This window comes from Pseudomonas sp. zfem003 (assembly GCF_032621675.1).
In the GTDB taxonomy this organism is placed as follows: Bacteria; Pseudomonadota; Gammaproteobacteria; order Pseudomonadales; family Pseudomonadaceae; genus Metapseudomonas; species Metapseudomonas otitidis.
Genome location: NZ_JAVYJG010000014.1, coordinates 110355 through 165681, shown reverse-complemented (window position 1 = coordinate 165681; position 55327 = coordinate 110355). Strand labels below are relative to the sequence as shown.

The 55327-nt window shown below is 67.2% G+C and carries 56 protein-coding genes (2 of these 56 only partly in view); 33 read left to right on the top strand and 23 right to left on the bottom strand.

Annotated features, from left to right (window positions below; translation table 11 throughout):
• The 7 genes in view from RTK35_RS29035 to RTK35_RS29005 are tightly spaced (at most 20 nt apart) and all read right to left on the bottom strand, a layout consistent with a single transcriptional unit that may run on beyond the window.
• A protein-coding gene (locus tag RTK35_RS29035; protein ID WP_316909603.1) for a replicative DNA helicase crosses the window boundary here: on the bottom strand, positions 1-1227 show its 5' portion. Its footprint begins 177 nt before the window's first position; 1227 of the gene's 1404 nt are visible here — the first part of the coding sequence; it begins with the start codon at positions 1225-1227; the stop codon falls past the left edge of the window.
• Complete coding sequence (locus RTK35_RS29030) at positions 1224-2030, bottom strand: ATP-binding protein (RefSeq protein WP_316909602.1); 807 nt, start codon at positions 2028-2030, stop codon at positions 1224-1226. Before RTK35_RS29030 ends, RTK35_RS29035 begins: the two co-directional genes overlap by 4 nt.
• Complete coding sequence (locus RTK35_RS29025; RefSeq protein WP_316909601.1) at positions 2017-2784, bottom strand: helix-turn-helix domain-containing protein; 768 nt, start codon at positions 2782-2784, stop codon at positions 2017-2019. Before RTK35_RS29025 ends, RTK35_RS29030 begins: the two co-directional genes overlap by 14 nt.
• A complete protein-coding gene (locus RTK35_RS29020) occupies positions 2781-3080 on the bottom strand; it encodes a hypothetical protein (protein WP_316909600.1) in 300 nt (99 codons plus the stop codon). The genes RTK35_RS29025 and RTK35_RS29020 overlap by 4 nt, the downstream gene beginning before the upstream one ends.
• Complete coding sequence (locus RTK35_RS29015) at positions 3080-3859, bottom strand: phage antirepressor protein (RefSeq protein WP_316909599.1); 780 nt, start codon at positions 3857-3859, stop codon at positions 3080-3082. The genes RTK35_RS29020 and RTK35_RS29015 overlap by 1 nt, the downstream gene beginning before the upstream one ends.
• 20 nt (positions 3860-3879) lie before the next feature.
• A complete protein-coding gene (locus tag RTK35_RS29010) occupies positions 3880-4158 on the bottom strand; it encodes a hypothetical protein (protein WP_316909598.1) in 279 nt (92 codons plus the stop codon).
• Positions 4151-4474: a hypothetical protein gene (locus RTK35_RS29005; RefSeq protein WP_316909597.1), complete on the bottom strand. Its 324-nt coding sequence runs from the start codon at positions 4472-4474 to the stop codon at positions 4151-4153. The genes RTK35_RS29010 and RTK35_RS29005 overlap by 8 nt, the downstream gene beginning before the upstream one ends.
• 85 nt (positions 4475-4559) lie before the next feature.
• On the opposite strand from RTK35_RS29005, the gene RTK35_RS29000 reads away from it, so the two are divergent.
• The 10 genes from RTK35_RS29000 (at position 4560) to RTK35_RS28955 (ending at position 9380) form a co-directional block, all read left to right on the top strand.
• Positions 4560-4781 carry a hypothetical protein gene (locus tag RTK35_RS29000; RefSeq protein ID WP_316909596.1) on the top strand — a complete coding sequence of 74 codons (222 nt, stop codon included), beginning with the start codon at positions 4560-4562 and terminating at the stop codon, positions 4779-4781.
• 382 nt (positions 4782-5163) lie between these two features.
• A complete protein-coding gene (locus tag RTK35_RS28995; protein WP_410478722.1) occupies positions 5164-5877 on the top strand; it encodes a S24 family peptidase in 714 nt (237 codons plus the stop codon).
• 123 nt (positions 5878-6000) lie between these two features.
• Positions 6001-6372, top strand: coding sequence for a response regulator transcription factor (locus tag RTK35_RS28990; protein ID WP_316909594.1), 372 nt, complete (start codon positions 6001-6003; stop codon positions 6370-6372).
• Entirely contained in the window at positions 6373-6603 is a 231-nt protein-coding gene (locus RTK35_RS28985; RefSeq protein ID WP_279863964.1) for a hypothetical protein, read from the top strand.
• Positions 6603-6869, top strand: a complete 267-nt coding sequence (locus tag RTK35_RS28980; RefSeq protein ID WP_279863965.1) for a hypothetical protein — start codon at positions 6603-6605, stop codon at positions 6867-6869. The genes RTK35_RS28985 and RTK35_RS28980 overlap by 1 nt, the downstream gene beginning before the upstream one ends.
• Positions 6866-7561, top strand: a complete 696-nt coding sequence (locus RTK35_RS28975) for a hypothetical protein (RefSeq protein WP_316909593.1) — start codon at positions 6866-6868, stop codon at positions 7559-7561. The genes RTK35_RS28980 and RTK35_RS28975 overlap by 4 nt, the downstream gene beginning before the upstream one ends.
• 136 nt (positions 7562-7697) lie before the next feature.
• Positions 7698-8285: an HNH endonuclease signature motif containing protein gene (locus RTK35_RS28970; protein WP_316909592.1), complete on the top strand. Its 588-nt coding sequence runs from the start codon at positions 7698-7700 to the stop codon at positions 8283-8285.
• Positions 8269-8505, top strand: coding sequence for a hypothetical protein (locus RTK35_RS28965; RefSeq protein WP_309041850.1), 237 nt, complete (start codon positions 8269-8271; stop codon positions 8503-8505). The genes RTK35_RS28970 and RTK35_RS28965 overlap by 17 nt, the downstream gene beginning before the upstream one ends.
• A 78-nt stretch (positions 8506-8583) precedes the next feature.
• The gene (locus tag RTK35_RS28960) at positions 8584-8796 is read left to right on the top strand and encodes a hypothetical protein (RefSeq protein ID WP_165668965.1); all 213 of its coding nucleotides are present in this window, start codon (positions 8584-8586) and stop codon (positions 8794-8796) included.
• Complete coding sequence (locus RTK35_RS28955; protein ID WP_316909591.1) at positions 8793-9380, top strand: hypothetical protein; 588 nt, start codon at positions 8793-8795, stop codon at positions 9378-9380. The genes RTK35_RS28960 and RTK35_RS28955 overlap by 4 nt, the downstream gene beginning before the upstream one ends.
• A 476-nt stretch (positions 9381-9856) precedes the next feature.
• Here RTK35_RS28955 and RTK35_RS28950 read toward each other — a convergent pair whose 3' ends face one another.
• Entirely contained in the window at positions 9857-10348 is a 492-nt protein-coding gene (locus RTK35_RS28950; RefSeq protein WP_316909590.1) for a Panacea domain-containing protein, read from the bottom strand.
• Positions 10349-11000: 652 nt separating this feature from the next.
• On the opposite strand from RTK35_RS28950, the gene rfbB reads away from it, so the two are divergent.
• The 6 genes from rfbB to dctD are packed head-to-tail and all read left to right on the top strand — an operon-like array spanning position 11001 to position 17574.
• Positions 11001-12065, top strand: coding sequence for a dTDP-glucose 4,6-dehydratase (rfbB, locus tag RTK35_RS28945; protein ID WP_316909589.1), 1065 nt, complete (start codon positions 11001-11003; stop codon positions 12063-12065).
• A complete protein-coding gene (gene rfbA / locus RTK35_RS28940) occupies positions 12062-12934 on the top strand; it encodes a glucose-1-phosphate thymidylyltransferase RfbA (protein ID WP_316909588.1) in 873 nt (290 codons plus the stop codon). Before rfbB ends, rfbA begins: the two co-directional genes overlap by 4 nt.
• Entirely contained in the window at positions 12931-13476 is a 546-nt protein-coding gene (rfbC, locus tag RTK35_RS28935; RefSeq protein ID WP_316909587.1) for a dTDP-4-dehydrorhamnose 3,5-epimerase, read from the top strand. Before rfbA ends, rfbC begins: the two co-directional genes overlap by 4 nt.
• Positions 13473-14339 (top strand): dTDP-4-dehydrorhamnose reductase, encoded by an 867-nt coding sequence (gene rfbD / locus RTK35_RS28930; protein WP_316909586.1) that lies wholly within the window; start codon positions 13473-13475, stop codon positions 14337-14339. The genes rfbC and rfbD overlap by 4 nt, the downstream gene beginning before the upstream one ends.
• Positions 14340-14386: 47 nt before the next feature.
• Positions 14387-16201: an ATP-binding protein gene (locus RTK35_RS28925; RefSeq protein ID WP_160480231.1), complete on the top strand. Its 1815-nt coding sequence runs from the start codon at positions 14387-14389 to the stop codon at positions 16199-16201.
• The gene (gene dctD, locus RTK35_RS28920) at positions 16198-17574 is read left to right on the top strand and encodes a two-component system response regulator DctD (protein ID WP_316909585.1); all 1377 of its coding nucleotides are present in this window, start codon (positions 16198-16200) and stop codon (positions 17572-17574) included. The genes RTK35_RS28925 and dctD overlap by 4 nt, the downstream gene beginning before the upstream one ends.
• 270 nt (positions 17575-17844) lie before the next feature.
• Here dctD and RTK35_RS28915 read toward each other — a convergent pair whose 3' ends face one another.
• Positions 17845-18210 (bottom strand): DUF5064 family protein, encoded by a 366-nt coding sequence (locus RTK35_RS28915; protein WP_160158617.1) that lies wholly within the window; start codon positions 18208-18210, stop codon positions 17845-17847.
• 374 nt (positions 18211-18584) lie between these two features.
• Here RTK35_RS28915 and arcD point away from each other — a divergent pair, with 374 nt between their 5' ends.
• The 5 genes from arcD (at position 18585) to RTK35_RS28890 (ending at position 25662) form a co-directional block, all read left to right on the top strand.
• On the top strand, positions 18585-20012 hold the full coding sequence (gene arcD, locus RTK35_RS28910; RefSeq protein ID WP_107330345.1) for an arginine-ornithine antiporter: 1428 nt from the start codon (positions 18585-18587) through the stop codon (positions 20010-20012).
• An 18-nt stretch (positions 20013-20030) separates the two neighbouring features.
• Positions 20031-21281 (top strand): arginine deiminase, encoded by a 1251-nt coding sequence (gene arcA / locus RTK35_RS28905; protein ID WP_044405347.1) that lies wholly within the window; start codon positions 20031-20033, stop codon positions 21279-21281.
• Positions 21282-21382: 101 nt separating this feature from the next.
• Positions 21383-22393 (top strand): ornithine carbamoyltransferase, encoded by a 1011-nt coding sequence (locus RTK35_RS28900; RefSeq protein ID WP_074972264.1) that lies wholly within the window; start codon positions 21383-21385, stop codon positions 22391-22393.
• A 184-nt stretch (positions 22394-22577) separates the two neighbouring features.
• A complete protein-coding gene (gene arcC / locus RTK35_RS28895) occupies positions 22578-23504 on the top strand; it encodes a carbamate kinase (RefSeq protein WP_044405343.1) in 927 nt (308 codons plus the stop codon).
• Between the two features lie 253 nt (positions 23505-23757).
• Entirely contained in the window at positions 23758-25662 is a 1905-nt protein-coding gene (locus RTK35_RS28890) for a beta-ketoacyl synthase (protein WP_316909584.1), read from the top strand.
• A gap of 73 nt (positions 25663-25735) precedes the next feature.
• Here RTK35_RS28890 and cysQ read toward each other — a convergent pair whose 3' ends face one another.
• Positions 25736-26557: a 3'(2'),5'-bisphosphate nucleotidase CysQ gene (cysQ, locus tag RTK35_RS28885; RefSeq protein WP_284547459.1), complete on the bottom strand. Its 822-nt coding sequence runs from the start codon at positions 26555-26557 to the stop codon at positions 25736-25738.
• Positions 26554-27120: an ADP compounds hydrolase NudE gene (gene nudE, locus RTK35_RS28880; protein WP_044405337.1), complete on the bottom strand. Its 567-nt coding sequence runs from the start codon at positions 27118-27120 to the stop codon at positions 26554-26556. The genes cysQ and nudE overlap by 4 nt, the downstream gene beginning before the upstream one ends.
• A 130-nt stretch (positions 27121-27250) precedes the next feature.
• Here nudE and yrfG point away from each other — a divergent pair, with 130 nt between their 5' ends.
• From yrfG to RTK35_RS28850, 6 genes are all read left to right on the top strand, one after another.
• The gene (gene yrfG, locus RTK35_RS28875; RefSeq protein ID WP_074972272.1) at positions 27251-27913 is read left to right on the top strand and encodes a GMP/IMP nucleotidase; all 663 of its coding nucleotides are present in this window, start codon (positions 27251-27253) and stop codon (positions 27911-27913) included.
• 11 nt (positions 27914-27924) lie between these two features.
• Positions 27925-28812 (top strand): LysR family transcriptional regulator, encoded by an 888-nt coding sequence (locus tag RTK35_RS28870; protein ID WP_069560001.1) that lies wholly within the window; start codon positions 27925-27927, stop codon positions 28810-28812.
• A 129-nt stretch (positions 28813-28941) separates the two neighbouring features.
• Positions 28942-29790, top strand: coding sequence for a formate dehydrogenase accessory sulfurtransferase FdhD (gene fdhD / locus RTK35_RS28865; protein ID WP_316909583.1), 849 nt, complete (start codon positions 28942-28944; stop codon positions 29788-29790).
• On the top strand, positions 29787-32108 hold the full coding sequence (locus RTK35_RS28860; protein WP_316909582.1) for an FdhF/YdeP family oxidoreductase: 2322 nt from the start codon (positions 29787-29789) through the stop codon (positions 32106-32108). Before fdhD ends, RTK35_RS28860 begins: the two co-directional genes overlap by 4 nt.
• 234 nt (positions 32109-32342) lie before the next feature.
• Positions 32343-32798: a glycine zipper domain-containing protein gene (locus RTK35_RS28855; protein WP_044405328.1), complete on the top strand. Its 456-nt coding sequence runs from the start codon at positions 32343-32345 to the stop codon at positions 32796-32798.
• Entirely contained in the window at positions 32795-33439 is a 645-nt protein-coding gene (locus tag RTK35_RS28850) for a nucleotidyltransferase family protein (RefSeq protein ID WP_316909581.1), read from the top strand. The genes RTK35_RS28855 and RTK35_RS28850 overlap by 4 nt, the downstream gene beginning before the upstream one ends.
• On the opposite strand, the gene RTK35_RS28845 is transcribed toward RTK35_RS28850, so the two are convergent.
• Positions 33436-33975: a DUF2087 domain-containing protein gene (locus RTK35_RS28845; RefSeq protein ID WP_316909580.1), complete on the bottom strand. Its 540-nt coding sequence runs from the start codon at positions 33973-33975 to the stop codon at positions 33436-33438. The genes RTK35_RS28850 and RTK35_RS28845 overlap by 4 nt on opposite strands.
• Before the next feature lie 281 nt (positions 33976-34256).
• Between RTK35_RS28845 and RTK35_RS28840 the strand changes: the two genes are divergently transcribed.
• Positions 34257-35126 carry a hypothetical protein gene (locus RTK35_RS28840; protein ID WP_316909579.1) on the top strand — a complete coding sequence of 290 codons (870 nt, stop codon included), beginning with the start codon at positions 34257-34259 and terminating at the stop codon, positions 35124-35126.
• Between the two features lie 20 nt (positions 35127-35146).
• Here the strand turns inward: RTK35_RS28840 and sstT are convergent, their stop codons facing one another.
• The 5 genes from sstT to RTK35_RS28815 all read right to left on the bottom strand — a co-directional run bounded on the left by sstT (position 35147) and on the right by RTK35_RS28815 (position 41374).
• Positions 35147-36394: a serine/threonine transporter SstT gene (sstT, locus tag RTK35_RS28835; protein ID WP_142013586.1), complete on the bottom strand. Its 1248-nt coding sequence runs from the start codon at positions 36392-36394 to the stop codon at positions 35147-35149.
• Between the two features lie 304 nt (positions 36395-36698).
• Positions 36699-37136: an acyl-CoA thioesterase gene (locus RTK35_RS28830; protein WP_160480222.1), complete on the bottom strand. Its 438-nt coding sequence runs from the start codon at positions 37134-37136 to the stop codon at positions 36699-36701.
• A gap of 11 nt (positions 37137-37147) precedes the next feature.
• On the bottom strand, positions 37148-38311 hold the full coding sequence (locus RTK35_RS28825; RefSeq protein ID WP_316909578.1) for an iron-containing alcohol dehydrogenase: 1164 nt from the start codon (positions 38309-38311) through the stop codon (positions 37148-37150).
• Positions 38312-38343: 32 nt separating this feature from the next.
• Positions 38344-40134, bottom strand: a complete 1791-nt coding sequence (locus RTK35_RS28820; protein ID WP_309042469.1) for an acyl-CoA dehydrogenase C-terminal domain-containing protein — start codon at positions 40132-40134, stop codon at positions 38344-38346.
• Position 40135: 1 nt separating this feature from the next.
• On the bottom strand, positions 40136-41374 hold the full coding sequence (locus RTK35_RS28815; protein ID WP_316909577.1) for a 3-hydroxyacyl-CoA dehydrogenase: 1239 nt from the start codon (positions 41372-41374) through the stop codon (positions 40136-40138).
• A gap of 112 nt (positions 41375-41486) precedes the next feature.
• On the opposite strand from RTK35_RS28815, the gene RTK35_RS28810 reads away from it, so the two are divergent.
• Positions 41487-42386 carry a LysR family transcriptional regulator gene (locus RTK35_RS28810; RefSeq protein WP_044405501.1) on the top strand — a complete coding sequence of 300 codons (900 nt, stop codon included), beginning with the start codon at positions 41487-41489 and terminating at the stop codon, positions 42384-42386.
• 25 nt (positions 42387-42411) lie between these two features.
• Here the strand turns inward: RTK35_RS28810 and RTK35_RS28805 are convergent, their stop codons facing one another.
• Positions 42412-43218, bottom strand: coding sequence for a cyclase family protein (locus tag RTK35_RS28805; protein WP_052807577.1), 807 nt, complete (start codon positions 43216-43218; stop codon positions 42412-42414).
• Positions 43219-43296: 78 nt separating this feature from the next.
• On the opposite strand from RTK35_RS28805, the gene RTK35_RS28800 reads away from it, so the two are divergent.
• Complete coding sequence (locus RTK35_RS28800; protein WP_142013571.1) at positions 43297-43695, top strand: carboxymuconolactone decarboxylase family protein; 399 nt, start codon at positions 43297-43299, stop codon at positions 43693-43695.
• 1 nt (position 43696) lies between these two features.
• Here the strand turns inward: RTK35_RS28800 and rmf are convergent, their stop codons facing one another.
• The 4 genes from rmf to RTK35_RS28780 form a co-directional block, all read right to left on the bottom strand.
• The gene (gene rmf / locus RTK35_RS28795) at positions 43697-43912 is read right to left on the bottom strand and encodes a ribosome modulation factor (protein ID WP_044405314.1); all 216 of its coding nucleotides are present in this window, start codon (positions 43910-43912) and stop codon (positions 43697-43699) included.
• A gap of 124 nt (positions 43913-44036) precedes the next feature.
• Entirely contained in the window at positions 44037-45623 is a 1587-nt protein-coding gene (gshA, locus tag RTK35_RS28790) for a glutamate--cysteine ligase (RefSeq protein WP_160480216.1), read from the bottom strand.
• A gap of 123 nt (positions 45624-45746) precedes the next feature.
• Positions 45747-46130 carry a PaaI family thioesterase gene (locus RTK35_RS28785; protein ID WP_044405311.1) on the bottom strand — a complete coding sequence of 128 codons (384 nt, stop codon included), beginning with the start codon at positions 46128-46130 and terminating at the stop codon, positions 45747-45749.
• Between the two features lie 4 nt (positions 46131-46134).
• On the bottom strand, positions 46135-48453 hold the full coding sequence (locus RTK35_RS28780; RefSeq protein ID WP_107331703.1) for a Tex family protein: 2319 nt from the start codon (positions 48451-48453) through the stop codon (positions 46135-46137).
• Between the two features lie 190 nt (positions 48454-48643).
• On the opposite strand from RTK35_RS28780, the gene ompR reads away from it, so the two are divergent.
• The 3 genes from ompR (at position 48644) to RTK35_RS28765 (ending at position 54686) form a co-directional block, all read left to right on the top strand.
• On the top strand, positions 48644-49375 hold the full coding sequence (gene ompR, locus RTK35_RS28775; RefSeq protein WP_044405307.1) for a two-component system response regulator OmpR: 732 nt from the start codon (positions 48644-48646) through the stop codon (positions 49373-49375).
• A gap of 56 nt (positions 49376-49431) precedes the next feature.
• Positions 49432-50745: an ATP-binding protein gene (locus RTK35_RS28770; RefSeq protein ID WP_044405305.1), complete on the top strand. Its 1314-nt coding sequence runs from the start codon at positions 49432-49434 to the stop codon at positions 50743-50745.
• A gap of 164 nt (positions 50746-50909) precedes the next feature.
• Positions 50910-54686, top strand: coding sequence for an EAL domain-containing protein (locus RTK35_RS28765; protein WP_316909576.1), 3777 nt, complete (start codon positions 50910-50912; stop codon positions 54684-54686).
• Positions 54687-54704: 18 nt separating this feature from the next.
• On the opposite strand, the gene rimK is transcribed toward RTK35_RS28765, so the two are convergent.
• A protein-coding gene (rimK, locus tag RTK35_RS28760) for a 30S ribosomal protein S6--L-glutamate ligase (RefSeq protein ID WP_044405301.1) crosses the window boundary here: on the bottom strand, positions 54705-55327 show its 3' portion. Its footprint extends 283 nt past the window's final position; the window shows 623 of its 906 coding nt (coding positions 284-906); its start codon lies off the right edge, out of view; it ends in the stop codon at positions 54705-54707.

Here is a 55327-nt window from a genome sequence, read left to right as displayed (position 1 = left end):
TCCCGCCCGGCCGGCGTCGGTGTCCATGTCGCGGTGCACGAGCACGACCATGTCGGCGTCCTGCTCGATCTGCCCGGAGTCGCGCAGCTCGCTGGCCTGGGGCCTCTTCGCAGCGCCGGCGCGCTTCGTCGACTCGCGATTGAGCTGAGCCAGCACCAGGAGCGGGATGTCGAGCTCCTTGGCTAGGTTCTTCAGGGCGGTGGAGATGGCCGCGATACGCTCGGTACGGTTGGCGCCCTCCCCAGCAATCAGGCCGATGTAATCCACCACCAGGGCGGCCAGGCCGTGCTGACGCTGCACCTTGCGCGCCTCAGACCGAATCCGCGCCACGCTCAGTGATGAGCGGTCGCAGAGGTACAGCGGCGCATTGACCAGCTTATTCACCGAATTGGTGAGCCTCGGCCAGTCCTCGTCCTGCATCTTCGACGCATCGTCCAGACGCGGTAGCGGGATGCCACCAACCGAGGCCAGCGAGCGCTGTACCAGCTCCTCCTTGGTCATCTCCAGGGAGAACACCAGCGACACGCCGGAGCCGCTTACTGCCACGTTCTGGGCGATCTGCAGGCCCAGCGTCGTCTTGCCAGAGCCAGGCCGGCCGGCGATCACCACCATGGACTTCTTGCGCAGGCCACCGCCCAGCAGCTCGTCGAGCGCGCTCAGCCCCGTAGAGAGCTTCGGCACGATCTGCCCATTGAATCCGGCGTCGATGCGGTCAACCTCTGCCGGCAGCAACTCACCGATACGCACCACGTCCTGCTCGGTGCCGTCGATGTCCCGCAAGTCGGCCACTGCCTGCTGGGCCCTCGCCACGATCTCGGCCAAGGTGCCGCCAGCCGTTGCGGCTTCCTGGACAGCCCGGCCGGCGTCGACGACCTGGCGCAGGACGCCCAGCTTGCGCAGATGCTCCGCATAGGCCTTCCAGTTCGCCGCCGAAGGCACGTCTCGCGTGATCTCGGCGGCGTAGGTCATGGTCAGCTCGCCATCCGGCAGCAGCCGGCTGACGATCCCGACCGTCACCGGGTCCAGAGGCATACCCTGGTTGTAGGCCTCGCGCAGTGCCCGCAGCAGGGCGACGTTGTTGTCGAAAGCAAAGTCCTGATCGGTCACGGCATCAAGCGCCTGCTCCACCACCTGCAGATCGCCCTGCAGGCTGCTGAGCATGATCGCGCCCAAGACACCGTGTTCGGCTTCCAGGCTGTAAAGCTCAGGGCTCAGGTACTGGCTCATGCATCCCTCCTTGCGGAGTCCCACGTGAAGCGCACAAGCCGGCTGGAACCTTGGCGCAACCGATCCAGCGCACGGTCGCCGATGAACCGAGGCAGGTCCTCAAGAGTCACGTTGCTGATCACGATGGTGGGCAGCACCTGCTGATAGCGACGGTCGATCACCTCGTGGAGCAGACCCGGCCCGAAGTCGCCAGTGCTGACCTGGACGCCGACTTCGTCGATGACCAGTAGATCCACGCTCGCCAACTCGTCCAGGACGTCGCGCTCGCTGAGCCTGCTGGACTTCGCGAACGTTGCCTTAACAGCCCTGGCGATCTCGCTGGCCGTCGTGAGGATGGCGCTGGCGGTGAACTGCCGGATCACGCTCTGCACGATGGCGCTGGCCAGATGGGTCTTGCCGGTGCCGAGGTTGCCCAGCAGCAACTGGGACCGGCCTTCCTGCATCACCGCATCGAACTCTTCGGCGTAGCTGCGGCACCGCTCAAGCGCAGTGCGCTTGGCCTGGTCGTCAGCGATGAAGGTGTCGAACGTGCATCCCCTGAAGCGCGGGGTGATGCCGCTCTCGATCAGGCGCTGGTTGACGATCTCGGCCCGGCGCTCGTTGCGCGCCACGTTCCGCACCTTCTCGTCGACGTGGCGCCAGTTGAGCGCCTGCCATTGGCACTGCTGGCAAGGGGCAGCCTTCCAGCCGCCATCGAATTGCTCCACCAGCCAGGACTCGTACTGCCCGTGCTCAGGGCAGACCGTAAACATGGGTTCCCCGCGCTTCTTCGCCGGGGGCTTCAGGAAGCTAGAATCGGCCATCGGGGTTCTCCTGGCTGGGCTTGTGGGATGGGAGGTTGGTCAGGGTGCTGCCAGTTGCACCGGGGCCTGGCTTGATGAGCCAATCGACCTCCAAGCCTTTCCAACCCCGCTCGATGGCCTTGCTGAGCGCCGCGTCGGGTGAAAACCCGACCTTGGCCAAGGCAGCCAAGGTCTTGGCAATTCCCTTCCAGGCTCGTTCGGTGAGCCTGGCCTTCACGTCACGGCGATGCGCCAGGTAGTCCCGAGCAACCTCGATGCTCAGCCGAGGTAGCGAATCGACCATCTCCTCAGCGGTGACCACTCGAGATTTCGCGTCACCCTTTGGGTGGCGTATAGCTTTTCGGTTTATTGACGGATCAATGACGGATTGGGTGCAGCTGGTGCACCCCGTAGCGTCTTCATTTGCACCCCGTTCGGTCTTCATTTGCACCCCGTCGACCTCAACGGGGTGCACCATATGCACCCGGCTCATTACGATGTCGTAGACAACCGGTCGGCGATCAGGGCGGTCTATATAGGCGGCAGCGATAGCCTGGTTACCCCGGCGTATCACTCCCAGCTTCTCGAGGGCGTCGAGCTTGTAGCGGACCGTACGCTCCGACAGTCCTGTGTCCTCCGAAAGGCTGGATGCGGAAGGGAAGGAGCCCCTCCCGTCCTTGTCGGCGTAGTTGGCGAGGCACAGAAGAACGTGGCGGGTCGTGGCGTCGGTAACAACCTGCTGCTCAAGGGCCCAGGTCATGGACTGAATGCTCATTTGGCGCGCCCCAGTGCACGAACTGCGCTCTCCAGGCGGCGGCGGGCGTTGTAGACCTGACGACGTGCGAGGTCGCGGCGCTCATTGGCGGCCGCAGTGAACTCGACCACGCCACGGAACGCCTCGGCATAGGGGTTGAAGTTGCCCTCCGGCCGGCCGTGGGCGCGGAAGTAGGTGTCGTACATGGCGCGGATCTCGGCGCGAGCCTGCCGGAGGCCGCGCTCAGCCTCGACCAGGTCGATACCGGCGCGAGCCACTCGCTCCATGAGCTGCTTAGTCTTCTCGAAATTTTTCATTAGATGGTCCCCCCGGTGTGCTTGGCCTGCGTGAAGCGGCCATCCCATGTGGATTTCATGGCCAGCTTTTGCTGCATGTAGAGCTGGTGCAGACGCTGGGCGCCGGCCAGGAGCAGTTGCAGGTCGTACTTGATGAAGGCTTCACCACCCTCCGGCGAGATCTTCCGGGGGCGCTCGGTGAGGTACTTGTCACGGACACGGCTGGCTACGCGGTAGCGAGGAGTGCCGTTCTCCCCGCGGTTCTCGTCGTAGAGCCAGCCAATCTCGAGCAGGGTGCTGTTCACGCGAGAGCAGTTCACGCCGTTCAAACGCTTGCAGAACTGTGTGGGCGTCTCGCCGGAAAGGAACAGCGACTCCAGGCTGGCGATGGTTTCGGCCTGCCTCTGGTTCTCCAACTGCAGGGCAGCGGCACGCTCCTCCAGGTCTGCAGCAAGGCGAAGTGCCTCCGCCCTGGTACGAGGAACGGTGTATCCAGGGGCCCCAAGCTGCGCCTCCAAGGCTGTCATGTGGTCGAATACGGCAGCTTGAAGGTCGTAGCTGTACGACATCGCCATCAGGCAGGACTCGCGCTTGGGGAAACGGTAGCCGCGGCGGGGTCGCCCGTAGCTGTCAGGGAGATCGGCTAGAAAATCAGCCGATCTCTTTCCGAGCACTTCGGGCACCTTCGCAAGGAAGTTCTTGTGMAGAATGGCTTGCTGTTCGCGGTGGCTGTTGATGAAGTCGACCAGTTCGAGGCTGGTCATGGTGGCGGCATCGCCGCCCGTGACGATGCTCTTCATTTGCTCTCCGATTCGGGCGGCTATCCAGAACTGGTTGCGCCAGTGAGACTTTGTCCTAACGCTGGCACCTGCAGATCTTCCAGCAGCGCGCTCAGGTCTTCCTGGGCGCACTTGGAGATAGTGAGAATGGCGAAATGGATGGAGGCCTGGCCCTGTACGCTGAGTCGGGGACCAGGCTCTGACCCTTCGTAGGCGGCGTCCTCAGACAGGATTTCTGCCAGCGATCCAATGGTGAAAATGCCTTCTTGCAGGCGTTCTGCCAACGCCTGAGATTCGCTGCGGATGGGGCGATTAACCATGAGCCACCTCCGCGCTTTGGGCGGACGTTCCGAGGCCCTGAAGCTCTTTAAGCTGGACGGTGAACACATCAGCCATTGCGTCCAGCCCTTCGCATACGTACTCGGCAGCCTTCATCCCTGCTCGGCAGAGCTGGCGGATGTGCTGCGTCGAGTCCATATCGCGGTCGATTGCCCGGAGAACTGAGATCAGTTCACGTGCACTGAGCAGCTCGAGTCGCATGCATTCGACGGCGTCGAATGCAATCTCTACTGCCGACTGGGGCTCCTGCGCCTCTTGCTTCTCGGGGGTCTCTTTGGTAACTTCGAGATGTGACATTTCCTCGCTCCTCAATAGCGATGAAGTACAAACCACTCGCGGTAACGAGTGGAGAAGAGAACCCGCCCGGCAAGGCGGGTTTTTTATGCCTGCTGAAAAAGTTGAGCAGGCGATATGCTTGCAGTTCGCTGCTTATTCAGAATCCATGCAGGCCGCTACTTGCTGGGCGGTTTCCACCGACGGTGTAAACCTGATGACGGCCTTCAAAGAACTCAAAAGAACTCCTCGCTTCAGAAAAGAAGCCATCTCAAAGCGCCATATCTCATGCCAAGCACTGTTCAAAAAAACAGGTAGATTCGGCGCTTAATTCACGGTGTCAGATTCAGTAGCCTTTTCATCAAGGCTGGCCGGGGCTCTCGATGCTGTTGAGAGAAGCCACTCGGAGGTGAACGTTCCGGCGGCGGCGGCGAGATTCTTGGCGTGCCTCGTTTCTCCGGTGTACTCGGTGCGCGGCAACTTTCCCGCTGCAATCCATTTGTTCACCGCTCTCGGGCTAACTCCGCAAATCTTTGCCGCGCTGGAAGACCCTCCGACCGCCTCTACAGCTGTCTTGATTGCGCTCATAGAAACACCAATTAGGACCAACGGTACCAGTTGAACAGGAACTGAAAGTCCCGTCAAGCTCAAGGATAATGGAACCCATGGTACTTTCATACGACAACAATGGCCGGCTCGCCTTTGCAGCTCGCATACGCGAGGCAGCAAAGCGCGCGAACCTGCCGTCGCGAGGTCTTGCGGCGCTACTTGCGCGAGAGACTGGGGTGACCAATAAAGCAGCACAGAAATGGCTGAATGGAGACTCCACTCCTAGTAATGAGCGCGTCATCAAGATCGCTGCCCTACTGCGAGTTGACCTGCCATGGCTTGTCTGGGGGGGTGATGAGCTGGCCGCCAAGCCGGCAGTTATGGAAGAGCAAAAAGCAATTCCAGGAGTACTCCCCGTTTCAGTTTTTGATGAGGCCCTCCCCCCAGAAGAGGATGAGGTTGAGGTGCCATTTTTTGAGGAGGTTGAGCTTTCGGGCGGGCTTGGACGCACTGCAGTAGAGGTTAGCGAGTCTCAGAAATTGAGATTCCCGAAATCTACCCTCCGAACTGCAGGGGTCCAATTTGATCGTGTTGTCTGCGTTAGAGTATCCGGCAACAGCATGTCGCCTGTGCTTCCTCACGGCAGTATTGTCGCCGTTGATCGAGGCACGACCTCCATCGTAGACGGAAAGGTCTATGCCATCTCCCAGGATGGTCAGCTACGAATAAAATCCCTCTATAGGGCTCCAAATGGCGGGTTGAGAGTTCGCAGCTTCAACCATGCCGAGCACCCTGATGAGTCCTATTCGAGAAGTGAAATTGAGGAGTTCTCAATTGAAGTACTTGGCAGAGTGTTTTGGGCTGAAATGTTCATGTAGCCCGGGTCCGATGGAAACCGCCGCATGGCGGTTTTTTTTCGCGCCGAATTGGTACCAATGGTTCTTGACAGAAAAAAACAGCGGGCGCAATCTAGCTGAAACGGGAACCAATGGTACCTTTTCATGGATCGCACAATTACCGCTCACGGCTGGAAAGGAAGTCTTGATTGTGGCATTGCCGAGCGCGAGCTTCGCTGCCTGCTTGCAATAGCTGCTGGCGAGACAGACAAACAGGCGGCTCTCGAAGCAGGCATTTCGCCTCGCACCGTAAAGGGCGCAATCGAACGTGTGATGCATAAGCTTCACACCTACAAGCGCACCGCACTGGTAGCCGAGGCGTTCCGGCGCGGCATCATCGCTCCAGCTCTGTGCATGGTCATCGCTCTCCTGATGGGCCTTCAGCACAATCCCAGCGCCGTCAGGCGCCCCAGCGCACCACGCCGCATCGAGACCTTCAGCGCTGTCCGCCGCATCGAATCGGCAGTGGTGGCGTAGATGGCCTGGAACCCGGACAGCCTCGACCTCCTCGCCCTGGACCTGCAGGAGCAACTGCGCGACATCGGCGCCTTCTGCAACCACTGGAACCGGCCGGCGCAACGCGCCTTTGCCGAGTACCTGCAGGCACTGTGCAAGCCGATTGAGTCGGTCACCGTTGCCGAGCTGCAGGCCGCCGCCAACCACTCCGAAGAGGTGGTGCGCCGCCTCGCCAGCCGAGGTGACCTGTGATGCTCAAGACCATCGCCCTGCTTGCCGCCGCCATGCTGTGGCTCTTCCTCGCCGCCGTCATGGCCCACCAGCTGGCACCGCTCATGCTCACCAGCGGCCGGCCCGAGCTGGTCCTGCTGGCCTTCCTGCTTCCCCCCGCGTGGCTGGTCGTGGGATTGGCCGCCTATATCAAAATCGCCGACTACGGATGGCGGGAGCGCTGGGAGGCACCGCTGCCCCCTGACGCCTTCGACCAGCCAGCGCTGGCCGTGAGGTGCTGGTCATGACAAGCCGTTCCTTCCTCCCCATGAAGCCCGAGCATCTGGATCGCTTGGCTGAGCTCTTTTCCATGCAGCACCTGAAGCCCAGGACACTCCTCTTGGTTGCGAGGCGACTGTCCAGGCAGGCAGACCTGCGCGGTCCCCTGGAGATCTACAGCGAGACCAAGAAGGCCCTTGAAGCGGATCACAGCTTCCAGGCGCGACTCATGCTCAAGGACTGGGAAGCCTGGTGGAAAGGTGTGCGGACGTCGACCGAAGAGACTCGGCGCGCGCTCGGTAAGTGGCTGCTGGGGGCTGAGTCCCTGCGGCTGTTCTCCGATCTCAGCTACTCGGACTTGTGCGACTGCCTCGGTATCAATCCGGTGCACCGCGTTGACCTCGATCCGGCGCCGAAGCCTGGGCGGCTCCTCTGGGACCTGTGCTTCGTCCACGGCCTGGAAGACAGCGCGGCGAGCATGAGCGGCCGCCGGCAAAGAGACTCGAAGGATGGGCCGCTGTTCCACTGCCTGCTGACCATCATGATCGACAACATGGACAAGATGCCCGATCCGTTCGCCCCGGGCGGGCCGTTCTACGGCATCCCCACCCGCCGCCTCTACCAGGACGGCACGCAAACGATCCAGCGGCCGGCCCTGGTGGTGCACAGCAATGACGGCAGCAGCAGGACCATCGAGCGCGCGCCGGAGGTGGTGAAGTGAACAAACCAGCTTTGTGCCAAGGCGAACAATGAAGGCTCGATGGAGTGATCAGGAGGTCGAGCTTCTTCGCGAACTATGGCGAAAACTCTCGGCGCCTGAAGTGGCAAGTAAGTTGGGGCGCTCGCTCCAGTCAGTCATGAGCAAAGCGAGCAGCCTAAACCTGGGGAAGCGCCGGTGGACGACTGAAGAAGACGACCTCCTCAGGCGGCTTTACCCCACCAGCGAAATTATTGCGATCTGTGCGGCCCTCGGAAGAACCCACGCAGCCATAAATGTGCGTGCGGCCTTGATCGGGGTTAAACGGGTTGATAGCCCAGAACGGCGTGAATCATGGCGAAAGCACAGCGCATACATGAAACAGCGCCGGCAAAAGGGGATGAGGAACTCCACGGCTCTCCCGATTGGAAGCCAGGCCCTGCATGGCGGGAAAGCATACCGGAAGGTATCCGACACAGGCGATTCGAATGTGGATTGGAAGCTTGCGCATAGGGTTATCTGGGAAGAAGCACACGGCCCCATTCCGGATGGGTGCGTTGTGGTTTTCCGAGATGGGAACCAGGCCAATCTGGAGCTGGGTAACCTGGAGTTGATCACGACGGCGGAAAAGATGCGGCGCCATTCGATTGCTCGATATCCAAGCGATATTCATGGGGCAGCGGTTGCGCTGGGGCGTTTCAAGTCGAAGTTAAAGAAGCTGGAGGCAGCGGATGAAGAACTTGAATGAACTGAGAGAGATCCTGGGTAGAACCATGGAAGGGGTGCTCAGCGGGAGTGTAAGTGTCGAGCAGGCAAAGGCTGTCGCAGCGGTTGCGTCCGAAGTGAACACTACCGCCAAGCTTGAGGTTGATATGGCGAGGGCTACAGACGGGGACTTCAAAGGAAGTGGCTTCCTTGATGTCGACCCTGCTCCGCGACCGAAGGGCATAGGCGTGGATCGCCACTAGAAGTACGCAACAAAGACGCAGCGCTACGAAATTGATCCCTTTTAAACGTAGCGCGCAACGAAACACAGGAGGCACCCCATGACGGGCGAACGAATCCTTGAGTTCGAAGACCTGCAGAGGATCACAGGCTACACCAGGCGATCCGACGTCGAGCGCAGCATGCGCGCCCAGGGCATCAAGCTGTTCCTTGGACGAAAGGGGCCCTGGACTACGATTGACCTTATCAACGACGCCGGCGGCATCAAGGCCGCCTCGCAGCCCGATGGCTACAACCCGGACATCCTTGGATGAAGAGCGGCAGGAAGCGGCAGCACAACCCCAACATACCTGGCCACATTGACCAGGCCGCCCTCCCCCGTGGTGTCTACTTCGACCACCGTGGGAGCGGCACCTGGTACATGCTGTCCTTCAATGAGGCCGGCCGGCGCCAGCGGAAGAACCTCTGCGCAGCTGACGTCACGCTGTCGGAGCTCCACAAGCTGGTCGAGGAGATCCACGGCGTGGATCGCGACAGCCTGACCTACCTGTGGGCTGCATGGGACGCGGCCAAGGAGTACAGGGCTGCGGTGTGGAAGGAAAAGGCCATGCCTGTGCCAATCCAGGCAGACAAGCGGCGCCTGATTGTCGCCGCCCACGGCGGGGCCCTGCAGAAGTCGAGCCTGGACTCCGCCTGGTGGCGGTTCATCGACGGCGCGCTGGCCGAGGGGATCATCTCCGAAGAGGAGCGCTTTGGCCTGCACGACCTGAAGCGGCGCGGCATCACGGACACGGCTGGCACGAGGGGTGAGAAGCAGCAGGCATCCGGGCACCGAAGCGAGGCGATGCTGGACGTCTACGACCTCAGCCTGCCAGTGGTGAACCCGGCCGCTGATTGAGCTATGCAGCAAAAAGCCCCGCTGTAGCCGGGGCTTTTTGTAGAGGTGCTGCCTTAGAGGATCCGTTTAAACCGAACCTCAAATGCCATGATTCCTAAGGAAGCGCTTGATCTTCTGCTTCACATGTCTCGACACGTCAAAGCCCGCTCGCACTTGATTGAAGACTTCGAAGGCCATCAAGTCGTGCGGCGTGACCTCACCACTATCAACCTTGCCGTCAAGCCTAGCGGCATCCATTACCACTGCATGCTCGTACACAACCCAACTGTCTCGGTTGACGAATCGGTGGCAACCAGGCGCCAGTATGCATGCCGGATCATGATACAGACCAGGCTTAAGGCTAGTTATGTTGACAGTTAAAACCCCGTCATACCCATGCTCATGGGAATAAACGGGGTCATTCATAACGACGTGAAGATGATTAACCGGCCCGCTCAGTATTAGCAGCGTTCCTTGCCGAAATACATTCCCTGGCATTAGATCAACTCAGAAACGACTCGTCCTAGCTGCTTGCGCTCATTGATTTCACGTGCGGCGGCATCGGCCTGCGCCTCGGTACGTCCCAAAGCGACGAACGTGGTGCGAGGGTTGATGGGGCGCGAAGAGCGCCCAGGGTCTACCCACTCGGGTAGATTGCTGTGGGTGTAATCCACAAGCTGCCATCTCTCCATTCGGCCGAAGCGCTGCCAAACCTGCTCCAAAATGTCGAGGTCTGCTTCCGAAAGCTCATCCAGCTCGTCAAAGGAATGAAGAGGTCGACTGAGGCTAACTTCGTATCGGGCGTCAGGCGAAACCCAGCTACGCCATTCAGGAGACTCGATCTGGCCGGTGATCAGGTTGAGAGTGGTGGACAACACTGGCCCGTGCGGCATGGAAACATGACTGTCACAAGACATGGTGCTGTTGTACCTATCCATCGACTCACGATCTGCTAAATAAAGCAGCTTCATGAGCTTCAGGTAGGCCATTTCCCCACCTCGGCGGCTCAAAAAGTAAGCCGCCATTTGGGCTACTTTTAGCTCACTGAAGATCACGTTTATACCTCTCGATCCCGGGTCCATGGGAATGGCTTGAAAATGGGCGCGAATTATGTGCTTGTCAATATCTATGTCAAGCAAACCTCAGCATCGTTCAAGCCACTGCTTGTCTTATCCGACGAACGAATCATACCCCATTACTGGTTGTTTGTACAGTATCAGGGAGCGCAAGGGCTCTGCTTCTCGCTGCCTTTAGCCCTTCGCGCGAAACCAGGCCAGAGTCTGCGAACCGGCCGGTAATTCGATTTATCCACAGGCTTCCGAGGCGGTTTTATCGCGTACAATGAAATCTGCCCCCCTTGGAAATGTTGCTTTTGGTGGGTGGTGTCGACGTACAATGCTTTGAGCTAAGTGCCTGATTTACTTGTTAAGAGGCTTTGACTTGTAATCAGTAGGTCCCGGGTTCGATTCCTGGTGCCGGCACCATCTTTTAAAGCCCCGCTATTGCGGGGCTTTTTGCTATCCGGCCAGCGCACTTCCCCGGACATCCGGCTTCGCCCACCAAAGGACTTGGAAGGCCCTGCACAATCCACGACCATAGGCCGTTCGCGGCTCATACCCCACGTCACAACAGGTCCACGACATGCGCATCCTTATCACCGGCGGAGCCGGTTTCATCGGTTCGGCCCTCGTCCGACACCTGCTGAACGAGACGGACCATGAGGTCCTCAACCTCGACAAGCTGACCTACGCGGGCAACCTGGAATCGCTGGCCAGCATCGAAGGCCATCCCCGCTACCGCTTCCTCAAGGCCGATATCGCCGACAGCGAAGCAGTAAGCCGTGCACTGGCCCAGTTCCAGCCGGACGCCATCATGCACCTGGCCGCCGAGTCCCATGTGGACCGCTCCATCGATGGCCCGGCGGCCTTCATCCAGACCAACATCGTCGGCACCTATGCCCTGCTGGAAAGCACCCGCGCCTACTGGTCGTCCCTGAACGCCGAGCGCAAGGCAGCCTTCCGCTTCCACCACATTTCCACCGACGAGGTGTATGGCGACCTGCATGGTGTGGACGACCTGTTCACCGAGACCACGCCCTACGCCCCCAGCTCGCCCTACTCCGCGAGCAAGGCCGCGTCCGACCACCTGGTCCGTGCCTGGCACCGCACCTATGGCCTGCCGGTGCTGCTGACCAACTGCTCGAACAACTACGGCCCCTATCACTTCCCCGAGAAGCTGATCCCGTTGATGATCCTCAACGCCCTCGAAGGCAAGCCGCTGCCGGTCTACGGCGATGGCCTGCAGGTACGCGACTGGCTGTTCGTCGAGGATCACGCCCGCGCCCTGGTGGAGGTGGTGACCCGTGGCCAGGTGGGCGAGACCTACAACATCGGCGGCCACAACGAGCAGAAGAACATCGAGGTGGTGCGCGGCATCTGCACCCTGCTGGAAGAGCTGGCCCCGGCCAAGCCCGCCGGCATCGCCCGTTTCGAGGACCTGATCACCCACGTCAAGGACCGCCCGGGCCACGACCTGCGCTACGCCATCGACGCCGGCAAGATCGAGCGGGAACTGGGCTGGAAACCCCAGGAGACCTTCCACAGCGGCCTGCGCAAGACCGTTCAGTGGTACCTCGACAATCTGGAATGGTGCCGCCACGTACAGGACGGCAGCTATCAACGCGAACGGCTGGGAGCCCACGCATGAAAGGCATCATCCTCGCGGGGGGCTCCGGCACCCGTCTGCACCCCATCACCCTCGGCGTGTCCAAGCAGCTGCTGCCGATCTACGACAAGCCGATGATCTACTACCCCCTCTCGGTGCTGATGCTCGCCGGCATTCGCGAAATCCTGGTCATTTCCACCCCCCAGGACCTGCCGCAGTACCGCAACCTGCTGGGCGATGGCAGCGCCTTCGGCGTCAGTCTCGAGTACGCCGAACAGCCCTCGCCGGATGGCCTGGCCCAGGCCTTCCTGATCGGCGAAGACTTCATCGGCAGCGACTCGGTGTGCCTGATCCTCGGCGACAACATCTTCCACGGCCAGCACTTCACCGAGAAGCTCAAGCGCGCAGCCAGTGGTGACAAGGGCGCGACCGTATTCGGCTATTGGGTCAATGACCCGGAGCGCTTCGGCGTTATCGAGTTCGATGCGCAAGGCCAGGCCCTTTCCATCGAGGAGAAGCCCGCCAAGCCCAAGTCCAGCTATGCCGTTACCGGGCTGTACTTCTACGACAACGACGTGATCCGGATCGCCAAGGCCGTGAAGCCCTCGTCGCGTGGTGAGCTGGAGATCACCGACGTCAACAATGCCTACCTCGCACGCGGTGATCTGCGGGTGGAAAAACTCGGCCGCGGCTTCGCCTGGCTCGACACCGGCACCCACGACAGCCTGCTGGAAGCCGCCCAGTACGTGCAGACCATCGAGCACCGCCAGGGGCTCAAGGTGGCCTGCCTGGAAGAGATCGCCTACCAGAACGGCTGGATCGACAAGACGCTGCTGTTGGAGCGGGCCAAGGCCTTCGGCAAGACCGGCTACGGCCAGTACCTCTTCAAGCTGGCGGGAGAACAGGCATGAACGTCATCAAGACCGACCTGCCGGACGTACTGATCCTCGAACCCCGCGTCTTCGGCGACGAGCGCGGCTTCTTCATGGAAAGCTTCAACGCCCGCACCTTCGAGGAGGCCACCGGCCTCCAGCGCACTTTCGTCCAGGACAACCACTCCCGCTCGCAGAAGGGCGTGCTGCGCGGCCTGCACTATCAGCTGCAGCAACCTCAGGGCAAGCTGGTGCGGGTCACCGCCGGCGAGGTGCTCGACGTCGCCGTCGACATCCGCCGCAGCTCGCCCACCTTCGGTCGCTGGGTCGGCGTGCACCTGTCCGCCGAGAACAAGCGCCAGCTCTGGGTTCCGGAAGGTTTCGCCCACGGCTTCGTGGTGCTCAGCGAGTTCGCCGAGTTCCTCTACAAAACCACCGACTACTACGCCCCGGCCCATGAACGCTGCATCCGCTGGGATGACCCGACGCTCGCCATCGACTGGCAACTGGGCGAAGCCCCCCAGCTCTCCACCAAGGACCAGGCCGGCGTGCGCCTGGAGGACGCCGAGGTGTTCCCGTGAAGATCCTCGTCACCGGCCACAGCGGCCAGGTCGCCCGTGAACTGGCCCTGGCCCTCGCCGGCCAGGGCGAACTGCTGATCCTGGGCCGCGACCGTCTCGATCTTGCCGACAGCGAGGCCATCCGCCAGCGGGTCCGTGCCGAGCGCCCGGAGCTGATCATCAACGCCGCCGCCCACACCGCCGTGGATCAGGCCGAGAGCGAGCCCGAGGCCGCCTTCGCCCTCAATGCCACTGCCCCCGGCGTGCTGGCCGAAGAGGCCGCTGCCCTGGGCGCGCCGCTGATCCACTACTCCACCGACTACGTCTTCGATGGCTGCAAGACCGCGCCCTACACCGAGGACGACCTGCCCAACCCGCTGGGCGTCTATGGCCGCAGCAAGCTGGCCGGGGAAGAGGCGATCCGCGCGGTGGGCGGTGCACACCTGATCCTGCGCACCAGCTGGGTCTATTCCCTGCACGGGCGCAACTTCCTGCTCACCATGCAGCGCCTGCTGCAGGAGCGCGAACAGCTGAACGTGGTGGACGACCAGATCGGCGCGCCCACCTGGGCCGGCGACATCGCCACCGCCACCGCTGCCCTGATCCAGCGCTGGCAACAAGGCCGCCAGGCCTGGGGCACCTACCACTTCACGGCCGGCGGCGAGACCTCCTGGTTCGGTTTCGCCAGCGCCATCGCCGAGACGCTCAAGGCCCAAGGCAAACCCTGCGCCCGCCTGGAGCCCATCCCTAGCAGCGCCTACCCGACGCCCGCCCAACGGCCGCTCAACTCGCGACTGGACGGCAGCAAGCTGCGGCGCGACTGGGACGTCGCCCTGCCCGACTGGCGCCAGGGGCTGGAGGCGTGCCTGCGCCACCCTCGCTGAGCCCGCCGGTGTCATAATGCGCCCCACCCCGGGCGCATCCTGACACCATGACCGCGAACACCCTCCCCTATCGACCCCGCTGGCGCAGCCTCGTGCTGCTGGCACTGGTGCTCGCGCCCCTGCTCTGGCCCGCGCACCACCTGGCCGACCGCTACTACAACCGCACCCTGGCCGAGCAGAACCGGCAGACCCTCGACCTCTACGTCGCCAACCTGCTGGGCACCCTGCGCCGCTTCGAGGTGCTGCCGCCGATCCTCGCCGACCTCCCGGCCCTGCGCGAACAACTGGCCGCCCCGCAGGACAAGGCCCGCCTGGACGCCGCCAATCGCCTGCTGAGTGAGGTGCGCGAGGAAACCGGGGCCGACGTCATCTACCTGATGAACCCAGAAGGCCGCACCCTCAGCTCCTCCAACTGGGACAAGGCCGACAGCTTCGTCGGCCGCGACTTCTCCTTCCGCCCCTACTTCCGCGAAGCCCTGCAGGGTCGCCAGGGGCGCTTCTTCGGCCTCGGCACCACCTCCGGCAAGCGCGGCTACTTCTACGCCAGCCCGGTGCTGGAGCAGGGCCGGGTGATCGGCATCCTGGTGGTCAAGGTCGACCTGGACGACGCCGAAACCCTCTGGGGCAACACCCCCGAGCAACTGATGGTCACCGACGGCAACGGCGTCGCCATCATCACCTCCCGCCCCCAGTGGCGCTTCCACGCCACCCGTGAGCTGGACGCCGCCGAGCGCGCCGCCATCGCCGCCAACCAGCCCTACCCGACCCAGGTGCCCGAGCCCCTGCGCCTGCGCAGCCAGGACTGGATCACCCAGAGCCGCGAACTGCAGGAAACCGGCTGGACCGTCAGCATCCTCGCCCCGCGCCTGCTCATCGACCGCCAGGTGCGCACCACCGACGCCATCGTCGCCGCCACCCTGCTCGCCCTGCTGCTGCTCATCGGCCTGATGATGCAGCGCCGCCGGCACTACCTCGACCGTATCGCCCTCGACGCCCGCGCCCGCCAGGAGCTGGAAGCCCGCGTGCAGGAGCGCACCCGCGACCTGGAGGCCCTGAACAACCGCCTCAAGGACGAAGTGCTCGAACGCGAGCAGGCCCAGCAGGAGCTGGTGCGCGCCCAGGACGAACTGGTGCAGTCCGGCAAGCTCTCCGCCCTCGGCACCATGTCCGCCAGCATCAGCCACGAGCTCAACCAGCCCCTGGCGGCCATCCGCAGCTACGCCGACAACGCCGTGGTGCTGCTCGACCACCAGCGCCATGACGACGCCCGCGCCAACCTCAACCTGATCAGCGAACTGACCGGGCGCATGGCCTCGATCATCGCCCACCTGCGTGCCTTCGCCCGACGCGACCGCCACGCCCCCGAGAGCGTCGCCCTGCAGCCGGCGGTGGACGACGCCCTCGCCCTGCTGGCCAAGCGCCGCCGCGCCATGGACGTGGAGCTGGTCCGCGACCTGCCCGAGGCCCAGCTCTGGGTCCAGGCCGGCGAAACCCGCCTGCGCCAGGTGCTGGGCAACCTCCTGGCCAACGCCCTCGACGCCCTGGGCGAGAAGCCCCAGCCGCGGCGCATCTGGATCAGTACCGCCGCACCCGAACCCGGCATCGTCGAACTGCACCTGCGGGACAACGGCCCCGGCTTCAGCGCCGAGGCCCTGCAACGGGCCCGTGAACCCTTCTTCACCACCAAGACCAGCGCCCAGGGCCTGGGGCTCGGCCTGGCCATCTGCGACAGCCTCATGCGCGCCCTGGGTGGCGAGCTGCTGTTCGACAACCACCCCGAAGGGGGCGCCCTGCTGACCCTGCGCCTGCGCACCGCCGTACCCGGCGCCAACCCTCTGTCGCCCGAGGACATCGCCTCATGACCGTACCCCTCGACCCCACCGTCCAGGTCCTGCTGATCGACGACGACCCGCACCTGCGCCAGGCCCTCAGCCAGACCCTCGACCTGGCCGGCCTCAAGGTCGCCAGCCTGGGGGATGCCAAGGGCGTCGCCGAGGCCCTCGACCCCGACTGGCCCGGCGTGGTGGTCAGCGACATCCGCATGCCCGGCATCGACGGCCTCGAGTTGCTGCGCCAGCTCCACGCCCGCGACCCGCAGTTGCCGGTGCTGCTGATCACCGGCCACGGCGACGTGCCCCTGGCCGTGCAGGCCATGCGCGCCGGCGCCTACGACTTCCTGGAGAAACCCTTCGCCAGCGACGACCTGCTGGACAGCGTGCGCCGCGCCCTCGACCTGCGCCGCCTGGTGCTGGAGAACCGCAGCCTGCGCCTGGCCCTCTCCGACCGGCAGCAGCTCAGCGCCCGCATCATCGGCCAGTCCGCCGCCAGCCAGCGCCTGCGCGACCAGGTCGGCGCCCTCGCCGCCACCCAGGCCGACGTGCTGATCCTCGGCGAGACCGGGGCCGGCAAGGAGGTGGTCGCCCGCGCCCTGCACGACCTGTCGAGCCGGCGCGACGGCCCCTTCGTCGCCATCAACGCCGGCGCCCTGGCCGAATCGGTGGTGGAAAGCGAGCTGTTCGGCCACGAGCAAGGCGCCTTCACCGGCGCCACCAAGCGCCGCATCGGCAAGTTCGAGTACGCCAACGGTGGCACGCTGTTCCTCGACGAGATCGAGAGCATGAGCCCCGATGTCCAGGTCAAGCTGCTGCGCCTGCTGCAGGAGCGGGTGGTGGAGCGCCTCGGGGCCAACCAGCTGATCCCGCTGGACATCCGCATCATCGCCGCCACCAAGGAAGACCTGCGCCAGGCCGCCGACCAGGGCCGCTTCCGCGCCGACCTCTACTACCGCCTCAACGTCGCCAGCCTGCGCATCCCGCCGCTGCGCGAGCGGGGCGAAGACATCCTCCTGCTGTTCCGCCACTTCGCCGAAGCCGCCTCGGCCCGCCACGGCGGCCAGCCGCGCCCGCTGGACGCCGGCCAGCGCGCCACCCTGCTGGCCCACAACTGGCCGGGCAACGTGCGCGAACTGCAGAACGCCGCGGAACGCTTCGCCCTGGGCCTGGACCTGGCGCTGGACAACAGCGCGCCGGAGGTGCCCCTCAGCGGAGGCGGCCTCAGCGAACAGGTGGAAGCCTTCGAGAAGGCCCTGATCCAGGCCGAGCTGGCCAACCCCCACAGCTCCATGCGCAGCCTGGCGGAAGCCCTCGGCCTGCCGCGCAAGACCCTCTCGGACAAGCTGCGCAAGCACAACCTGGCCTTCATCGGCGGAAATCCGAACGACGACGCCGAGGGCTAGGCGGAAAACCGCCCAGCGCCACACGCGCTCTGCAGCCACAGGGCACGCCGGGCAAGGGTTTCAGCCATGGAATGGGCCTGGCACAGCCCTTGCTCAGTCGCACGTGCCCGGCACGCGCCGGGCCTGGGCACCCGCCACCGGCCGGCGCCCACCCGCAACGGCCACAAGCCGCCAGCGGGTCACTCCCTCGATCGGCTGCCCTGCAGCCAGGCGCCGGGCCACACGCCTGCCGTCACCGGTGAAGAGCCCGGCCATCCGCCGGGCTCTTCGTCACTCCTCCCGCTCCCGCAGGAATCGCTCCAGGTCCACCGGCGTCCCCGGTGCCGCGTGCAGCTGCGCGCGCAGGTCATCGAACACCCGCACGTAGTCCCGGTGATGGGCCAGGGGTTCGAGCGCGCCCGGTGCCAGGCCGTGCCGTCGCAGGCAGCGGCAGGTGCGGTGGAGGAAGTTGTAGGCCACGTCGCGGTGCAGACGGAAGCGATCCTGGAAGGGCTGGCCACTGACCTCGCCGACCAGGTCGAAGTGCACATAGGGGCCGTCGTCGTCCTGACGCAGTGCGTAGTCCAGGTCGAAGCGATAGGCCGGGAACGCGCCCAGCGCCTCACTGCGGATATCCAGGTGTCCGGGGCGGAACATCATTCACCTCCACCGATGTCGAGAAGTCGGGGGATGCCCTGTCCCTGGGCCTGCTTATAGCGGAACGCAATTACCGCCTCGTAGCGTCATTCCCTTCGGCAGCAAGGCGAAACCGCTCACCCGCGCCGTGACCAATCCCCGCAACTTGAATTGAAATGAAAACCGTCTAGCTTGAATCGGACGCTGCTCCAGGGAAGGCCAAAAGCCCCGCCAATCGCGGCTCGCAGTCCTTCATGGAAAGCTGTCGAGCTGTTCAGGTTTTCTGTCGGAAATTGTTCCTCGCACATCGTTAGCTGGCTATTGACCCACGTCATCACTCTTCCATGAAAGGAAGAGCCAACTAAGCACAGTTCCTACTCGAATGGAGGTGCAAGATGTCAGACTCCACGCACAAACTCCGACTTGGCGCGCTCGTCGCCCTGGTGGTCGGTTCCATGATCGGCGGCGGGATCTTCTCCCTGCCCCAGAACATGGCAGCCAGTGCAGATGCCGGCGCGATCCTCATCGGCTGGGCGATCACCGCCGTCGGCATGCTGACCCTGGCGTTCGTCTTCCAGACCCTGGCCAACCGCAAGCCCGACCTCGACGGCGGCGTCTACGCCTATGCCAAGGCCGGCTTCGGCGACTACATGGGCTTCTCCTCGGCCTGGGGCTACTGGATCAGCGCCTGGCTGGGCAACGTCGGCTACTTCGTCCTGCTGTTCGGCACCCTCGGCTACTTCTTCCCGATCTTCGGCGAGGGCAACACGCCCGCTGCCATCGTCGGCGCCTCGGTGGTGCTCTGGGCGGTGCATTTCCTGGTGCTGCGCGGCATCCGGGAAGCGGCCTTCATCAACCTCGTGACCACCATCGCCAAGGTGGTGCCGCTGTTCCTGTTCATCCTCATCTGCCTGTTCGCCTTCAAGCTGGACATCTTCACCGCTGACATCTGGGGCACCAAGAACCCCGAGCTGGGCAGCGTGATGAACCAGGTGCGCAACATGATGCTGGTCACCGTCTGGGTGTTCATCGGCATCGAAGGCGCGAGCATCTTCTCCGCCCGTGCCGAGAAGCGCAGCGATGTCGGCAAGGCCACCATCCTCGGCTTCGTCATCGTGCTGCTGTTGCTGGTGCTGGTGAACGTGCTGTCCCTCGGCATCATGACCCAGCCGGAACTGGCCCAGCTGAAGAACCCCTCCATGGCGGCCGTGCTGGAGCACGTGGTGGGGCACTGGGGCGCGGTGCTGATCAGCGTCGGCCTGGTGGTCTCGCTGGTGGGGGCGCTGCTGTCCTGGGTGCTGCTGTGTGCGGAGATCCTCTTCGCCGCCGCGAAGGACCACACCATGCCGGAGTTCCTGCGTCGCGAGAACGCCAACCACGTTCCCGCCAACGCGCTCTGGCTGACCAACGCCATGGTGCAGCTGTTCCTCATCGTCACGCTGTTCAACAACAGCACCTACCTTTCGCTGATCTACCTGGCCACCTCGATGATCCTGGTGCCGTACTTCTGGTCCGCCGCCTACGCCGTGCTGCTGCCGCTGCGGGGCGAGACCTACGAGCAGGACGCCAGCGAGCGCGGCAAGGACCTGGCCATCGCCGGCCTCGCCCTGGTCTACGCCACCTGGCTGCTGTACGCCGGCGGCGTGAAGTACCTGCTGCTCTCGGCGCTGCTCTACGCCCCCGGCGCCATCCTCTTCGCCAAGGCCAAGCATGAACTCGGCCAACCGGTATTCACCCCTGTCGAGAAGCTGATCTTCGCCGCCGTCGTCATCGGCGCGCTGGTAGCGGCCTATGGCCTCTACGACGGCTTCCTGACCCTCTGATCCGCAAGGAGACCTGCCATGTCCAACGTCAAACTCGGCGTCCACTCCGAAGCCGGCAAACTGCACAAAGTGATGGTTTGCTCCCCGGGCCTCGCCCACATGCGGCTGACCCCGAACAACTGCGACGAACTGCTGTTCGACGATGTCATCTGGGTCAACCAGGCCAAGCGCGACCACTTCGACTTCGTCACCAAGATGCGCGAGCGCGGCATCGAGGTGCTGGAGATGCACAACCTGCTCACCGACATCGTGCAGAACCCCGAGGCCCTGAAGTGGATCCTCGACCGCAAGATCACCCCCGACCAGGTCGGCGTCGGCTTGGTCAACGAAGTGCGCGCCTGGCTCGAAGAGCAGGAGCCGCGCAAGCTCGCCGAATACCTGATCGGCGGCGTCGCCGGCTCCGACCTGCCGGACAGCGAAGGGGTCAGCGCGATCAAGATGTACCGCGACTACCTGGGCCACTCCAGCTTCATCCTGCCGCCGCTGCCCAACACCCAGTTCACCCGCGACACCACCTGCTGGATCTACGGCGGCGTCACGCTCAATCCCATGTACTGGCCGGCGCGACGCCAGGAAACCCTGCTGACCACCGCCATCTACAAATTCCACCCGCAGTTCACCGGCGCCGACTTCGAAGTCTGGTACGGCGACCCGGACAAGGACCACGGCATGGCCACCCTCGAAGGCGGCGACGTGATGCCCATCGGCAACGGCGTGGTGCTCATCGGCATGGGCGAGCGCACCTCGCGCCAGGCCATCGGCCAACTGGCGCAGTCGCTGTTCAGCAAGGGCGCGGCGCAGAAGATCATCGTCGCCGGCCTGCCCAAGTCCCGCGCCGCCATGCACCTGGACACCGTGTTCACCTTCTGCGACCGCGACCTGGTGACCATCTTCCCGGAAGTGGTGCGCGAGATCGTGCCCTTCATCCTGCGTCCGGACGAGAGCCGCCCCTACGGCATCGACATCCGCCGCGAAGAGAAGCACTTCGTCGACGTGGTCGCCGAGTCCCTCGGCCTCAAGCAACTGCGCGTTGTGCAGACCGGCGGTGACAGCTTCGAGGCCGAACGCGAGCAATGGGACGACGGCAACAACGTGGTCTGCCTGGAGCCCGGCGTGGTCATCGGCTACGACCGCAACACCTACACCAACACCCAGCTGCGCAAGGCGGGTGTCGAGGTGGTCACCATCAGTGCCAGCGAACTCGGCCGCGGCCGCGGCGGTGGCCACTGCATGACCTGCCCGATCCTGCGCGACCCGATCGACTACTGAGACCAGGCGGCGGCCGTCACCCACGACCGCCCCCGCCCCGCCGACGCCACGAGCAGTACAGGCGGGGCCCTTCTTCCGACCTGCCCACAAGGAGAACGACCATGGCCTTCAACATGCACAACCGCAACCTGCTGAGCCTGATGCACCACAGCACCCGCGAGCTGCGCTACTTGCTGGACCTCTCCCGCGACCTCAAGCGCGCCAAGTACACCGGCACCGAGCAGCAGCACCTCAAGCGCAAGAACATCGCGCTGATCTTCGAAAAGACCTCCACCCGCACCCGCTGCGCCTTCGAGGTCGCCGCCTATGACCAGGGCGCCAACGTCACCTACATCGACCCCAACTCCTCGCAGATCGGCCACAAGGAGAGCATGAAGGACACCGCCCGGGTGCTCGGCCGCATGTACGACGCCATCGAGTACCGCGGCTTCCACCAGGACATCGTCGAGGAACTGGCCACCTACGCCGGCGTGCCGGTGTTCAACGGCCTCACCGACGAGTACCACCCGACCCAGATGCTCGCCGACGTGCTGACCATGCGCGAGCACAGCGACAAGCCTCTGCACGACATCAGCTACGCCTACCTGGGCGACGCCCGCAACAACATGGGCAACTCCCTGCTGCTGATCGGCGCCAAGCTCGGCATGGACGTACGCATCGCCGCACCGAAGGCCCTCTGGCCCAGCGATGAACACGTCGCCGCGTGCAAGAAGTTCGCCGAGGAAAGCGGCGCCCGCATCACCCTCACCGAAGACCCGAAGGAAGCGGTGAAGGGCGTGGACTTCGTCCACACCGACGTGTGGGTCTCCATGGGCGAGCCGGTGGAAGCCTGGGGCGAGCGCATCAAGGAGCTGCTGCCCTACCAGGTGAACATGGACATCATGAAGGCCACCGGTAACCCACGGGCCAAGTTCATGCACTGCCTGCCGGCCTTCCACAACAGCGAGACCAAGGTCGGCAAGCAGATCGCCGAGCAATACCCGAACCTGAAGAACGGCATCGAAGTCACCGAGGACGTCTTCGAGTCCCCCTACAACATCGCCTTCGAGCAGGCGGAAAACCGCATGCACACCATCAAGGCGATTCTGGTCTCGACCCTCGCCGACATCTGATTCCAGTTCGCCACAGGGGCGCTGGCTTTGTCGGCCGCACTGCGCGGCTCCTCACCGTACCGGGGTACGGGTCGTCGCTGCTCGCTTGCCTTCGCGCCATCATCCCCTGTGGCTTCCCGGAATCCGAGTGATCAGGAGACGGAGCGGAAAACCGCTCCCTCTCCCCTGCAACAGGAGAACAATCATGCGAATAGTCATCGCGTTGGGCGGCAACGCCCTGCTGCGCCGAGGCGAAGCCATGACCGCCGACAACCAGCGGGACAACGTCCGCGTCGCCTGCGAGCAGATCGCCAAGGTCGCCCCCGGCAACGAGCTGGTGATCGCCCACGGCAACGGCCCGCAAGTGGGCCTGCTGGCCCTCCAGGGCGCCGCCTACGACGCCGCCAACCCCTACCCGCTGGACGTGCTCGGGGCCGAGACCGAGGGCATGATCGGCTACATGATCGAACAGGAGCTGGGCAACCTGCTCCCGGTCGAAGTGCCCTTCGCCACCCTGCTCACCCAGGTGGAAGTGGACCCGGCCGACCCCGCCTTCCAGCACCCCAGCAAGCCCATCGGCCCGGTCTACCCCCGCGAGGACGCCGAACGCCTGGCCGCTGAGAAAGGCTGGGCCATCGCCCCCGACGGCGACAAGTTCCGCCGCGTGGTCGCCAGCCCCCGGCCCAAGCAGATCTTCGAGATCCGCCCGATCAAGTGGCTGCTGGAGAAAGGCTCGGTGGTCATCTGCGCCGGCGGCGGCGGCATCCCCACGATGTACGAGAACGGCAAGCTCAAGGGCGTCGAGGCGGTCATCGACAAGGACCTCTGCTCCGCCCTGCTGGCCCGCCAGCTGGAGAGCGACCTGCTGGTGATCGCCACCGACGTGGACGCCGCCTACGTCGACTGGGGCAAGCCCACCCAGAAGGCCATCGCCCAGGCCCACCCCGACGAACTGGAGCGCCTCGGCTTCGCCGCCGGTTCCATGGGGCCCAAGGTCCAGGCCGCCTGCGAGTTCGCCCGCGAGACCGGCCGTCCTGCAGTGATCGGTGCCCTGAAGGACATCGAAGCCATCGCCCGGGGCCAGGCCGGCACCCGCGTCAGCACCGCCACCCCCGGCCTCAGCTACCGCTGAAGCCCAGGCCCGGCGCGCCCTCACGGGCCGCCGGGCGCCTTCTCGGCCGGCAGCACCGGCCGCCCTCCAAGTGACTCGACGGTCATAGGCCGCGTCAGGTATGGCATTCGGTTCGTACGAGCTGCCACCCGGTCCGTGACCGGGCCCCGACCTCGCACCCCTGGCCAGCCGCCCCTGCGGTCTCCTTGGCCCGTCTTCACCGCGTCGTCACCGGGCCCTGCCACGCCATGGTCATTTGAGGAGTGTTCCAGTCATGTCCCGACTTCCGGTCATCGTTGGTTTTGGCGGCTACAACGCGGCAGGACGCAGTTCCTTCCACCACGGATTCCGCCGCACCGTGATCGAGAGCCTCGATGCCGCCACCCGCCAGGAAACCCTGGCCGGCCTCGCCGTGATGACCAAGCTGGTGACCGTGGTCGACGGCCAGTACCTGGACGCCGACGGCAAGCCCCTGGACCTGCCCGCCATCGAATCCCGCTACGGCGAGCGCGTGCTGGCCTCCACCCTGGTGCGCCGCATCGAGAAGAGCTTCCTCGACGTGGACGCCGCGCCCTGGCAGAAAAGCATCGGCGTGACCCCCGAGGACGGCGCCCGCATCACCTTCATCACCTCGCGCAAGCAGCTGCCCGAGCCCCTGCCGGCCAGCTGGAGCGTGGAAACCCTGGACAGCGGCGAGGTGCGCGTCACCCTCGGCGGCACCAGCGAATTCAAGGTCGAGAGCTTCCGCGCGCTGCCGGTGAAATCCGCCGGCCAGCTGCCCAGCGGCTTCGAGCCCGGCGAGCTGTACAACTCCCGCTTCCACCCCCGCGGCCTGCAGCTGTCGGTGGTGGCTGCCACCGACGCCATCCGCTCCATCGGCCTGCCCTGGCAGCAGATCGTCGACCAGGTGCAGCCCGACGAGATCGCCGTGTTCTCCGGCAGCATCATGAGCCAGCTCGACGAGAACGGCTTCGGCGGCCTCATGCAGTCGCGCCTCAAGGGCGGCCGCGTCACCGCCAAGCAGCTACCCCTGGGCCTGAACACCATGCCCGCCGACTTCATCAACGCCTACGTGCTGGGCAGCGTCGGCACCACCGGCAGCGTCACCGGCGCCTGCGCCACCTTCCTCTACAACCTGCAGAAGGCCATCGAGCAGATCACCAGCGGCCGCGCCCGCGTCGCCCTGGTGGGCAACGCCGAAGCACCGATCAACCAGGAATGCATCGACGGCTACGGCGCCATGGGCGCCCTGGCCACCGAAGACGGCCTGCGCCAGGTCGGCGGCCGCGACGACGTGGACTTCCGCCGCGCCAGCCGCCCGTTCGGCGAGAACTGCGGCTTCACCCTGGCCGAATCCAGCCAGTACGTGGTGCTGATGGATGACGAGCTGGCCCTGCAGCTGGGCGCCGACATCCACGGCGCCGTCACCGACGTGTTCATCAACGCCGACGGCTTCAAGAAATCCATCTCCGCCCCCGGCCCGGGCAACTACCTGACCCTGGCCAAGGCCGTGGCCAGCGCCACCCAGCTGTTCGGCAGCGACGCCGTGCGCCAGCGCAGCTTCGTCCACGCCCACGGCTCCAGCACCCCGGCCAACCGTGTCACCGAATCCGAGCTGCTGGACCGCGTGGCCGGCGCCTTCGGCATCGACAACTGGCCGCTGACCGCCGTGAAGGCCTTCGTCGGCCACTCCCTCGCCGCCGCCAGCGGCGACCAGCTGATCTCCGCCCTCGGCACCTTCCGCTACGGCATCCTGCCGGGCATCAAGACCATCGACCGGGTCGCCGACGACGTCCACCAGCAGCGCCTGGCCATTCCCCTGGCCGACCAGCGCGACCGGGCGAACCTGGACATCTGCTTCATCAACTCCAAGGGCTTCGGCGGCAACAACGCCACCGGCGTGGTGATCAGCCCGCGCCTGGCCGAGCGCATGCTGCACAAGCGCCACGGCGCCGACGCCTTCGCCGCCTACCTGGACAAGCGCGAGGCCACCCGCGCCGCCGCCCGCGACTACGACGCCCGCGCCCTGATGGGCGAGCTGGACATCATCTACAACTTCGGCAACGACCTGATCGACGACCGCGAGCTGGAAGTCTCCACCGAGGGCGTGAAGGTCCCCGGCTTCGCCCGCCCGCTGCTCTACGCCCGCGACGAACGTTTCAGCGACATGCTCGACTGATCCGGACTGACTGAACTGAGCCTGGTGGGCTTTGGCGGAACACCGCCCGGCCCACCCGGCTCAGGGAGCTGGCTCACGCCAGCTCGCGGGCCAGCGCCAGCAGTTCGCCGCGCCATGCGGCCTGCGCCGGCAGGGCCAGGAAGGAGGGATTGAGGAAGGATTCCCGCGCCCCGTAGCCCAGCGGCGCACCCGCCAGGTCCAGCACCTCGCCACCGGCCCCCTCCAGCACGCCCTGGGCCGCTGCCGTGTCCCACTGGGACGTCGGCGCCAGGCGCGGGTAGCAATCCGCCGCACCCTCGGCCAGCAGGCAGAACTTCAGGGAGCTGCCAATGTTCGCCAGCGAGAGTTCACCGAAACGCTCGCCGAGCCCCGCCAGCAGGCGCTCCTGGGCCGGGCTGGAGTGGCGCTTGCTGGCCACCAGGGTGAAGGCCTCGGCCGGCTGCGGGCGCACGCGGATGGCCTGGGCCGCACCGCCAACATCCTGCTGCCAGGCGCCGAGGCCGGCGCCACCGTAATAGCGACGGCCGCTGGCCGGGATGCCGACCACGCCGAACACCACGCGACCCTGTTCGATCAGCGCGACGTTGACGGTGAACTCGTCGGACCCGGCGATGAACTCCTTGGTGCCGTCCAGCGGGTCCACCAGCCACCAGCGCTGCCACCCCGCGCGGGTTTCCAGGGGGATGTCGGCGGCCTCTTCAGAGAGCACCGGGATCTCCGGCGCAAGCGCCGTCAGGCCCTCCACCAGCACGCGGTGGGCGGCCAGGTCGGCGGCGGTGACGGGGGAAGCATCGGCCTTTTCCTCAACGGCCAGTTCGGCACGCCAGAACGGCAGGATGGCGTGACCGGCGCGGTCCACCAGATCGAGGACAGCGGGCAGCAAAGGGTGGCTCATGCAGGGAATTCTCCACGGCGGGTCAACAGGTCTCGGGCAAGGTACAGCGCCGCCAGGGCGCGCCCCTCGCTGAATTGCGGGTGTTCGTTGAGGGTGATGAGGTCATGCAGGCTGGCCTGCTCCACCCGCAGCGGCTCGGGCTCGTCGCCCGGCAGGCGCTCCTCGTAGAGGTCGCGGGCCAGCACCACCTGGATCTTCTGGCTCATGTAACCGGGGGACAGCGACAGCTCGGTGAGCAGCTCCAGGCGGCGGGCGCCGAAGCCCGCCTCTTCCTTCAGCTCGCGGTTGGCGGCTTCCAGCACGTCCTCGCCGGGCTCCACCAGGCCCTTGGGCAGGGACAGCTGGTAGTCGTCGGTGCCGGCGCAGTACTCCTCCACCAGCAGCACGTGTTCCGGATCGGGCAGCGCCACCACCATCACCGCGCCATAGCCGGAGCCCTTGCCCACCAGGCGTTCATAGGTGCGTTCCACGCCGTTGGCGAAGCGCAACTGGAGCTCCTCGACGCTGAACAGGCGGCTGCTGGCAACGATCTCGCGGGCCAGCACGGTGGGCTTCTGACGCATGACGAACTCCTGGTTGGGACCGGCGGGTTATCATACCCCGGCTTTTCCGATTGTCCGTGTCGGAGATTGCACCCTGACGACCGTGCAGGGCGCACCCACGGCCACCACCCTCGACCCAGCCCGGACACCCATGCCCACCCTCAACTGGCCCGCCATCGACACCGTGCTGCTGGACATGGACGGCACGCTGCTCGACCTGCACTTCGACAACCACTTCTGGCTCGACTACCTGCCCCAGCGCTACGCCGAGCACCACGGCATCAGCCGCGCACTGGCGGACGCCGAGCTGGTGCCGCTGTTCCGCCAGCACGCCGGACAGCTGAACTGGTACTGCACCGACTTCTGGAGCCGCGAGCTGGGCCTGTCGATCCGCGACCTCAAGCGCGAAGTGGCGCACCTGATCGCCCTGCGCCCGGACGCCGACCTGTTCCTCGCCACCCTGCGCCGCGCCGGCAAGCGCGTGGTGCTGATCACCAATGCCCACCGCGACTCCCTCTCGCTGAAGATGGAGCGGGTCGAGCTGGCGCCCTGGTTCGACCGCATGATCAGCTCCCACGACTACGGCTACCCCAAGGAAGACCCGCAGTTCTGGCAGGCCCTGCAGGCCGACTGCCCGTTCGACCCGGCCCGCGCGCTGTTCATCGACGACAGCCTGCCGATCCTGCGCGCCGCCGGCGCCCATGGCGTCGCCCACCTGCTGGCCGTGCGCCGCCCCGACAGCCAGGGCGCCGACAAGGACACCGAGGAATTCGACGCGGTGGACGACTACCGCCAGCTCTGCACCGGCCTCTGAGGACCGCAGGCATGGACATCAAGCAGCTCAAGTTCCTCGTCGCCCTGGATGAGACGCGCCACTTCGGCCAGGCCGCCGCACGCTGCCACATCACCCAGCCGACCCTGTCCATGCGCCTGCGCAAGCTGGAAGAGGAGCTGGGCCTGGAGCTGGTCCAGCGTGGCCAGCGCTTCGAAGGCTTCACCGAGGCCGGCCAGCGCGTGCTCGCCTGGGCCCGCACCCTGCTCGCCGCCCACGACGGCCTGCAGGCCGAGGCCGCCGCCTGTCGCGGGCAACTGGTCGGCACCCTGCGCCTGGGGCTGGTGCCCCTGGCCGGCTACGACCCCATGGGGCTGATCCGCGCCTTCGCCGAACGCCACCCCAACCTGCGCTTCCAGCTCTTTGCCCTCAGCTCCGAGCAGATCCTCGAACGCCTGGCGAGCAACCAGCTCGACCTCGGCCTGTGCTACCTGGACCGCCTCGACCGCGAGCACTTCGAGTACCTGGAGATCGCCGACACCCGCATGGGCCTGCTGCACGACCGTCGCCACTTCCCCTTCAGCGACACCGCCCTGACCTGGGAACAGCTGGCCACCCTGCCCCTGGGCCTGCTCTCCGGCAGCATGCATTTCCGCCAGTCCATCGACCACGGCTTCCGCAGCCGGGGCCTGACGCCCCGCCCGCGCCTGGAGACGGACGCCGTGCACCAGCTGCTGCAGGCCGTCAGCGCCGGCCTGTGCTGCGCCATCATGCCGTTGGCCAGCGGCCTCGACGCCCTCGCCGAGCACCTGGCGCTGACACCCATCGAGCAGGCCAATACCCTTGCCCCGTTCGGGCTCATCCAGCGCCGTGGTTTGCCCCGCTCCACCCTCGCCGACACCTGCTTCAGCGAAGCCCGGGACCTTCTGGCAAGCGCCTGAGCCCGAGCCAGAGGCGCGCAAACCTGACCGATAGACGACATCGATCACAGCATCGGGCAAAGCGATTAGACGGCGCCCCCCGACCGGCCTAGGCTGCCTGAGTCAATCCGCCGCAGGGGAGACCCCGCCATGCCCCGTCGCGCCTCCCGCCGTCCGTTCAGCGCCGTCGAGCCACCGCCACCGCCCACCGATTACCAGTACGTCGAACTGGGTGGCAGCACGCAGCCCGGCGAGGCCGCCCTGGCCGAGGAAAGCGCCCTGGCCATCGCCTACAACGGCATCAGCCACGCCGTGATGATGGTCTCGCCGCGCAACATCGAGGACTTCGTCGTCGGCTTCAGCCTCAGCGCCGGCATCATCGGCAGCCTCGACGACCTCTACGACATCCAGGTCAGCGGTGCTGGCGAAGCCCTGCGCGCCGAGGTGGAGATCGCCAGCCGCGCCTTCTGGGCCCTCAAGGACCAGCGCCGCCAACTGGCCGGCAACACCGGCTGCGGCCTGTGCGGCGTCGAGGCCCTGGAGCAGGCGCTGCCCAACCTCGACGTGCTCGCCCGCAGCCCGCTGCCGCCCCTGGAACACCTCGCCGACCTGCGCCAGCGCATCGCCGACCAGCAGGACCTGGCCCGGCGCAGCGGCGCCCTGCACGCCGCCCTGTTCGTCGACAGCAGCGGCACCCTGGCCCTCTGCCGTGAAGACATCGGCCGCCACAACGCCCTCGACAAGCTGATCGGCGCCCTGCTGCAAAGCGAGCAGGACCCGCGCGCCGGCTTCGCCGTGGTCACCAGCCGCTGCAGCCTGGAACTGATCCACAAGGCCGTGCGCGCCGGGCTGTCCACCCTGGTCAGCCTGTCCGCGCCCACCGCACTGACCGTGCAATGGGCCCGCCGCCACCGCCTCAACCTCATCCACCTGCCCCACCACAGCGCACCCCGGGTCTACAGCCCGGCGACGCGCCACGAGAACGACACCCCGCAATGAGCCTGCAACCCGTGCAACCCCGCTACAAACCCTACCGTGGCGCCGCCGCCGGCTGGGGCGCGCTGAAGAGCGTCACGCGCTTCTGGCTGGACAGCAAACAGCCGTTCAAGAACCTGCGCGCCCTGCTCAAGACCAACCAGAACGGCGGCTTCGACTGCCCCGGCTGCGCCTGGGGCGACTCCCCCGAAGACGGCCGCGTGAAGTTCTGTGAGAACGGCGCCAAGGCCGTGAACTGGGAAGCCACCAAGCGCCGCGTGGACCGCGCCTTCTTCGCCCGCTACAGCGTCAGCCAGCTGCGCGAGCAGAGCGACTACTGGCTCGAATACCAGGGCCGCCTCACCGAGCCGATGCGCTACGACCGCGACAGCGACCACTACGTGCCCATCGACTGGGACGCCGCCCTCGCCCTCGTCGCCAGCCACCTCAAGCGCCTGCCCGACCCGAACCAGGCCGAGTTCTACACCTCCGGCCGGGCCAGCAACGAAGCGGCGTTCCTCTACCAGCTGTTCGTCCGCGCCTACGGCACCAACAACTTCCCCGACTGCTCGAACATGTGCCACGAGGCCAGCGGCGTCGCCCTCGGCCAGAGCGTCGGCATCGGCAAGGGCACCGTGACCTTCGGCGACTTCGAGCACGCCGACGCCATCTTCGTGTTCGGCCAGAACCCCGGCACCAACCACCCGCGCATGCTCGAACCGCTGCGCGAAGCGGTGAAGCGTGGTGCCCAGGTGGTCTGCTTCAACCCGCTCAAGGAGCGCGGCCTGGAACGCTTCCAGCATCCCCAGCACGCCCTGGAGATGCTCACCAACGGCTCCGCCCCGCTGAACACCGCCTTCTTCCGCCCGGCCCTGGGCGGCGACATGGCGGCCATCCGCGGCATCGCCAAGTTCCTCCTGCAGTGGGAGCGCGAAGCCCAGGCCAAGGGCGAGCCGGCGGTGTTCGACCACGCCTTCATCGCCGAGCACACCGACGGCCTCGACGCCTACCTGGCTGAGCTGGATGCCACCGACTGGGCCCACATCGAGGCGCAGTCCGGCCTCGCCAAGGCCGAGATCGAGCAGGCGGCGCTGATGTACCGCCGCGCCGACCGCGTCATCGTCTGCTGGGCCATGGGCCTCACCCAGCACCACCACTCGGTGCCGACCCTGCAGGAACTGGTCAACCTGCAACTGCTGCGCGGCAACATCGGCCGCCCCGGCGCCGGCCTGTGCCCGGTGCGCGGCCACAGCAACGTGCAGGGCGACCGCACCATGGGCATCAACGACCGTCCGCCGGTGGCCCTGCTGGACGCCATCGAGCAGCGCTTCCGCTTCAAGGTCCCGCGGGAGAACGGCCACAACACCGTGGAAGCCATCAACGCCATGCTCGAAGGCCGTGCCAAGGTCTTCATCGGCCTCGGCGGCAACTTCGCCCAGGCCACCCCGGACAGCCCGCGCACCCACCAGGCGCTGATGAACTGCGACCTCACCGTGCAGATCAGCACCAAGCTCAACCGCAGCCACCTCACCACCGGCCGCGACGCGCTGATCCTGCCGTGCCTGGGCCGCACCGACATCGACGAGCAGGCCCACGGCCCGCAGGCGGTGACGGTGGAGGACTCCTTCAGCATGATCCACGCCTCCTACGGCCAACTGGCCCCGCTGTCGAAGCAGATGCGCTCGGAGCCGTCCATCGTCGCCGGCATCGCCAAGGCCACCCTGGGCGACCACCCGGTGGAGTGGGACGCCCTGGTGGCCAACTACGACCGCATCCGCGACCTGATCGCCGAAACCATCCCCGGCTTCCACGACTTCAACCAGCGGGTGAAGCACCCGGGCGGCTTCCACCTCGGCAACTCCGCGGCGGACCGCACCTGGAAGACCGCCACCGGCAAGGCCAACTTTAAGGCCCACGCCCTGCCGACCACCCTGCTGCACGAGCGCGTGCGCGCCACCGGCCAGCAGCCGGACCTGATCCTGCAGACCCTGCGTTCCCACGACCAGTACAACACCACCATCTACGGCCTCGACGACCGCTACCGGGGCGTGCGTGGCCAGCGCCACGTGGTGTTCGCCAACGCAGCCGACATCGACCGCCTGGGTTACCAGCCGGGGCAGAAAGTGGACATGGTGTCGCTGTGGGACGACGGCGTGGAGCGCAAGGTGGAAGGCTTCACCCTGCTGGCCTTCGACATCCCCGCCGGGCAGGCCGCCGCCTACTACCCGGAGACCAACCCGCTGGTGCCGCTGGACAGCCACGGCGTGGGCAGCCACACCCCCACCTCCAAGTTCGTGGCCATCCGCCTGCAACCGAGCCGGGAAGGCAACCGCATCCTGTGAGGCGCCGACGGCGTCGCCGGAAACCCCGGCGGCGCTGTCGCGGTGCCAGCATGGATGCACCGGAAACGGTGTGTCGGAATAAGCCTCAGACAGCGCCAGACACCGCAAGTTCTCCCGCAAAAACAAATACTTAGGGAATGTGAAAAAAGCCGCGCAACTCGTCGGCAAGGGCTTCCGCATGCCGCTTCGTCGTGGCACATATCGCCCCACGTTCCCTACAGAGGCGTCACCTCCATGAAGCAATCCTCGGTCCTTCTCCTCTCCCTCTGCCTCGCCAGTGGCGGCGCCTTCGCCGGCGGCACCCTGGAGGCGGGCGTCGGGGGTGCACTGGGCGGGGCACTGGGCTCGGTCGTCGGCCAGTCCATCGGCGGCAACACCGGCTCGGCCATTGGCGCCGGCGTCGGCGGCGCGGCCGGCAGCGTGGTGGGGGCTGACCGCCGCAACCGTACCGAAGCCGCCATCGGGGGCGCCCTGGGCGCTGCCGGCGGCAACGTGCTAGGCCGCCAGGTCGGCGGCGACACCGGCTCGGTGGTGGGGGCCGCAGCGGGCGGTGGTGCCGGCGGCGCGCTGGGCAACTACATGGGCAATGAAAGCCGCCAGGACGAAGGCTGGCGCGACGGCCGCCATCGCGGCGAGCGCCACCACCCCGGCCGTGGCTGGGGCCCGCGCAAGCACAGGCACCACCATTGACCGCGGATGATCGACCGCAACCGCCGGCCCTGACCCGGGCCGGCACCTATCTGCACCTGCAGCGCTGGATACGGGCCGACGCCCAGCGCCTGCTGGCCCTGCGCTGCCTGGCCAGCCTCGGCCTGAAGGACGCCTGGCTGGCTGCCGGCTTCGTCCGCAACCTCGCCTGGGACCAGTTGCACGGCTACCGCCATCCCACCCCGCTCAACGACATCGACCTGATCCACTTCGACCCCGACCAGCCCGACGCCGAAGCCGACGCCCGCATCGAGGCGCACCTGCGCCAGCAGGCCGGGCACCTGCGCTGGTCGGTGAAGAACCAGGCACGCATGCACCTGCGCAACGGCGACGCCCCCTACCGCGACAGCTGCGACGCCATGGCCCGCTGGCCCGAAGTGGAAACCGCCATCGGCGTGCGCCTGCGCTCCGGCGGCGGTATCGAGATCGCCACGCCCTTCGTCCAGACCGGCCTGCTTGCATTGCGGTTGACCCCCAACCTGCGGCACCGCCACCCGCACACCTTCGCCGAGCGCGTGCAGGCAAAAGGCTGGCTGCGCCAGTGGCCACGGTTGCAGGTAGAAGACCTGCCAAGGGCCGGCGCATGGCACGCCGACCCCAGGAACGGCAACCCCTCGCCCTAGCCGGTACGCCGGCCCAGCTGCGCCCGCAGGGCCATCGCCACGGCGTCCGGCCGCTGCTCGACACGGCGGTACTCGCGCCCGTCGGGGGTCCGCACCAGCCAGCCCGCATCCACCAGTTCGCGCCTCAGCAGCACGTGATCGCCCAGGCTCGCGGCAGTGCGGATATGAGCGTCCACCTCGCGCTCGCTCATCCGCGTGCGCGGCGGCAAGGCCATCCAGACCGCCCACAGGCAGGGTCGCCGGTGGCTGTGCTTGCCCGGCCAGCTATGCAAGCGGCCCTGCTCGTCGAAATAGCGCAGCAACCGGCGCACTAGCACATAGTCCACCGCCTCGGCGCGGGCGGGTTCGGCCAGTTGGCGCTCGGCGACCTGGCTCGCGCGCAGGGCCTGGTAACTGCGAAAGCCACGGGCACGGGCCAGCAGGTTGAGCATGTCCACATGGCTGGGCGGCCCTTCGCGCTCGCCAAGCTGGCGGACCAGCGATCGGGCCAGGGCGGAAAGGTCGGGGGTGGAGAAGGGAATGAGCGTCTTGGACACAATGCGTTCCTCGTGTGTGCCAAGTCCTCGCAGGAGGATGTCGGGGGTCACCGGCTTCCGACGCGGCACAGGACGAGTGTCGGTCGAGGATGAGCCTGAGGCTCGTGGCAGGTTTAGCTGCCCGAATGGGCACCGGTGACGCCTGGGTGAACTGCCGACCGCGGGCGAGCATAGCGCTGGGTGACGAGTGGCTCAACCCCGTTTGGGTGAAACGCCGGGAAGCCTGTAACCTTGCACCCTTATTGTGCTGGTGCCTGTTCGCCGACTGCCGTGGAACCGTCATGGGTCCTGTCCGCCACACCCTGATCCTGCTGTGCTGCCTGTTGCTGCTGCCTGCCCTGCCCGCCCGAGCGGAACGCCTGCTGCGCGTCTGCCAATACCACGGGGCGAACTACGCCTACCGCATCGAGCTGGCCAACCTGATCCTCGCGCGTACCGCCGACCGCTACGGTGCCGCCCGCATCGCCCCCGGGGATGAGCGCCCCGACCCGTCCCAGGAGCGCTGCCTGGCGCTGCTGCGCGACGGCCAGGTGGACCTCGCCTACGTACCGCCCAACGCCGAGCGCCTGGGCACCCTGGACATGCTGCCGATGGACATGCACGCCGGCATGCTCGGCTACCGGGTGCTGATCATCCGCCGCGACCGCCAGGCCGACTTCGCCCAGGTCCAGGACGTGGAGGGCCTGCGCCGGCGCATCGGCGGCTTCGGCAGCCAGTGGAGCGACTTCCCGATCTTCGAGCGCAACCACCTGCCGGTGCTGGGCATGGCCAACCCCGGCAACCTGCTGCCGATGCTGGAACAGCGCCGCTTCGACTACTTCCACCGCGCCCTGAGCGAGGCCTGGATGGAGGTGCAGGGGCACCCGGACCTGATGGTCGAGCCGCACCTGGCCCTGCGCTACGCCATGCCGGTGTACTTCGCCTTCAACCGGGGTGATGCTGAGCTGGCCCGGCGCTTTGCCGAGGGCTTCGAACAGGTGCGGGGGGACGGCAGCTTCCGCGCGCTGTTCCTGCGCCATTACGGACACCTGGGTGACCTGGCACGGCTCGGCGAGCGGCGGATCATCGAACTGGACAGCGGCCTGCCGGCGACGGATGCCAGCCTCTGGCTGGACCCGCCGACGGCGGACGGGAAAGACGGCACGCCCTGAGGCGAGCGTGCCGGAGGGGATCAGCCGGCGTTGCCGACCTGGGCCGGATCGCGCACGTCACCCTTGGCCATGCAGGCCGCGGCGGTGAACAGCACGTCGGTGGAGGAGTTCAGCGCGGTCTCGGCGGCGTCCTGCAGGATGCCGATGATGAAGCCCACGGCCACCACCTGCATCGCCACTTCGCTGGGGATGCCGAACAGGCTGCACGCCAGCGGGATCAGCAGCAGCGAACCACCGGCCACGCCCGAGGCGCCGCAGGCGCAGACGGAGGCCACCACGCTGAGCAGGATGGCGGTGGGGATGTCCACGGCGATGCCCAGGGTCTTCACCGCCGCCAGGGTCAGCACGGTGATGGTGATGGCCGCGCCGGCCATGTTGATGGTCGCGCCCAGGGGGATCGATACCGAGTAGGTGTCCTCATGCAGGCCGAGCTTCTCCGACAGTTGCAGGTTCACCGGGATGTTGGCCGCCGAGCTGCGGGTGAAGAAGGCGGTGATGCCGCTCTCGCGCAGGCAGGTCAGCACCAGCGGGAAGGGGTTGCGGCGGATCTTCCAGTAGACGATCAGCGGGTTCACCACGAAGGCCACGAACAGCATGCAGCCGATCAGCACCGCCAGCAGGTGGGCGTAGTCCGCCAGCACCTTCAGGCCGTTGGTCGCCAGGGTCGAGGCCACCAGGCCGAAGATGCCCAGCGGAGCGAAGGCGATCACCACGCGGACGATCAGCGACACGCCGTGGGACAGGTCGCTGAACACCGCGCGGGTGGTCTCGCTGCCCTGGCGGATGGCGATGCCCAGGCCCACGGCCCAGACCAGGATGCCGATGAAGTTGGCCTCCATCAGCGCCTTGACCGGGTTGGCCACCGCGCTGGAGAGCAGGCTCAGCAACACCTCGGAGATGTTCCCGGGCGGGGCCAGCTCGTTGGCGGCGGCGCTCAGGTGCAGGGTCGAGGGGAACAGGCTGGAGGCCAGCACTGCCACCACGGCGGCGGAGAAGGTGCCGATCAGGTAGAGGAACAGGATCGGGCGGATGTGGGTGCGCTCACCGGGCTTGTGGTTGCCGATGGCGGCGATCACCAGGACGAACACCAGCACCGGCGCAACGGCCTTCAGGGCGGTGACGAACAGGGTGCCGAGCAGGCCGACGGCCGCAGCCGCCTCGGGCTTGAGCACCGCCAGGAGAACGCCGGCCACCAGCCCGACGAGGATGCGCGTGACCAGGCTGGTGCCCTTCAGGCGCTGGAGGATGGAGCGGTTGGCTTGGGACATGGCAGGTTCACAGACAGGGGCCGCCGCAGCGACCGTACCAATGGACCCCCCTGCGCTCCCCCGGCCTTCACGGGAAAAAATCCCACGGGCCGCAGGGTCTTGTCGCCCTGCAGTCTGGAAGCGCAGCGGATTTGGCTGCGCATTCTGCGTGCTTGCGGCGCTTTAGGGTAGAGCGACCGGTCGGCGCACCCCGCAGGATGTCGCCATTCCGGCTGTTTAGGGTCGATCTGGTGAAAAACCCGCCGGCAAAGGCAAGAGCCGTAGCCCGGGCTTCAGCCCGGGAAGGGTCCTGCCGGCACCACGATCAGCCCGCCACCACCAGCTCCGCCAGGGCCGCGCGCAGGCGCTCGGGGATCGGCACCGGGCGGTTGCTGGCGCGGTCGACGAAGACATGGACGAAGCGGCCGGCGGCGCAGGCGTCGTCTTCACCGGCCTTGAAGATGGCCAGTTCGTACTGCACCGAGCTGTTGCCCAGCTTGCCGACCCGCAGGCCCACCTCGATGCGCTCGGGGAAGGCGATGGAGGCGAAGTAGTCGCAGGCGGAGCTGACCACGAAGCCGACGACGTCGCCATCGTGGATGTCCAAACCGCCCACTTCGATCAGGTAGGTGTTCACCGCCGTGTCGAAGAAGCCGTAGTAGACGACGTTGTTCACGTGGCCATACACGTCGTTGTCGTGCCAGCGGGTGGTGATCGGCTGGAAGTGGCGGTAGTCGCTGCGCAGGTGCTGGGGCTGGTTCATGACGCGTCGTCTCAATAGGCGGCTTGGTAGATCGCCAGCGCATCGCGCTCGCTGACATCGCGCGGATTATTCACCAGCAGGCGCTGTTGCAACATGGCGTCCTTCGCCAGCTGCGGCAGCATCGCCTCGGCCACGCCGGCATCGCGCAGGCGCGTGGGCAGGCCGCTGCGCTCACTGCAATCGGCCAGCTCGACGATGAGTTGCTCGGTGAGGTGCAGCGCATTGCCCGGCTGCAGCTTGCGGCCCAGCACCTGCGGCGCCAGTTCGGCATAGAGCGGCGCGGCCACCTCGGCGTTGAAGCCCAGCACGTGGGGCAGCACCAGCGCATTCGAGAGCCCGTGGGGGATGTGGTAGTGCCCGCCCAGGGGATAGGCCAGGGCGTGCACCGCCGCCACCGGGGCATTGGCGAAGGCCTGCCCGGCCAGGCAGGCGCCCACCAGCATGGCCTGGCGCGCCTCGCGGTTGCGGCCGTTGTGCACCGCCTCGTCGAGGTGGGCGCAGAGCAGGCGCAGGGCCTCGCGGGCGAGCAGGTCGGACAGCGGGTTCTTCTTGTGGCGGCTGGTGTAGGCCTCGATGGCGTGGACCATGGCATCGATGCCGGTGGCGGCGGTGACGGCAGCGGGCAGGCCGAGGGTGAGGTCGGCGTCCAGCAGCGCCAGGTCGGGCAGCAGCAGCGGGGACACCACGCCCAGCTTGGTGGTCTCGCCGGTGGTGACGATGGCGATGGGGGTGACTTCCGAGCCGGTGCCGGCGGTGGTCGGCACCTGGATCAGCGGCAGGCGCCGGCCCCGGGCGTTGCCGACGCCGTAGAGGTCCTGGAGCCCCTGCCCGCACGCCGGGTGGGCCAGCAGCGCCACCAGCTTGGCCACGTCCATGGAGCTGCCGCCACCGAAGCCGATCACCAGTTCGGCGCGCAGGGCCTTCGCCTGGTCCACCGCCTGCAGCACCACCGCCTCCGGCGGGTCCGCCTGCACCTGGTCGAACACCTCCACCGCCAGGCCGGCGGCGGCGAAGCCCGGGAGGATCGGGTCGAGCATGCCCAGGCGGGTGATGCCCGGGTCGGTGACGACCAGTACGCGCCGGGCCTCGCGTTCGCGGCACAGCTCGGCGAGGCGGGTGGCGGAGCCGGATTCGCAGAGGATCTGCGCGGTGGTGGCAAAGCTGAAGGGCTGCATGGGGCGTCCTCTTGTTGTTGTGTGGCCCGGGCTCAGAAGGCGAAGTGCGCCTCCGGCAACGCCATCAGGCAGTCGGCGCCGCCGAGCAGCGCCTCGCGGTGGCCGCTGGCCCGTGGCAGCACGCGGCGCAGGTAGAAGCGCGCGCTGTGCAGCTTGGCCTGGTAGAAGTCGGCTTCGCCGGTGCCGTCGGCCAGGGCCTGGCGGGCACGGCCGGCGGCCTGCAGCCAGAGCGCGGCGAGCAGCACGTAGGCAGCGTACTGAAGGTAGTCCACCGAGCAGGCGCCGATCTCCTGGGGGTCGTGCCGGGCGCGGTCGAGCACCGTGGCGGTGAGGTCGCGCCATTCGTGCAGGCGCGCCAGCACGGCGCCCGCCGCTTCGGCCAGCTCGGCATCGCCCAGCAGGGCGTCGGCCTGGGCGGTGAGTTCGTCCACCAGTGCGAACAGTTCGGCACCGCCGTCGCCCATCAGCTTGCGGCGGATCAGGTCGAGGGCCTGGATGCCGTTGGTGCCTTCGTAGATCTGGGTGATGCGGCTGTCGCGCATCAGCTGCTCCATGCCCCACTCGCGGATGTAGCCGTGGCCGCCGTAGACCTGCACGCCGAGGCTGGCGACCTCCTGGCCCATGTCGGTGAGGAAGGCCTTGACGATGGGGATCAGCAGCGCGGCCCGACGGCTGGCGGCGCGGCGCACGTCGGCGTCCGGGGCGGCGTGTTCCAGGTCCAGCTGGCGCGCGCAGTAGGCGGCCAGCATGCGGCTGCCTTCGGTGAGAGTCTTCTGGGTCAGCAACATGCGCCGCACATCGGGGTGCACGATGATCGGATCGGCCGCCTTGCCCGGCTCGGCCGGGCCGGTCAGCGCGCGGGATTGCAGGCGCTCGCGGGCATAGGCCAGCGCGCCCTGGAAGGCGCGTTCGGCGATGCCCAGGCCCTGCAGGCCGACCTGGAAACGGGCGTCGTTCATCATGGTGAACATGCAGGCCAGGCCCTGGTTGGCCTCGCCCACCAGCCAGCCGGTGGCGCCGTCGAAGTTCATCACGCAGGTGGCGGCGCCCTTGATGCCCATCTTGTGTTCGATGGCCCCGCAGGACAGGGCGTTGCGCGCCCCAGGCGTACCGTCGGGGTTGGCGATGAACTTGGGCACCAGCAGCAGCGAGATGCCCTTCACCCCGGCGGGGGCATCGGGCAGGCGTGCCAGCACCAGGTGGACGATGTTCTCGGAGAAGTCCTGCTCGCCACCGCTGATGAAGATCTTGCTGCCGCTGACCGCGTAGCTGCCGTCGGCCCGGGGCTCGGCGCGGGTGCGCAGGAGGGCCAGGTCGGTGCCGGCCTGGGGCTCGGTGAGGCACATGGTGCCGGTCCACACGCCGCTGACCATCTTGCCCAGGTAGTCGCGCTTGAGGGCCTCGCTGCCGTGTGTGTGCAGCGCCAGCACCGCGCCTTCGGTAAGGCCGGAATAGACGCGGAAGGACAGGCTGGCGGCCATCAGCATCTCGTGGAAGCTGGCGGCCACCAGCTGCGGGAAGCCCTGGCCGCCGTGCTCAACCGGGCCGGTCATGCTGGCCCAGCCGTTGTCACAGTACTGCTGGTAGGCCTCGCGGAAGCCCGTGGGGGTGGTGACGGCGCCGCCTTCGAGGGTCACGCCCTCTTCGTCGCTGGCGCGGTTGAGCGGGGCGATGACTTCGCCGGTGTAGCGCGCGCCTTCTTCCAGCACGCCGTCGATCAGCTCGCGGTCCAGGCCATTACCCAGCCGTTCGCAGTGGCCGGCGGCGTCGAACAGTTCATGGAGCACGAAGCGCATGTCGCGCAGGGGGGCGGTGTAGCTCATTTCAGGCCTCCAGGCGGTAGTCGGCGAAGCCCCGGCCTTCGGCGGCCAGACGCTGGATCAGGGCGGCGGGTTGCCAGTGCAGGCCGTGGCGTCCGGCGAGGTATTCCAGGCGCTCGCGCAGGGCCTCCAGGCCCTGGCCGTCGGCCCAGCTCATGGGGCCGCCCTTGTCGGCAGGGAAGCCGTAGCCGTTGAGGTAGACGGTGTCGATGTCGGCGCTGGAGGCGGCGATACCTTCTTCGAGGATCTTCGCGCCTTCGTTGACCAGGGCCAGCAGGCAGCGCTCGAGGATTTCCTCCTGGCCGATGGCCCGGCGCTGGAAGCCGAGCTGCTCGGAGACGGCCAGCACCAGGGCGTCCACTTCCGGGTCGTGCTCGGCCTGGCGGCTGCCTTCGGCGTAGCGGTAGTAGCCCATGCGCGATTTCTGGCCGAAGCGGCCAAGGGCGCAGAGGCGGTTGTCCACCTGCACCGCCGGGTCATCCTGGCCCTTGCCGGACAGCTCGCGAGCGCGCCATTCGAGGTCGATGCCGACCACGTCGTACATGCGGAACGGGCCCATGGCGAAGCCAAAGGCCTGCAGGGCGGCGTCCACCTGGTGGGGGAAGGCACCTTCCAGCAGCATCATCCGCGCCTCGCGGACGTAGGTGTGGAGCATGCGGTTGCCGATGAAGCCGTCGCAGTTGCCGGCGACGACGCTGACCTTGCCCATGCGTTTGCCCAGGTCCAGGGCCGCGTCCAGCACCGGCTGGGCGGTCCTGGCGCCGCGCACGATCTCCAGCAGCTTCATGATGTGCGCCGGGCTGAAGAAGTGCAGGCCGAGGACCTGCTCGGGACGGGCGGTGACGGCGGCGATGGCATCGATGTCCAGTGCCGAGGTGTTGCTGGCGAGGATGGCCGAGGGCTTCAGCCGGGCGTCCAGCTCGCGGAAGATCTGCTGCTTGAGGTCGAGGTTCTCGTAGACCGCTTCGATCACCAGATCCACCTCGGCCAGGTCGGCGTAGCCCTGCACCGGCTGGATGCGCGCGCGGCGGGCGGCGGCCTCGGCTTCGTCGATGCGGCCCTGGCGCAAGTTGTGGGCGTAGGTGTCGGCCACCACGCCCAGTCCCTGTTCGAGCATCTGCGGGTTGCTGTCCAGCCAGCGCACGGGAATGCCGGCGCTGGCCAGGCTCATGACGATGCCGCGGCCCATGGTGCCGGCGCCGATCACGGCGGCGTGCTGGATGTCGTAGGGGGTGCGGGTCATTGCCTCGTCCTCTTGTTGTTCTGGGGGGTGGGGAGCGTGAAAGCCGTGGAACACAGTAAGGAAGCCGGTACTATTTTTGAAATTTAGTCTTGTGATAGGCCGCATTCCCGTCGTGAATATTTCCAACTTCGACCTGAACCTGCTGCGGGTGCTCGATGCCCTGCTGCGCGAACGCAGCGTGTCCCGCGCGGCGGAACGCCTGGCGCTGAGCCAGCCGGCGGTGAGCAATGCCCTGAACCGCCTGCGGGAACTGCTCGGCGACCCGCTGCTGACCCGAGTGGGCCGTGGCATGCAGCCCACCGCACGGGCCCTGGCGCTGGAGATGCCGATCCGCGCGGCGCTGCGCCAGATCGAGCAGAGCCTGGTGACCGGCGAGGGCTTCGACCCGGCGCGCAGCCAGCAGCGCTTCACCATCGCGGTGACCGACTACGTGGAGCTGATCGCCATGCCCCGGCTGCTACAGCAGCTGGCCCTGGAGGCGCCGGGGCTGCGCATCGCCATCCGCCACCTGACCCCGAGCCTGCCGGCCGAGGCGCTGGACCAGGGCGAGCTGGATCTGGTGCTGGGGCGCTTCGAGCGCATTCCGGCGCGCTTCCGGGCGCGGCGCTGGATGAGCGAGAGCCTGCGCCTCGTGGCCCGCCGCGATCACCCGCAGCTGCAACAGGCGCCGGACCTGGCGACCTTCCTGAGGCTACGCCACCTGTGGGTGCATGGGGGCCAGACCAAAGGCATGGTGGACCAGTGGCTGGGGGAACAGGGCCTGGCGCGGGACATCGTCTACACCACGCCGAACTACCTGCAGGCGGCCCACATCGTGGCCGGCACCGACCTCACGGTGGTGCTGCCGGCGCGGCTGGCGGCGCACTTCGCGCGGTTGCTGCCGCTCGCGGTGCACCCCCTGCCCTTCGCCCTGGGGCCGTTCCACCTGGACCTGGTGAGCCTGGCCCAGCGCGACTCCGACGCGGCGCTGGGCTGGCTGGTGGAGCAGTTGATGGGGGTCGGCCAGGCCTGAGCGGCCGGGCCGGGTGGGGTGCGGGTCAGGGCAGGATGGCGAAGACGCGGGCGGGGAAGCCGGTGCCACGGGCTATCTTCGGGAAGCTGACCACGGCCAGGGCGCCGGCCTCGGGCACCTGGTCGAGGTTGGCGAGCAGCTCGATCTGGTAGTGGTCCTTGCCGAGGATGTAGGACTCCAGGGAGTAGTCGTCCTTGCTGGTGGCGATGCCCGGGTCGGTGTCGGTGGTCTCGTGGCCGGAGGCGGTGATCTTGCGCGTCTCGTAGAGGTACACCAGGGCCTCCTTGCTCCAGCCGGGGTAGTGGGCCACGCCCTGGGCGTCGGCGTTCTGGATCTTCTCCTGGCTCGGCCAGCGCTTGGACCAGTCGCTGCGCAGGGCGACGAAAGCGCCTTCGGGTACCGGGCCGTGCTTGGCCTCCCAGGCCTTCACGTCGGCCAGGGTCAGCACGTAGTCGGGGTTCTTCGCCGCCTGCTGGTGGATGTCCAGCACCACCAGGGGCAGCAACTGCTCCTTCACGTCGATCTGGTCGATGCTGCGCAGGCCCTTGTGGAAGTGCACGGGCGGGTCGACGTGGGTGCCCCATTGGCCGACGTGGGTGTAGAGGTCCACCTGGAAGCCGTCCTTGTCGACGGTGTAGAGGGTCTTGCGCTGGGCGTTGTCGAAGCCCTTCCAGTGCGGGACCTGTTCGTCGTAGGGGTGGGTCAGGTCGACCCAGGTCTTGCTCTTCAGCGTGGCGTAGGTGTCCCAGAGCCCGGGTTGGGCGGCCTGGGCCAGCAACGGCAGCAACAGGGGAAGGGTGAGGGCCAGACGGCCCAGACGGTGTTTCGACATGACCATGCTCCTGGGTGGTATGACGGTACGGGCGGCTGCCTATACTGCGTTGCCTAATAACCTAAAAGGAGAAACACCATGTCGTCTAAGCACTTGATCGAATATGCAAATGCCTCGCCTGAAGTCCGTGCGGTCTACGACGACATCATGGCCACCCGCCAGGTGGACCAGGTGAACAACTTCTGGAAGGCCCTCGCCCGGCACCCGCAGACCCTGCGCCGTACCTGGGAAAGCCTGAAGGAGGTGATGGTGGCGGACGGCGAGCTGGACCCGCTGACCAGGGAGCTGATCTACATCGCGGTGAGCGTGACCAACAACTGCGGCTACTGCGTGGGCTCGCACACGGCGGCGGCGCGCAAGGCGGGCATGAGCGAGGCGATGTTCGGCGAGCTGCAGGCGGTGGTGGCGATGGCCAACGAGACCAACCGGCTGGCCATCGGCTACCGGGTGCCGCTGGACGCGGCGTTCGAGGAGTGACTCAGGCGATGCGTGGCGGGCGCTGCAGTTCGTACTGGTCATGGCCGTCGTCCCAGCCGGCCTCCCAGGCCGCTGCGAGGACGTCCGCCGCGTAGGGTTGCGGGTCGATGGGCTGGCCGGTGAGACCGGCCATGTAGCCCTGCTGGTAGGCCTTGTTCAGGTCTTCCAGGCTCCACAGCGGCGGAGCGGGCTCTTGATCGTGATCGGGCGGCGCCATGACGCAGGCTCGCAGAAGGGTTCAGGCACCATGCTAGCCGTCGGCTTTCCGGCATGGATGGCCACTTGTCCCACCTGGAGCCCCAGCTTGTCGGTTTTGTGACGCGGCGCTCGCTCCGTTTGCCTCAGTTGCTCAGCAGCCCGAGGATGCTGGCCTGGTAGGCGGCGACGAAGGTGTCGAAGTCCCCCTCGGGCTCGGCTTCCAGGCGTGCCTGCTCCTCCAGCGACGAGCGGGCCATGGCTTCGAAGCGCTCCACGTCGGCAGCGTCCAGCGGGCGCTCGCGGAACGCGCGGGCATGGGCCTCGCTCTGGCGTAGGGCGAACTGGCTGAAGCTCTCGCCCCGTTCGCGCAGCTCCGCCAGTACCTGGGCCGACGGCGTCAGGGACGGGTCCTCGACCTTGCGACGCTGTTCGGCCAGGGCCTGGGCGTGGGCCTCGCCGCCCTGGGCGCGGTCCAGCAGCGCGGCGGTCTGGGCGATGCGTTCCAGCAGTTCGCCGGCCCACTCCACCAGGCCGATCTCGCCATCAGGGCGCTGCAGGCGCAGGCCCGGACGGCGGCCTTCCTTGACCACCCGCTGGAAGTTGTCGGTGCAGGCGCGGCACTCGTCGCCGGCCATCGGCGGGCTGTCGGCCAGGGCGCAGTAGAGCAGGAAGGCATCGAGGAAGCGCGACTCGGTGAGATCGATGCCCAGCGGCAGGAAGGGGTTGATGTCCAGGCAGCGCACTTCGACGTACTGCACGCCACGGGCCATCAGGGCCTGGATCGGGCGTTCGCCGGTGTAGGTGACGCGCTTGGGGCGGATCGAGGAGTAGTACTCGTTCTCGATCTGGATGACGTTGGTGTTCAGCTGCACCCACTCGCCGTTCTGCTTGGTGCCGATCTCGGCATAGGGCGGGTACGGCGTGGAGACGGCCTGGCGCAGGCTCGACAGGTAGCTGTCGAGGCTGTTGTAGCAGGGCGTCAGGCCGGCCTGGGCGTTGTTCTGGTAGCCCAGGTCGCTCATGCGCAGGCTGGTGGCCCAGGGCAGGTAGAGGGTGTCGGCATCGAGGCGGTCGAGGTCGTGGGGACGGCCGCGCAGGAAGTTCTCGTCCAGTGCCGGGGCGGCGCCGAACAGGTACATCAGCAGCCAGCTGTAGCGGCGGAAGTTGCGGATCATGGCGATGTAGCGCGCCGACTGGTAGTCGCGCTCGCTCTGGGTATCGCCCTCGGCCGCCTTGAGCAGCGGCCACAACGCCTCGGGCAGGGAGAAGTTGTAGTGGATGCCGGCGATGCACTGCATGGTCTTGCCATAGCGCACGGCCAGGCCACGCCGGTAGACGTACTTCAGCCGGCCGATGGGCGAGGTGCCGTAGTGGGCGATGGGGATGGCTTCCTCGCTCGGCAGGCGGCCGGGCATGGAGGCGCTCCACAGGTATTCGCCGTCCAGCTTCTGGTAGGTGAAGCGGTGGATGCGGTCGAGGTCGTCGAGGGTGGCGGCGGGGTCGTGCTCGGTGGGGGTGATGAATTCGAGCAGCGACTCGGAGTAGTCGGTGGTGATCTGCCCGTGGGTCAGGGCCGAGCCCAGGGCCACCGGGTGGTCGGTCAGGGCCAACTGGCCACGCGGGTCGACGCGCAGGCATTCACGCTCGATGCCGTGCAGGCACTGGGTCAGCAGGGACAGGTTGGCTCGCTCGCCAAGCAGCGCCAGGCGGCGGGAGAGAAGGTCGCTCAATTTGGAATCCTGTGGGTCCCAGTGGACAGTCGCCCCAATATGAGGGTGGACTGATCGGTCTACAAGGGGCGGACATGACTGCGTTGTCGCTTCGTCCAGAATAGAGCGTCGCCGTCCTGGCGCTTACAGCTGGGCGAAGGTGCCTTGTCCCTTGGCGACCAGCTTGTCGCCCTGCAGCACGTCGGCCTCGACCACCAGGGTGCGCGAGCCGGCGTGCAGCACGCGGGCCCGGCAGGTGATCTCGCCGTCGGCCACGGGGCGGATGTAGTTGATCTTGCATTCGATGGTGGCGCTGCGCCGGTCGAAGCCGTGGACGCTGGTGCAGGCCAGGCCCATGGCGATGTCCAGCAGGGTGAAGATCGCCCCGCCGTGCATCACCTGGCCCCGGTTGCGCAGGTGCTCGCCCATGGGCAGGCGGGCCTCGGCGACACCGTCGCCGAGGCTCACCGCTTCGATGCCGAGCAGCCGACTGAAGGCGCTGGCGGTCTGCGGGTCATCGAGTGCCATGGTCTTACTTCTTCTTGATCTGCTTGGCGTTGGCGAACAGCGAGGCCATGGCGTTGTTCGCCGGGGCCGCCTGCTGCTGGCGCGGGGCACCGCGATCAGGACGCTGGCCGCCCTGCGGGCGACCGCCGCCGCGCGGGCCCTCGACCTTCTCGCCGGGGGTGTCGCTCATGCGCATGGACAGGCCGACGCGGTTGCGCGGGATGTCCACCTCCATGACCTTGACCTTGACGATGTCGCCGGCCTTGACCACCTCGTACGGGTCCTTGACGAACTTCTCCGACAGCGCGGAGATGTGCACCAGGCCGTCCTGGTGGACGCCGATGTCGACGAAGGCGCCGAAGTTGGTGACGTTGGTCACCACGCCCTCCAGCACCATGCCGGGCTTGAGGTCCTTGAGGCTCTCGACGCCGTCCTGGAACTCGGCGGTCTTGAACTCGGGGCGCGGGTCGCGGCCGGGCTTGTCCAGTTCCTTGAGGATGTCGGTGACGGTGGGCAGGCCGAAGGTCTCATCGGTGAACTTGGCCGGGTCCAGGCGCTTGAGGAAGCCCGAGTCGCCGATCAGGGTGCGGATGTCGCGGCCGGTATCGGCGGCGATGCGCTGCACCAGCGGGTAGGTCTCCGGGTGCACGCCCGAAGCGTCCAGCGGGTTGTCGCCGTTCATCACGCGGAGGAAGCCGGCGGCCTGCTCGAAGGTCTTCTCGCCGAGGCGGCTGACCTTCTTCAGTTCGTCGCGGGTCTTGAACGCGCCGTTGGCGTCACGGTAGGTGACGATGTTCTGCGCCAGGGTGCTGTTGAGGCCGGAGATGCGCGCCAGCAGGGCGGCGGAGGCGGTGTTCACGTCCACGCCGACGGCGTTCACGCAGTCCTCGACCACGGCGTCCAGGCTGCGCGCCAGCTGCAGCTGGGAGACGTCGTGCTGGTACTGGCCGACGCCGATGGATTTCGGGTCGATCTTCACCAGCTCGGCCAGCGGGTCCTGCAGGCGGCGGGCGATGGAGACGGCGCCACGCAGGGACACGTCCAGCTCGGGGAATTCCTTGGCCGCCAGTTCCGAGGCGGAGTAAACCGAGGCGCCGGCCTCGCTGACCATGATCTTGGTGAGCTTCAGGCCCGGCAGCTTGCGCACCAGCTCGCCGGCCAGCTTGTCGGTCTCGCGGCTGGCGGTGCCGTTGCCGATGGCGATCAGCTCGACGCCGTGCTTGGCGCAGAGCTTGCCGAGGGTGGCCAGGGTCTCGTCCCACTTGTTGTGGGGCACGTGGGGGTAGACGGTGGCGGTGTCCAGCAGCTTGCCGGTGGCATCCACCACGGCCACCTTGCAGCCGGTGCGCAGGCCCGGGTCCAGGCCCAGGGTGCAGCGCGGGCCGGCCGGGGCGGCCAGCAGCAGGTCATGCAGGTTGCGGGCGAAGACGTTGATCGCCTCGGTCTCGGCGGCTTCGCGCAGCTCGCCCAGCAGGTCGGTCTCCAGGTGGGTGTAGAGCTTGACCTTCCAGGTCCAGCGCACCACCTCGCCCAGCCACTTGTCGGCGGCGCGGCCCTGGTCCTTCACGCCGAAGCGCTCGCCGATCATCACCTCGCAGGGGTGCATGGTGCCCGGCAGCTCCTCGCCCACCTTCAGGGCGATGCTCAGCACGCCCTCGTTGCGCCCGCGGAAGATCGCCAGGGCACGGTGGGATGGCACGCCCTTGAGGGCTTCGTCGTGCTCGAAGTAGTCGCTGAACTTGGCGCCTTCCTGCTCCTTGCCGGCCACCAGGCGGGCGGACAGGGTGGCGTTGTCCTTGAGGTAGCTGCGCAGGCTGGCCAGCAGGGTGGCGTCCTCGGCGAAGCGCTCCATGAGGATGTACTTGGCGCCTTCCAGCACGGCCTTGGTGTCGGCGAAGCCCTTCTCGGCATCGATGAAGCGCGCGGCCTCGGCCTCCGGGGCCAGGCTCGGGTCGGCGAACAGCGCATCGGCCAGCTCGCCCAGGCCGGCTTCCAGGGCGATCTGGCCCTTGGTGCGACGCTTCTGCTTGTAGGGGAGGTAGAGGTCTTCGAGGCGGGTCTTGGTGTCGGCCAGCTTGATCTCGCGGGCCAGTTCCGGGGTCAGCTTGCCCTGCTCCTCGATGCTGGCGAGGATCGCGCCACGGCGGTCCTCCATCTCGCGCAGGTAGCGCAGGCGCTCTTCCAGGGTGCGCAGCTGGGTGTCGTCCAGGCTGCCGGTGACTTCCTTCCGGTAACGGGCGATGAAGGGCACGGTGGAGCCCTCGTCGAGCAGGGCAACGGCGGCGGCGACTTGCTGCGGGCGTACACCCAGCTCTTCAGCGATACGGTTGTTGATGCTGTCCATTGAGAAAAAACACACCTGTAAGCAACGGAAGAACCGGCCGGCAAGGCCCGGCCGGGCAAAAGAGCGGCGCATTATAAACACCGGCCCGCGCCGGCCAGGGAACCGTTGGGGGAAAAATCTGCTAACAATGGACGGGCCGCCGCACCGGTGGACTGAGCGATAATGCCGCGCCGAAGAATCTGGAGTGACCATGAGCAGCATCCCCAACGCCGAGGGTGAAAAGATCCTGATCGTCGACGACGACGCGCGCCTGCGCCGTCTGCTCGAACGCTTCTTCGAGGAACAGGGCTACCGCGTGCGCGCGGTGGAAAACGTCGAGCAGATGGACCGCCTGCTGGCCCGCGAGCTCTTCCACCTGCTGGTGCTGGACCTGATGCTGCCTGGCGAGGACGGCCTCTCCGCCTGCCGCCGCCTGCGCGCCTCGAACAACCAGGTGCCGATCATCATGCTCACCGCCAAGGGCGACGAATCCAGCCGCATCCAGGGCCTGGAGCTGGGCGCCGACGACTACCTGGCCAAGCCCTTCAACCCGCGCGAGCTGCTGGCCCGGGTCAAGGCCGTGCTGCGCCGCCAGGCGCCCCAGGTGCCGGGCGCGCCGTCCAGCGAGGACGAGGTGGTCAGCTTCGGCGAGTACGAGCTGTCCCTGGCCACCCGCGAGCTCAAGCGTGGCGATGACGTGCACATGCTCACCACCGGCGAGTTCGCCGTGCTCAAGGCCCTGGTCCAGCACGCCCGCGAACCGCTGACCCGCGACAAGCTGATGAACCTGGCCCGTGGCCGCGAGTGGGACGCCCTGGAGCGCTCCATCGACGTGCAGATCTCGCGCCTGCGCCGGCTGATCGAACCCGACCCGTCCAAGCCGCGCTACATCCAGACCGTCTGGGGCGTCGGCTACGTCTTCGTGCCGGACGGCAACAAGTGAACCTTCCCGCCGCGCGCCCCCCGCGCGGCACGTCCGCCCCCAACACCCGCCCGCCCATGAAAGCGCCCTACTGGTTCCCGCAGAGCTTCTTCTCCCGCACCCTCTGGCTGGTGCTCATCGTCGTGCTGTTCTCCAAGGCGCTGACCCTGGTGTACCTGATGATGAACGAGGACGTGCTGGTGGACCGCCAGTACAGCCACGGCGCGGCGCTGACCCTGCGCGCCTACTGGGCCGCCAGCGAGGGCGAGCGCGACCAGTTGGCCCGCGCCGCCGGCCTGGCCCGGGTGAGCCAGGAGGACGTGCCACAGACGGAACAGCATTGGCCCTACAGCGAGATCTTCGAACGGCAGATGCAGACCGAACTGGGCCCGCAGACCGAAGTCCGCCTGCGCGCCAAGAGCCCGCCGGCGCTCTGGGTCCATGCTCCCAGCCTCGGCCCGGACTGGGTGCGCATCCCGCTCTACCCGCACCCGCTTCGCGGCCAGCGCATCTGGAGCGTGCTCGGCTGGTTCCTCGGCATCGGCCTGCTGTCCACCGCCGCCGCCTGGATCTTCGTGCGCCAGCTCAACGCCCCGCTCAAGCGCCTGGTGTTCGCCGCCCGCCACCTCGGTCAGGGCCGCAGCGTGCGCCTGCCGGTGAGCGACACGCCCAGCGAGATGACCGAGGTGTACCGCGCCTTCAACCAGATGGCCGAAGACGTCGAGCAGGCCGCCCGCGAGCGCGAGCTGATGCTGGCCGGCGTCTCCCATGACCTGCGCACGCCGCTGACCCGCCTGCGGCTGTCCCTGGAGCTGATGAGCGCCGACTCGGAGCTGACCGAGGACATGGTCCGCGACATCGAGGACATGGACGCCATCCTCGACCAGTTCCTCGCCTTCATCCGCGATGGCCGCGACGAACGCGTGGAGGAAATGGACCTGGGCGAACTGGTGCGCGAAGTGGTGGCGCCCTACAACCAGCAGGAGGAACAGGTGCGCCTGTGCCTGGAGCCGGTGCCGCCGGTACCGCTGCGCCGGGTGTCGATGAAGCGCCTGCTCGCCAACCTCATCGAGAACGCCCTGCGCTACGGCAACAACGGCGTGGAAGTGGCGGCCTACGTGGCCGGCGACCACGCTGCGCCCTACGTGGTGCTGAGCGTGCTGGACCGCGGCCAGGGCATCGACCCGGCCGAGCTGGGTGACATCTTCAACCCCTTCATCCGCGGCGACCGCGCCCGGGGCGGCAAGGGCACCGGCCTGGGGCTGGCCATCGTCAAGCGCATCGCCGCCCAGCACGGCGGCAGCGTCGAGCTGCGCAACCGCTCCGGCGGCGGCCTGGAAGCCCGCGTCTGCCTGCCCCTGGGGCTGCTGCTGCCGCGCGACGCGGCCTGAGTCCATCGCGCCTGCAAGCCCCGGGTCGCCTGGCCGGCCCGGGGCCCGCCTGCCTTCTGTCGACGCGCCGCAACGGCGCTCATTTCGATAGTGTCACTTTGCCCTGATCCACGTACTCTAGGCGCCCTGAACCCTGCCCAGCCCTGCGTCGACAAGAGGCCCCCATGCCCGACGCCCACGCCCTTGCGCCCCGATGGACCTGGTGGGTGCCCTTGCCCCTGCTGCACCTGGCCACCTGGATGTCGCTGGGCACCCAGATTTCGGGCGGTGTCGCGCTCTGGTACCTGCCATTCGCCCTCGGCCTGGTGCTGACCCTCTGGTGGGGCCCCCGGGTACTGGCCAGCGTCTACCTCAACGCCGTCGCGAGCATCCCGCTGTGGGGGCTGGACTGGCACCTGGCACCGTTTTACGCCCTGCCCGAAACCCTCTCCATCGGCGTCGCCTGGCTGCTGTTGCGCCGGCACCAGGCCGAAGCCGGCCTGCCGGACTTCGCCAGCCTGCTGCGCTTCATGCTGCTGGGCGTGCTGGTGCCGGTGACCCTGGTCAGCCTCGGCGTCCAGGCCAGCCTGCTGGCCACCGGCGTCATCACCCGCCAGGCCTGGCTGCTGGCCAGCCTGCAGATGTGGCTGGGCGACAGCCTCACCACCCTGGTATTGAGCCTGCCGCTGCTGGTCTACGGCACCCCCTGGCTGCGCCGCAACGGCTGGGCGCTCGGCGTCTACGAGCCGCTGCCGGAGGCCATCCGCCGCCTGCCACCCTGGCCCGTCCTGCTGCTGCCGGCGGTGGCATTGCCACTGCTGATGGCGGTGATGCCGCTGCCCATGACCCTGCCGGTGATCGGCCTGGCGATCCTCGGCCTGGCCCTCGGCTGGGGCTTCAGCGGCGCACTCTGGGGCGCGGTGGTCACCACCATCAGCGTGCTGGCGCTGCCGGCCCTGCGCGAGCTCGGCGACGCCAGCCAGTGGCTGGAGACGCGGCGCATCGAGCTGCAGTTCAGCGTGTTGCTGCTGATGGTCTCCGCCCTACTGGTGGGGCGCAGCCTCAGCGACCTGCGCCTGAACCTGCGGCGCCGCGCCGAGATGCAGCGCGAGCTGGCCATGACCAACCTGGCCATGGAGGCGACTCCGCTGGGCGTCACCATCGCCGATGCCCGTGACCCCGACTTCCCGCTGATCTACTGCAACAGCGCCTTCGAGCGCATCACCGGCTACAGCCGCGAAGATGCCCTCGGCCGCAACTGCCGCTTCCTCGTCGGGCACGACCGCAACCAGCCCGCCCTGCGGCACCTGCGCGCCGCCATCGAGCAGGGCAATCCGACCCAGGCGATCCTGCGCAACTACCGCAAGGACGGCAGCCTGTTCTGGAACGAGGTGACCCTGGCGCCGATGCGCGACGGCGAGGGCATCAGCCACTTCGTCGCCCTGCAGCACGACGTCAGCACCCGCGAGCTGCTGGCCGAGGAGCTGGCCATGCGCCGCGAGGAACTGCTGCGCCAGACCCACCTGCTGAGCCAGACCGAAGCCATCGCCGACCTCGGCGGCTGGGTGCTGCAGCTGCCGGCACGCACGCTGTTCTGGAGCGAGGGCACCTTCCGCATCTTCGACCTCGACCCCGCCGACGGCGCCCCCAGCTTCGAACGGGTGCTGGAGTTCTTCGACGCCGCCAGCCGCCAGCAGGCCGAAGCCACCCTGCAGCGGGTGCAGGAGACCGGCACCCCCTTCGACCTGGAGCTGCGCATCACCAGCGCCAAGGGCATCCCGCGCACCCTGCGCTTCAAGGGCCTGGCCGAGAGCGACGGCGACCAGGTGATGCGCATCTACGGTGCGGTGCAGGACCTCACCGAGCAGAAGCGCACCGAACGCCGCCAGCGCGAGCGCGACGAGCACCTGCACCTGTTCTTCGAAGCCCCGCTGATGGGCATGGCCCTGTGCTCGCCGGAACAGGGCTGGCAGGAAGTGAACTTCAAGCTGTGCAGCATCCTCGGGCGCTCCCGCGAGCAGCTGCAGGGCCACGACTGGATGAGCATCACCCACCCGGACGACCGCCCCCAGGAAAGCGAGCTGCTGGTGGAGCTGCGCCAGGGCCTGCGCGACGGCTACGAACTGGACAAGCGCTTCCTGCGCCCGGACGGCAGCGCGGTGGACACCCGCGTCAACGTCCGTGGCGTGCGCGATGCCGAGGGCCGGCTGTACGCCCTGCTGATCCTGGTGGAGGACGTCAGCGCCCGGCGCGAGGCCGAGGACCGCTACCGCGTGCTGGTGGAACACGCCCCCGAGGCCATCCTGGTGTTCGACCTGGAACGCGGCATCACCGATGCCAACGAGAACGCCGCGCGGCTCTACGGCCTGCCCCGCGAGCAGCTGCTCGGGCGCATGCCCGACAGCTTCAGCCCGCCCTACCAGGCCGACGGGCGCAGCTCCCAGGAGGTCGGCCGCGCCCACGCCCGCGCTGCCCTGGCCGGCGAAACGCCGCTGTTCGAGTGGCTGATGCGCGACTTCGCCGGGCGCGTGCGCCCCTGCGAGGTGCGTCTGGTGCGCCTGCCGGGCCGCGACCGGCAGCTGATCCGCCTGAGCATCACCGACATTTCCGAGCGCCAGCGCTACCAGCGCGAGATCGAGCGCCTGGCCTACAGCGACGAACTCACCGGCCTGCCCAACCGCCGCCTGCTGCTGGACCGCCTGCAGCACGCCATGGCCCGCGAAGTTCGCGACGGCCGCTTCGGTGCGTTGCTGTTCATCGACCTGGACCACTTCAAGACCGTCAACGACAGCCTCGGCCACCCGGTGGGCGACGCCCTGCTGCGGGAAGTCACCGCGCGCCTGGCCGGCTGCCTGCGTGCCGAGGACACCCTGGCGCGGCTGGGCGGCGACGAGTTCGTGGTGCTGCTGGAGGCCCTGGCACCGGAGGCCGACGGCGCGGCCGACCACGCCGCCGAAGTGGGCGCCAAGCTGCTGCAGAGCCTGCGTGGCAGCTACCGCGTGGGCGAGCATGAGCTGGCGGTCAGCGCCAGCATCGGCATCGCCCTGCATCCCTTCGACGGCCAGGGCGCCGCCGACGTGCTCAAGCAGGCCGACACCGCCATGTACCGGGCCAAGCAGGGCGGGCGCAATGCGCTGCACTTCTTCGCCCCGGCCATGCAGGCCGCCATCGACCAGCGCCTGCAACTGCAGAGCGACCTGCGCCAGGCCCTGGCGCGGGGCCAGCTGTTCCTGGAATTCCAGCCGCAGCTGGAACTGGCCGGCGGCCAGGTGGTGGGCGCCGAGGCGCTGCTGCGCTGGCGCACGCCCAGCCGCGGCGTGGTGTCACCGGCGCAGTTCATCCCCCTGGCGGAAGAGACCGGGCTGATCCTCGAACTGGGCAACTGGGTGCTGGATCAGGCCTGCGCCAACCTCGCCCAGTGGCTGCCGCACCGGCCCGCCCTGGTGCTGGCGATCAACATCAGCCCCCGCGACCTGCGCCAGCCGGACTTCGTCGAGCGGGTCCGCGACTGCCTGCAGCGCCACGATGTACCGGCCCATGCGCTGGAGCTGGAGATCACCGAAGGCAGCCTGATGGAGGACGTGGAACGCTGCATCGCCGCCATGCTGGAGCTGAAGCAACTGGGGGTGCGCTTCGCCATCGACGACTTCGGCACCGGCTACTCCTCGCTGATCTACCTCAAGCGCCTGCCGCTGGACCGGCTGAAGATCGACCGCAGCTTCGTCGAGGGGCTGGAGCAAGAGGGCAGCGACGCGGCACTGGTGGAGACCATTCTCGCCATCGGCCGCAACCTGGGCCTGGAATGCGTCGCCGAAGGCATCGAGGCGGACGCCCAGTACCAGTCCCTGCGCCGGCTGGGCTGTGCCCTGGGCCAGGGCTTCCACATCAGCGAGCCGCTGGACGGGCCGGCCTTCCTGGCCTGGCTGCAGCGCCGCGAGCGCGCCCTGGCCGACTCGGCCTGAGGAACGGCTGGACGGGCCTCAGCCCTTGCCCTTGGTGCGGGTGAGGTTGGGGCCGGCGTGCTTTTCCAGGTGCTCGATGATGATGCCGGCGACGTCCTTGCCGGTGGTGGTCTCGATGCCCTCCAGCCCCGGCGAGGAGTTCACCTCCATCACCAGCGGGCCGTGGTTGGAGCGCAGGATGTCCACCCCGGCCACCGACAGGCCCATGACCTTGGCCGCGCGGATCGCGGTCATGCGCTCCTCGGGGGTGATCTTGATCAGGCTGGCGGTGCCGCCCCGGTGCAGGTTGGAGCGGAACTCGCCGGGCTTGGCCTGGCGCATCATCGCGGCGATCACCTTGTCGCCCACCACGAAGCAGCGGATGTCGGCGCCGCCGGCTTCGCGGATGTACTCCTGCACCATGATGTTCTGCTTCAACCCCATGAAGGCCTCGATCACCGACTCGGCGGCCTTCTCCGTCTCGCACAGCACCACGCCGATGCCCTGGGTGCCTTCCAGCACCTTGATCACCAGGGGGGCGCCGTTGACCATGCGGATCAGGTCGGGGATGTCGTCCGGCGAGTGGGCGAAGCCGGTCACCGGCAGGCCGATGCCCTTGCGCGAGAGCAGTTGCAGGGAGCGCAGCTTGTCCCGCGAGCGGG

Excerpts from the sequence above, each read along its gene's own strand:
- RTK35_RS28915 (WP_160158617.1), bottom strand. The coding sequence starts at position 18,210 with ATGTTCCGCCCCGGACACCTGGATATCCGCAGTGAGGCGCTGGGCGCG.
- RTK35_RS28765 (WP_316909576.1), top strand. The coding sequence starts at position 50,910 with ATGCCCGACGCCCACGCCCTTGCGCCCCGATGGACCTGGTGGGTGCCC.
- RTK35_RS28780 (WP_107331703.1), bottom strand. The coding sequence starts at position 48,453 with ATGGACAGCATCAACAACCGTATCGCTGAAGAGCTGGGTGTACGCCCG.
- RTK35_RS28980 (WP_279863965.1), top strand. The coding sequence starts at position 6,603 with ATGCTCAAGACCATCGCCCTGCTTGCCGCCGCCATGCTGTGGCTCTTC.
- RTK35_RS28975 (WP_316909593.1), top strand. The coding sequence starts at position 6,866 with ATGACAAGCCGTTCCTTCCTCCCCATGAAGCCCGAGCATCTGGATCGC.
- rfbB (WP_316909589.1), top strand. The coding sequence starts at position 11,001 with ATGCGCATCCTTATCACCGGCGGAGCCGGTTTCATCGGTTCGGCCCTC.
- yrfG (WP_074972272.1), top strand. The coding sequence starts at position 27,251 with ATGCCCACCCTCAACTGGCCCGCCATCGACACCGTGCTGCTGGACATG.
- RTK35_RS29005 (WP_316909597.1), bottom strand. The coding sequence starts at position 4,474 with ATGTCACATCTCGAAGTTACCAAAGAGACCCCCGAGAAGCAAGAGGCG.
- arcD (WP_107330345.1), top strand. The coding sequence starts at position 18,585 with ATGTCAGACTCCACGCACAAACTCCGACTTGGCGCGCTCGTCGCCCTG.
- rfbA (WP_316909588.1), top strand. The coding sequence starts at position 12,062 with ATGAAAGGCATCATCCTCGCGGGGGGCTCCGGCACCCGTCTGCACCCC.
- RTK35_RS28960 (WP_165668965.1), top strand. The coding sequence starts at position 8,584 with ATGACGGGCGAACGAATCCTTGAGTTCGAAGACCTGCAGAGGATCACA.
- RTK35_RS28900 (WP_074972264.1), top strand. The coding sequence starts at position 21,383 with ATGGCCTTCAACATGCACAACCGCAACCTGCTGAGCCTGATGCACCAC.
- RTK35_RS28985 (WP_279863964.1), top strand. The coding sequence starts at position 6,373 with ATGGCCTGGAACCCGGACAGCCTCGACCTCCTCGCCCTGGACCTGCAG.
- RTK35_RS28950 (WP_316909590.1), bottom strand. The coding sequence starts at position 10,348 with ATGGCCTACCTGAAGCTCATGAAGCTGCTTTATTTAGCAGATCGTGAG.
- RTK35_RS29025 (WP_316909601.1), bottom strand. The coding sequence starts at position 2,784 with ATGAGCATTCAGTCCATGACCTGGGCCCTTGAGCAGCAGGTTGTTACC.
- arcC (WP_044405343.1), top strand. The coding sequence starts at position 22,578 with ATGCGAATAGTCATCGCGTTGGGCGGCAACGCCCTGCTGCGCCGAGGC.
- RTK35_RS28965 (WP_309041850.1), top strand. The coding sequence starts at position 8,269 with ATGAAGAACTTGAATGAACTGAGAGAGATCCTGGGTAGAACCATGGAA.
- RTK35_RS28890 (WP_316909584.1), top strand. The coding sequence starts at position 23,758 with ATGTCCCGACTTCCGGTCATCGTTGGTTTTGGCGGCTACAACGCGGCA.
- RTK35_RS28855 (WP_044405328.1), top strand. The coding sequence starts at position 32,343 with ATGAAGCAATCCTCGGTCCTTCTCCTCTCCCTCTGCCTCGCCAGTGGC.
- RTK35_RS28770 (WP_044405305.1), top strand. The coding sequence starts at position 49,432 with ATGAAAGCGCCCTACTGGTTCCCGCAGAGCTTCTTCTCCCGCACCCTC.
- nudE (WP_044405337.1), bottom strand. The coding sequence starts at position 27,120 with ATGCGTCAGAAGCCCACCGTGCTGGCCCGCGAGATCGTTGCCAGCAGC.
- cysQ (WP_284547459.1), bottom strand. The coding sequence starts at position 26,557 with ATGAGCCACCCTTTGCTGCCCGCTGTCCTCGATCTGGTGGACCGCGCC.
- RTK35_RS28870 (WP_069560001.1), top strand. The coding sequence starts at position 27,925 with ATGGACATCAAGCAGCTCAAGTTCCTCGTCGCCCTGGATGAGACGCGC.
- RTK35_RS29010 (WP_316909598.1), bottom strand. The coding sequence starts at position 4,158 with ATGGTTAATCGCCCCATCCGCAGCGAATCTCAGGCGTTGGCAGAACGC.
- RTK35_RS28840 (WP_316909579.1), top strand. The coding sequence starts at position 34,257 with ATGGGTCCTGTCCGCCACACCCTGATCCTGCTGTGCTGCCTGTTGCTG.
- RTK35_RS28805 (WP_052807577.1), bottom strand. The coding sequence starts at position 43,218 with ATGTCGAAACACCGTCTGGGCCGTCTGGCCCTCACCCTTCCCCTGTTG.
- RTK35_RS28970 (WP_316909592.1), top strand. The coding sequence starts at position 7,698 with ATGAGCAAAGCGAGCAGCCTAAACCTGGGGAAGCGCCGGTGGACGACT.
- RTK35_RS29000 (WP_316909596.1), top strand. The coding sequence starts at position 4,560 with ATGCCTGCTGAAAAAGTTGAGCAGGCGATATGCTTGCAGTTCGCTGCT.
- RTK35_RS28820 (WP_309042469.1), bottom strand. The coding sequence starts at position 40,134 with ATGAGCTACACCGCCCCCCTGCGCGACATGCGCTTCGTGCTCCATGAA.
- RTK35_RS28925 (WP_160480231.1), top strand. The coding sequence starts at position 14,387 with ATGACCGCGAACACCCTCCCCTATCGACCCCGCTGGCGCAGCCTCGTG.
- RTK35_RS28955 (WP_316909591.1), top strand. The coding sequence starts at position 8,793 with ATGAAGAGCGGCAGGAAGCGGCAGCACAACCCCAACATACCTGGCCAC.
- rfbC (WP_316909587.1), top strand. The coding sequence starts at position 12,931 with ATGAACGTCATCAAGACCGACCTGCCGGACGTACTGATCCTCGAACCC.
- RTK35_RS29020 (WP_316909600.1), bottom strand. The coding sequence starts at position 3,080 with ATGAAAAATTTCGAGAAGACTAAGCAGCTCATGGAGCGAGTGGCTCGC.
- RTK35_RS28830 (WP_160480222.1), bottom strand. The coding sequence starts at position 37,136 with ATGAACCAGCCCCAGCACCTGCGCAGCGACTACCGCCACTTCCAGCCG.
- fdhD (WP_316909583.1), top strand. The coding sequence starts at position 28,942 with ATGCCCCGTCGCGCCTCCCGCCGTCCGTTCAGCGCCGTCGAGCCACCG.
- RTK35_RS28815 (WP_316909577.1), bottom strand. The coding sequence starts at position 41,374 with ATGACCCGCACCCCCTACGACATCCAGCACGCCGCCGTGATCGGCGCC.
- rmf (WP_044405314.1), bottom strand. The coding sequence starts at position 43,912 with ATGGCGCCGCCCGATCACGATCAAGAGCCCGCTCCGCCGCTGTGGAGC.
- sstT (WP_142013586.1), bottom strand. The coding sequence starts at position 36,394 with ATGTCCCAAGCCAACCGCTCCATCCTCCAGCGCCTGAAGGGCACCAGC.
- ompR (WP_044405307.1), top strand. The coding sequence starts at position 48,644 with ATGAGCAGCATCCCCAACGCCGAGGGTGAAAAGATCCTGATCGTCGAC.
- RTK35_RS29030 (WP_316909602.1), bottom strand. The coding sequence starts at position 2,030 with ATGGCCGATTCTAGCTTCCTGAAGCCCCCGGCGAAGAAGCGCGGGGAA.
- RTK35_RS28800 (WP_142013571.1), top strand. The coding sequence starts at position 43,297 with ATGTCGTCTAAGCACTTGATCGAATATGCAAATGCCTCGCCTGAAGTC.
- RTK35_RS28785 (WP_044405311.1), bottom strand. The coding sequence starts at position 46,130 with ATGGCACTCGATGACCCGCAGACCGCCAGCGCCTTCAGTCGGCTGCTC.
- RTK35_RS28860 (WP_316909582.1), top strand. The coding sequence starts at position 29,787 with ATGAGCCTGCAACCCGTGCAACCCCGCTACAAACCCTACCGTGGCGCC.
- arcA (WP_044405347.1), top strand. The coding sequence starts at position 20,031 with ATGTCCAACGTCAAACTCGGCGTCCACTCCGAAGCCGGCAAACTGCAC.
- RTK35_RS28990 (WP_316909594.1), top strand. The coding sequence starts at position 6,001 with ATGGATCGCACAATTACCGCTCACGGCTGGAAAGGAAGTCTTGATTGT.
- dctD (WP_316909585.1), top strand. The coding sequence starts at position 16,198 with ATGACCGTACCCCTCGACCCCACCGTCCAGGTCCTGCTGATCGACGAC.
- RTK35_RS28825 (WP_316909578.1), bottom strand. The coding sequence starts at position 38,311 with ATGCAGCCCTTCAGCTTTGCCACCACCGCGCAGATCCTCTGCGAATCC.